The sequence below is a fragment of the Flavobacterium sp. genome, assembly GCF_044341265.1.
Taxonomy (GTDB): domain Bacteria; phylum Bacteroidota; class Bacteroidia; order Flavobacteriales; family Flavobacteriaceae; genus Flavobacterium.
Genome location: NZ_JBIISA010000002.1, coordinates 1 through 57671 on the forward strand (window position 1 = coordinate 1; position 57671 = coordinate 57671).

The 57671-nt window shown below is 30.6% G+C and carries 60 protein-coding genes (1 of these 60 running past the window's edge); 36 read left to right on the forward strand and 24 right to left on the reverse strand.

Features of this window, described 5'->3' with window-relative positions; all coding sequences use genetic code 11:
* Window positions 1-147 precede the first annotated feature (147 nt).
* On the reverse strand, window positions 148-651 hold the full coding sequence (locus ACIQ06_RS01110) for a hypothetical protein (RefSeq protein ID WP_396143159.1): 504 nt from the start codon (window positions 649-651) through the stop codon (window positions 148-150).
* Window positions 652-829: 178 nt separating this feature from the next.
* On the reverse strand, window positions 830-1645 hold the full coding sequence (locus ACIQ06_RS01115) for a hypothetical protein (RefSeq protein WP_396143161.1): 816 nt from the start codon (window positions 1643-1645) through the stop codon (window positions 830-832).
* Between the two features lie 154 nt (window positions 1646-1799).
* On the opposite strand from ACIQ06_RS01115, the gene aroC reads away from it, so the two are divergent.
* The 3 genes from aroC (at window position 1800) to ACIQ06_RS01130 (ending at window position 5247) form a co-directional block, all read left to right on the forward strand.
* Complete coding sequence (aroC, locus tag ACIQ06_RS01120) at window positions 1800-2867, forward strand: chorismate synthase (protein WP_396143163.1); 1068 nt, start codon at window positions 1800-1802, stop codon at window positions 2865-2867.
* Complete coding sequence (locus ACIQ06_RS01125) at window positions 2867-4123, forward strand: dicarboxylate/amino acid:cation symporter (protein ID WP_396143166.1); 1257 nt, start codon at window positions 2867-2869, stop codon at window positions 4121-4123. The genes aroC and ACIQ06_RS01125 overlap by 1 nt, the downstream gene beginning before the upstream one ends.
* Window positions 4124-4188: 65 nt before the next feature.
* Window positions 4189-5247, forward strand: coding sequence for a T9SS type A sorting domain-containing protein (locus ACIQ06_RS01130; protein WP_396143168.1), 1059 nt, complete (start codon window positions 4189-4191; stop codon window positions 5245-5247).
* 40 nt (window positions 5248-5287) lie between these two features.
* On the opposite strand, the gene ACIQ06_RS01135 is transcribed toward ACIQ06_RS01130, so the two are convergent.
* The 3 genes from ACIQ06_RS01135 to ACIQ06_RS01145 form a co-directional block, all read right to left on the reverse strand.
* On the reverse strand, window positions 5288-5425 hold the full coding sequence (locus ACIQ06_RS01135; RefSeq protein ID WP_298304004.1) for a hypothetical protein: 138 nt from the start codon (window positions 5423-5425) through the stop codon (window positions 5288-5290).
* A gap of 67 nt (window positions 5426-5492) precedes the next feature.
* On the reverse strand, window positions 5493-5906 hold the full coding sequence (locus ACIQ06_RS01140) for a thiol-disulfide oxidoreductase DCC family protein (RefSeq protein WP_396143171.1): 414 nt from the start codon (window positions 5904-5906) through the stop codon (window positions 5493-5495).
* Between the two features lie 2 nt (window positions 5907-5908).
* The gene (locus ACIQ06_RS01145) at window positions 5909-8077 is read right to left on the reverse strand and encodes a DNA mismatch repair protein MutS (protein WP_396143173.1); all 2169 of its coding nucleotides are present in this window, start codon (window positions 8075-8077) and stop codon (window positions 5909-5911) included.
* Between the two features lie 83 nt (window positions 8078-8160).
* Between ACIQ06_RS01145 and ung the strand changes: the two genes are divergently transcribed.
* The gene (gene ung, locus ACIQ06_RS01150) at window positions 8161-8826 is read left to right on the forward strand and encodes a uracil-DNA glycosylase (RefSeq protein ID WP_396143176.1); all 666 of its coding nucleotides are present in this window, start codon (window positions 8161-8163) and stop codon (window positions 8824-8826) included.
* A 33-nt stretch (window positions 8827-8859) separates the two neighbouring features.
* Here ung and ACIQ06_RS01155 read toward each other — a convergent pair whose 3' ends face one another.
* The 12 genes from ACIQ06_RS01155 to ACIQ06_RS01210 all read right to left on the reverse strand — a co-directional run bounded on the left by ACIQ06_RS01155 (window position 8860) and on the right by ACIQ06_RS01210 (window position 16493).
* Window positions 8860-9447 (reverse strand): hypothetical protein, encoded by a 588-nt coding sequence (locus ACIQ06_RS01155; RefSeq protein WP_396143178.1) that lies wholly within the window; start codon window positions 9445-9447, stop codon window positions 8860-8862.
* 12 nt (window positions 9448-9459) lie between these two features.
* Window positions 9460-10029, reverse strand: coding sequence for a DUF3575 domain-containing protein (locus ACIQ06_RS01160; protein ID WP_396143181.1), 570 nt, complete (start codon window positions 10027-10029; stop codon window positions 9460-9462).
* Between the two features lie 55 nt (window positions 10030-10084).
* Complete coding sequence (locus ACIQ06_RS01165) at window positions 10085-11017, reverse strand: transglutaminase (RefSeq protein ID WP_396143183.1); 933 nt, start codon at window positions 11015-11017, stop codon at window positions 10085-10087.
* Between the two features lie 19 nt (window positions 11018-11036).
* Window positions 11037-11888 carry a substrate-binding domain-containing protein gene (locus ACIQ06_RS01170; RefSeq protein ID WP_396143185.1) on the reverse strand — a complete coding sequence of 284 codons (852 nt, stop codon included), beginning with the start codon at window positions 11886-11888 and terminating at the stop codon, window positions 11037-11039.
* Between the two features lie 115 nt (window positions 11889-12003).
* Window positions 12004-12537, reverse strand: a complete 534-nt coding sequence (locus ACIQ06_RS01175; RefSeq protein WP_396143187.1) for a GNAT family N-acetyltransferase — start codon at window positions 12535-12537, stop codon at window positions 12004-12006.
* Entirely contained in the window at window positions 12528-12980 is a 453-nt protein-coding gene (locus ACIQ06_RS01180; protein WP_396143189.1) for a DinB family protein, read from the reverse strand. Before ACIQ06_RS01180 ends, ACIQ06_RS01175 begins: the two co-directional genes overlap by 10 nt.
* 16 nt (window positions 12981-12996) lie before the next feature.
* Complete coding sequence (locus ACIQ06_RS01185; protein ID WP_396143191.1) at window positions 12997-13374, reverse strand: VOC family protein; 378 nt, start codon at window positions 13372-13374, stop codon at window positions 12997-12999.
* 30 nt (window positions 13375-13404) lie between these two features.
* Window positions 13405-13593: a DUF6980 family protein gene (locus ACIQ06_RS01190; RefSeq protein ID WP_396143193.1), complete on the reverse strand. Its 189-nt coding sequence runs from the start codon at window positions 13591-13593 to the stop codon at window positions 13405-13407.
* A gap of 65 nt (window positions 13594-13658) precedes the next feature.
* Window positions 13659-14525, reverse strand: coding sequence for a nucleoside phosphorylase (locus ACIQ06_RS01195; protein WP_396143195.1), 867 nt, complete (start codon window positions 14523-14525; stop codon window positions 13659-13661).
* Window positions 14526-14586: 61 nt separating this feature from the next.
* The gene (locus ACIQ06_RS01200; protein ID WP_298304029.1) at window positions 14587-14919 is read right to left on the reverse strand and encodes a translation initiation factor; all 333 of its coding nucleotides are present in this window, start codon (window positions 14917-14919) and stop codon (window positions 14587-14589) included.
* Window positions 14920-14966: 47 nt separating this feature from the next.
* Window positions 14967-15365, reverse strand: a complete 399-nt coding sequence (locus ACIQ06_RS01205) for a GxxExxY protein (RefSeq protein ID WP_396143197.1) — start codon at window positions 15363-15365, stop codon at window positions 14967-14969.
* Window positions 15366-15539: 174 nt separating this feature from the next.
* Complete coding sequence (locus ACIQ06_RS01210) at window positions 15540-16493, reverse strand: isopenicillin N synthase family dioxygenase (RefSeq protein WP_396143199.1); 954 nt, start codon at window positions 16491-16493, stop codon at window positions 15540-15542.
* Window positions 16494-16814: 321 nt separating this feature from the next.
* Here ACIQ06_RS01210 and ACIQ06_RS01215 point away from each other — a divergent pair, with 321 nt between their 5' ends.
* Window positions 16815-18791 carry a thiamine pyrophosphate-dependent enzyme gene (locus tag ACIQ06_RS01215; protein WP_396143201.1) on the forward strand — a complete coding sequence of 659 codons (1977 nt, stop codon included), beginning with the start codon at window positions 16815-16817 and terminating at the stop codon, window positions 18789-18791.
* Window positions 18792-18796: 5 nt separating this feature from the next.
* Window positions 18797-19021: a hypothetical protein gene (locus ACIQ06_RS01220; protein WP_396143203.1), complete on the forward strand. Its 225-nt coding sequence runs from the start codon at window positions 18797-18799 to the stop codon at window positions 19019-19021.
* On the opposite strand, the gene ACIQ06_RS01225 is transcribed toward ACIQ06_RS01220, so the two are convergent.
* Window positions 19022-19441, reverse strand: a complete 420-nt coding sequence (locus ACIQ06_RS01225) for an SRPBCC family protein (RefSeq protein ID WP_396143205.1) — start codon at window positions 19439-19441, stop codon at window positions 19022-19024.
* Between the two features lie 136 nt (window positions 19442-19577).
* Between ACIQ06_RS01225 and ACIQ06_RS01230 the strand changes: the two genes are divergently transcribed.
* From ACIQ06_RS01230 to sucD, 8 genes are all read left to right on the forward strand, one after another.
* A complete protein-coding gene (locus tag ACIQ06_RS01230; protein WP_396143208.1) occupies window positions 19578-20813 on the forward strand; it encodes an HD domain-containing protein in 1236 nt (411 codons plus the stop codon).
* Window positions 20814-20844: 31 nt separating this feature from the next.
* Window positions 20845-21864 carry a UDP-3-O-(3-hydroxymyristoyl)glucosamine N-acyltransferase gene (lpxD, locus tag ACIQ06_RS01235; protein ID WP_396143211.1) on the forward strand — a complete coding sequence of 340 codons (1020 nt, stop codon included), beginning with the start codon at window positions 20845-20847 and terminating at the stop codon, window positions 21862-21864.
* A 24-nt stretch (window positions 21865-21888) separates the two neighbouring features.
* On the forward strand, window positions 21889-23277 hold the full coding sequence (locus ACIQ06_RS01240; protein WP_396143214.1) for a bifunctional UDP-3-O-[3-hydroxymyristoyl] N-acetylglucosamine deacetylase/3-hydroxyacyl-ACP dehydratase: 1389 nt from the start codon (window positions 21889-21891) through the stop codon (window positions 23275-23277).
* Between the two features lie 11 nt (window positions 23278-23288).
* A complete protein-coding gene (gene lpxA / locus ACIQ06_RS01245; protein ID WP_345094515.1) occupies window positions 23289-24074 on the forward strand; it encodes an acyl-ACP--UDP-N-acetylglucosamine O-acyltransferase in 786 nt (261 codons plus the stop codon).
* Window positions 24075-24102: 28 nt separating this feature from the next.
* Window positions 24103-24669: an elongation factor P gene (efp, locus tag ACIQ06_RS01250; protein WP_344816388.1), complete on the forward strand. Its 567-nt coding sequence runs from the start codon at window positions 24103-24105 to the stop codon at window positions 24667-24669.
* Between the two features lie 54 nt (window positions 24670-24723).
* Window positions 24724-25653: a UDP-3-O-(3-hydroxymyristoyl)glucosamine N-acyltransferase gene (locus ACIQ06_RS01255; protein ID WP_396143218.1), complete on the forward strand. Its 930-nt coding sequence runs from the start codon at window positions 24724-24726 to the stop codon at window positions 25651-25653.
* Window positions 25653-26015, forward strand: coding sequence for a nuclear transport factor 2 family protein (locus ACIQ06_RS01260; RefSeq protein WP_344816390.1), 363 nt, complete (start codon window positions 25653-25655; stop codon window positions 26013-26015). Before ACIQ06_RS01255 ends, ACIQ06_RS01260 begins: the two co-directional genes overlap by 1 nt.
* A gap of 119 nt (window positions 26016-26134) precedes the next feature.
* On the forward strand, window positions 26135-27007 hold the full coding sequence (sucD, locus tag ACIQ06_RS01265) for a succinate--CoA ligase subunit alpha (RefSeq protein ID WP_298117203.1): 873 nt from the start codon (window positions 26135-26137) through the stop codon (window positions 27005-27007).
* Window positions 27008-27082: 75 nt separating this feature from the next.
* Here the strand turns inward: sucD and ACIQ06_RS01270 are convergent, their stop codons facing one another.
* On the reverse strand, window positions 27083-28270 hold the full coding sequence (locus tag ACIQ06_RS01270) for a cytochrome-c peroxidase (protein ID WP_396143222.1): 1188 nt from the start codon (window positions 28268-28270) through the stop codon (window positions 27083-27085).
* A 137-nt stretch (window positions 28271-28407) separates the two neighbouring features.
* On the opposite strand from ACIQ06_RS01270, the gene fabG reads away from it, so the two are divergent.
* The 3 genes from fabG (at window position 28408) to ACIQ06_RS01285 (ending at window position 31511) form a co-directional block, all read left to right on the forward strand.
* Window positions 28408-29154, forward strand: coding sequence for a 3-oxoacyl-[acyl-carrier-protein] reductase (gene fabG / locus ACIQ06_RS01275; RefSeq protein WP_298136317.1), 747 nt, complete (start codon window positions 28408-28410; stop codon window positions 29152-29154).
* 93 nt (window positions 29155-29247) lie between these two features.
* Window positions 29248-29454: a gliding motility protein GldL gene (locus ACIQ06_RS01280; protein ID WP_396143225.1), complete on the forward strand. Its 207-nt coding sequence runs from the start codon at window positions 29248-29250 to the stop codon at window positions 29452-29454.
* 20 nt (window positions 29455-29474) lie between these two features.
* Complete coding sequence (locus ACIQ06_RS01285; protein ID WP_396143228.1) at window positions 29475-31511, forward strand: hypothetical protein; 2037 nt, start codon at window positions 29475-29477, stop codon at window positions 31509-31511.
* A gap of 115 nt (window positions 31512-31626) precedes the next feature.
* On the opposite strand, the gene ACIQ06_RS01290 is transcribed toward ACIQ06_RS01285, so the two are convergent.
* A complete protein-coding gene (locus ACIQ06_RS01290; RefSeq protein ID WP_396143231.1) occupies window positions 31627-33720 on the reverse strand; it encodes an LTA synthase family protein in 2094 nt (697 codons plus the stop codon).
* Between the two features lie 193 nt (window positions 33721-33913).
* On the opposite strand from ACIQ06_RS01290, the gene ACIQ06_RS01295 reads away from it, so the two are divergent.
* The 11 genes from ACIQ06_RS01295 to hisB all read left to right on the forward strand — a co-directional run bounded on the left by ACIQ06_RS01295 (window position 33914) and on the right by hisB (window position 46506).
* Window positions 33914-34348, forward strand: coding sequence for a thioredoxin family protein (locus ACIQ06_RS01295; RefSeq protein WP_396143233.1), 435 nt, complete (start codon window positions 33914-33916; stop codon window positions 34346-34348).
* Window positions 34348-35334, forward strand: a complete 987-nt coding sequence (locus ACIQ06_RS01300) for an FAD:protein FMN transferase (RefSeq protein ID WP_396143236.1) — start codon at window positions 34348-34350, stop codon at window positions 35332-35334. The genes ACIQ06_RS01295 and ACIQ06_RS01300 overlap by 1 nt, the downstream gene beginning before the upstream one ends.
* Window positions 35335-35345: 11 nt before the next feature.
* Entirely contained in the window at window positions 35346-35558 is a 213-nt protein-coding gene (locus ACIQ06_RS01305) for a DUF4266 domain-containing protein (RefSeq protein WP_396143238.1), read from the forward strand.
* A gap of 14 nt (window positions 35559-35572) precedes the next feature.
* Window positions 35573-36898, forward strand: a complete 1326-nt coding sequence (locus tag ACIQ06_RS01310) for a DUF3570 domain-containing protein (RefSeq protein WP_396143242.1) — start codon at window positions 35573-35575, stop codon at window positions 36896-36898.
* A gap of 2 nt (window positions 36899-36900) precedes the next feature.
* Window positions 36901-37569 (forward strand): response regulator transcription factor, encoded by a 669-nt coding sequence (locus ACIQ06_RS01315; protein ID WP_396143245.1) that lies wholly within the window; start codon window positions 36901-36903, stop codon window positions 37567-37569.
* A gap of 2 nt (window positions 37570-37571) precedes the next feature.
* Window positions 37572-38951 (forward strand): ATP-binding protein, encoded by a 1380-nt coding sequence (locus ACIQ06_RS01320; RefSeq protein WP_396143248.1) that lies wholly within the window; start codon window positions 37572-37574, stop codon window positions 38949-38951.
* Window positions 38952-39024: 73 nt separating this feature from the next.
* On the forward strand, window positions 39025-43356 hold the full coding sequence (locus ACIQ06_RS01325; protein WP_396143251.1) for a CusA/CzcA family heavy metal efflux RND transporter: 4332 nt from the start codon (window positions 39025-39027) through the stop codon (window positions 43354-43356).
* A gap of 6 nt (window positions 43357-43362) precedes the next feature.
* Window positions 43363-44481: an efflux RND transporter periplasmic adaptor subunit gene (locus tag ACIQ06_RS01330; RefSeq protein ID WP_396143253.1), complete on the forward strand. Its 1119-nt coding sequence runs from the start codon at window positions 43363-43365 to the stop codon at window positions 44479-44481.
* 25 nt (window positions 44482-44506) lie between these two features.
* Entirely contained in the window at window positions 44507-45235 is a 729-nt protein-coding gene (locus tag ACIQ06_RS01335; RefSeq protein ID WP_396143255.1) for a VIT family protein, read from the forward strand.
* 114 nt (window positions 45236-45349) lie between these two features.
* Entirely contained in the window at window positions 45350-45850 is a 501-nt protein-coding gene (locus ACIQ06_RS01340; RefSeq protein ID WP_396143257.1) for a hypothetical protein, read from the forward strand.
* Between the two features lie 80 nt (window positions 45851-45930).
* Window positions 45931-46506: a histidinol-phosphatase gene (gene hisB, locus ACIQ06_RS01345; RefSeq protein WP_396143259.1), complete on the forward strand. Its 576-nt coding sequence runs from the start codon at window positions 45931-45933 to the stop codon at window positions 46504-46506.
* Here hisB and ACIQ06_RS01350 read toward each other — a convergent pair.
* Together ACIQ06_RS01350 and ACIQ06_RS01355 are read right to left on the reverse strand one after the other, a co-directional pair.
* Complete coding sequence (locus ACIQ06_RS01350) at window positions 46503-46901, reverse strand: glyoxalase (protein WP_396143261.1); 399 nt, start codon at window positions 46899-46901, stop codon at window positions 46503-46505. The genes hisB and ACIQ06_RS01350 overlap by 4 nt on opposite strands.
* 79 nt (window positions 46902-46980) lie before the next feature.
* On the reverse strand, window positions 46981-48300 hold the full coding sequence (locus ACIQ06_RS01355) for an OmpA family protein (RefSeq protein WP_396143263.1): 1320 nt from the start codon (window positions 48298-48300) through the stop codon (window positions 46981-46983).
* A gap of 189 nt (window positions 48301-48489) precedes the next feature.
* On the opposite strand from ACIQ06_RS01355, the gene ACIQ06_RS01360 reads away from it, so the two are divergent.
* A complete protein-coding gene (locus tag ACIQ06_RS01360) occupies window positions 48490-48879 on the forward strand; it encodes an acyl-CoA thioesterase (protein ID WP_396143265.1) in 390 nt (129 codons plus the stop codon).
* On the opposite strand, the gene ACIQ06_RS01365 is transcribed toward ACIQ06_RS01360, so the two are convergent.
* Window positions 48880-50139, reverse strand: coding sequence for a mechanosensitive ion channel family protein (locus tag ACIQ06_RS01365; RefSeq protein ID WP_396143267.1), 1260 nt, complete (start codon window positions 50137-50139; stop codon window positions 48880-48882). It abuts the gene before it with no gap.
* Window positions 50132-50410, reverse strand: a complete 279-nt coding sequence (locus ACIQ06_RS01370; protein ID WP_396143270.1) for a DUF3817 domain-containing protein — start codon at window positions 50408-50410, stop codon at window positions 50132-50134. Before ACIQ06_RS01370 ends, ACIQ06_RS01365 begins: the two co-directional genes overlap by 8 nt.
* A gap of 87 nt (window positions 50411-50497) precedes the next feature.
* On the opposite strand from ACIQ06_RS01370, the gene ACIQ06_RS01375 reads away from it, so the two are divergent.
* The 7 genes from ACIQ06_RS01375 to ACIQ06_RS01405 all read left to right on the forward strand — a co-directional run.
* Complete coding sequence (locus ACIQ06_RS01375) at window positions 50498-51013, forward strand: DUF6155 family protein (protein WP_344816416.1); 516 nt, start codon at window positions 50498-50500, stop codon at window positions 51011-51013.
* A gap of 76 nt (window positions 51014-51089) precedes the next feature.
* Window positions 51090-52625: a DEAD/DEAH box helicase gene (locus ACIQ06_RS01380; protein ID WP_396143273.1), complete on the forward strand. Its 1536-nt coding sequence runs from the start codon at window positions 51090-51092 to the stop codon at window positions 52623-52625.
* Window positions 52626-52839: 214 nt separating this feature from the next.
* Window positions 52840-54753, forward strand: coding sequence for a DUF294 nucleotidyltransferase-like domain-containing protein (locus tag ACIQ06_RS01385; RefSeq protein ID WP_396143276.1), 1914 nt, complete (start codon window positions 52840-52842; stop codon window positions 54751-54753).
* Window positions 54754-54756: 3 nt separating this feature from the next.
* Window positions 54757-55353 (forward strand): PolC-type DNA polymerase III, encoded by a 597-nt coding sequence (locus ACIQ06_RS01390; protein WP_396143278.1) that lies wholly within the window; start codon window positions 54757-54759, stop codon window positions 55351-55353.
* A 35-nt stretch (window positions 55354-55388) separates the two neighbouring features.
* On the forward strand, window positions 55389-55988 hold the full coding sequence (locus ACIQ06_RS01395) for a GDSL-type esterase/lipase family protein (protein WP_396143281.1): 600 nt from the start codon (window positions 55389-55391) through the stop codon (window positions 55986-55988).
* A gap of 9 nt (window positions 55989-55997) precedes the next feature.
* On the forward strand, window positions 55998-57134 hold the full coding sequence (locus tag ACIQ06_RS01400) for a hypothetical protein (RefSeq protein WP_396143283.1): 1137 nt from the start codon (window positions 55998-56000) through the stop codon (window positions 57132-57134).
* A 61-nt stretch (window positions 57135-57195) separates the two neighbouring features.
* Window positions 57196-57671, forward strand: the 5' portion of a protein-coding gene (locus tag ACIQ06_RS01405; protein ID WP_396143286.1) for a hypothetical protein. The gene runs 187 nt beyond the window's last position; the window shows 476 of its 663 coding nt (coding positions 1-476); it begins with the start codon at window positions 57196-57198; the stop codon falls past the right edge of the window.

The following is a 57671-nucleotide window of genomic DNA, read 5'->3' on the forward strand; positions in this document are numbered from 1 at the left end:
TACAATAAAAAACAGTTGCAAAAAGTAAAACGCTTATAACGGATGTATAAAATCCTACTATAAGCGTTTTTTTATTCTCTAAAAAACGGTGCTAATCAAAATAAACGATGTTTTTCAGTGCCCTCTTGAAAAATCGGGATTTTTTTATTAGAATTTGTATCTAATTCCTAAAGCTAAATCTGGACCAAAATTATCTTCACGATAATTATCAGAGTTAAAATAAAGTTCAGGTCTAATGTCTAAAGATAATTGAATAGGCACTTCTTTAAAGTTATATTCAATACCTAAATCACCAGCAACAAAAACAAAGGTTCCATTGTCTTTGAATTGAGTTCCATTAGCTCTATAATCATAGCTCCAACTTCCTAAACCTCCACCAACACCAGCGTACCAGTTAAAGCCACCATCAATATTCCAAACCCATTGATAAATTCCTGTTAGTTTAAATGCGTCTACATTATTACTGTTTCTAAAACCCAAATCAAGTTCTAAACGATTGTTTTTAGACAAACCTCTTTGATAGGATATTTCACCACCAAACCCATCGTTGTCTCCAAGTCGCAAACCTAATGCGTTTTTTGAAATGTCTTGTGCTTGTGCAGTAAATGCTAATCCAATTAACATCATCGCTGATAGAATTACTTTCTTCATAAAATTGTTATTTAAAGTTTATATTATAACAACCTTATATTGTCAATTATTGTGCCGCTAGTTGTTAAAATATATTAAAAGCAAGTTTATACCAGTTAAGTCATTGGTAGTATGATAAAAAAAAGTGACAAATTTAGAATACCAAATTTGTCACTTAGAATAATATTAAAAAAATATCTTAGTTTATAAGAAACGATTTTATACTCTCTGTTTGAGTTTGATTGAAAGTCGAAGGAATTGGTAAAGTTACATTTGGAATACTATTAAGTTGATAATTCAAAACAGTACTAGTATAAATCATTCCAACATTCTTACTATAATATTGATCAGATACGATTACATCTTGTGCGTTCATTATTGTTATAGGAAATGAAATGCCAGAAATAGTTTGAACGGTAGTGATTTTTAAGTTTAAAATAATTTTTGTCTTTTTGATATCTGAATAATCATCTCCATTTGGGAAAACGTAAGTAGCTTGACCACCATTATATACAGATTTCAAAGTATAATCAATTGTTAGAGGAAACGATTGAACTGTTTGATTAATTGTACCTGAAGCAGTACTTAAAACTTGACCAACAATAGCATTTTCTTTAAAGAAAATAAAATCTGTAACTCCAAGATTAATAGGAGTTGTTAAGCCAAAATCAAAACTAAAATTCCCAGTCATAAGTAATTTGCTACCGTCAATTTTTATTCCATTATTTCTCAAAGTCGAACTGAAAAAACCTGTAGGAATTGTTAAGGATTTAATTTTTTTATAAGTTACTGAATTTATTAATGTATCACCAGAAACATATATTGAATCTCTTGTTAATGGGTTAGTAGAACTACTTAAATCACTATCAACATCATACGTCCAATAATTATTGTTTTTTAAAGGCATAAATCCAGTTGGTACTTCATTTCCATCATCAGTATTATTGTCATTATCGCTTGAGCAAGAAGTTAAAAAAATCAGTAACAATGATGGAATTAAAAATTTAGTTTTCATATACAATTAATTTGTTTTTTGCTAAATTAATAAAAATTATTTTAACACTTATCAAATGTAAAAATCATTTTACAAATAGAATTCTTATTTAAAATTAAACTGTAAACTTTTAAACTTTAAACAATTCAACTATATTTGTTCAAAACTATTAAAAATGGCTGGAAATAGCTACGGAACACTTTTTAGGATTACGACTTTTGGAGAATCTCATGGAGATGCACTCGGAGGAATAATTGATGGATGTCCTGCAGGAATTGAGTTGGATATTGAAGCTATTCAAAAAGAAATGCAACGACGTAAACCAGGACAATCTACTATCGTTACACAACGTAAAGAAGAAGATGAAGTTCAATTATTATCTGGTTTATTTGAAGGAAAAACAACTGGAACTCCAATTGGTTTTATCATTCCAAATACCAATCAAAAATCGGATGATTATTCGCACATAAAAGATTCTTATCGACCAAGTCATGCCGATTATGTTTACGAAAAAAAATATGGAATTCGTGATTATCGTGGTGGTGGAAGAAGTTCAGCGAGAGAAACTGCAAGTAGAGTAGTTGCTGGAGCTATTGCTAAACAAGTTTTAAAAGATATTAAAATCAATGCTTTTGTTTCATCGGTTGGTGAAATTTTTATTGATAAACCTTATCAGGATTTAGATTTTTCTTTAACTGAAACCAATGCTGTTCGTTGTCCAGACCTAGCTTCAGCCGAAAAAATGGAAGCTTACATAAAAGATATAAAAAAACAAGGTGATACAGTTGGCGGAACTATAACTTGTGTTATTCAAAATGTTCCTATCGGTTTAGGTGAACCAGTATTTGATAAGCTTCACGCTGAATTAGGAAAAGCTATGCTATCCATAAATGCTGTAAAAGGATTTGAATTTGGAAGCGGTTTTTGCGGAGCCAAAATGAAAGGTAGCGAACATAACGATTTGTATAACGAAGACGGAACTACAAAATCAAATCTTTCTGGTGGAATTCAAGGCGGAATTTCTAATGGAATGGATATCTATTTCAGAGTTGCTTTTAAACCAGTGGCAACTTTAATTCAAAAGCAAGAAGTGTTGACTAATCAAAATGAAATAATTGAGCAACAAGGTAAAGGTCGTCATGACCCTTGTGTTGTGCCAAGAGCGGTTCCAATTGTGGAAGCAATGGCTGCTATCGTATTGGCCGATTTTTATTTAATAAACAAAATTTATCAAACAAAATAATGACATCACAAATAGAACAAAAAAAATCATTTTTTAGTAATCTAACAGTTCAAATTTTAATAGCAATGGTTCTTGGAGCTATTCTCGGAATATATATTCATAACAATTTTGACACTGAATTTGCAAAGAATTTTAGTGATAAAATTAAAATGTTAGCAACCATTTTCATTAGATTAGTTCAAATGATTATTGCGCCGTTAGTAATTACAACTTTGGTTGTTGGAATTGCCAAGTTGGGTGATATAAAATCGGTTGGTAGAATAGGAGGTAAAGCCATGGGATGGTTTTTTACTGCTTCTTTTATTTCGTTATTGATAGGTTTGTTTTGGGTAAATATTCTTCAACCTGGAGTTGGTTTGAATTTGACCGATGTTGATGTTTCTACTGCTGCTGAAGTTACTGATAAAACTAAAAGTTTTTCTGCGCAAAATTTTGTAGAACATATTATTCCCAAAAGTATTTTTGAAGCACTAGCAACCAATGAAATATTACAGATTGTAATTTTTTCAATTTTTTTCGGATTAGCTGCTGCATCTATTGGTGATCACGCAAAACCTGTTGTGAAAGTTTTAGATGTTATTTCACACATCATTTTGAAAATGGTAAATTATGTAATGAAATTTGCTCCAATTGGAGTATTTGGCGCCATTGCAGGAGTTTTTGCCATTAGAGATTTGCAAGAATTGTTGTTGACTTATGCCAAATTTTTCGGTTCATTTTTAGTTGGAATTTCTTCTCTTTGGATAGTTCTTCTACTTGTAGGATACTTATTTTTAAAAGGACATATGACAACTTTACTTAAAAGAATTCTTAGTCCATTAATAATTGCCTTTGGAACCACAAGCAGTGAAGCCGTTTTTCCAAAATTGACAGAGGAATTGGAACGATTTGGAGTAAAAGATAAAATAGTTTCATTCATGTTGCCTTTAGGTTATTCATTTAATCTTGATGGTAGTATGATGTATATGACTTTTGCTAGTATTTTCATTGCACAAGCTTATGGTGTCCCATTAGATTTAGGGACACAAATGACAATGCTTTTGGTTTTAATGCTAACTAGTAAAGGAATTGCTGGTGTTCCAAGAGCAAGTTTAGTGGTAGTTGCTGCTACTTGTGGAATGTTTGATATACCAATAGAAGGTATTGCTTTAATTCTTCCGATTGACCATTTCTGTGATATGTTTAGAAGTGCAACTAATGTTTTAGGTAATGCTTTAGCAACTTCAGTTGTAGGAAAATGGGAAAAAGAAAGTTAAAAAGTTAAAAATTTAAAAATTAATAACTAAATTTGAGATCGAAAAAAAAACTTTAAATTATTTTTATGAAAAAAACTTTACTTTACTTATTTATGGGAGCGTCGTTTGCTACTACTGCGCAAACATTAGTTACTGAAAATTTTAACTCTTTGGTAGCTGGAGATGTTTCTACTGAAATTACAGGTACAACTGCTGGTCAAGGCAGTTATTTTCTGTTTGCAACCAATGGAACTGCTCCAACAACTAGTACAAATGCTGGTGTTACAAATGCTCAAATTGTAGCTGGCGGAAATGCTAGTTTAGGTCTTCAAATTACTGGTCCAAACGGAGACAAAGGATCACGTTTTATGTGGAAAGATGGTTTTCCTGCATTATGGACAGCCCGAACAACTGGAAATGACATCATCGAATTAGAAGTTGATATCAATCCTGGTGCTGGAACAACATTAAGCAGAAATAATATTGGTGTATACATTTATAATGCTGCTGGAGATAGAGTTCTTGCTGGAGTAGTTGTGAAAGCTGCTACAAGAGAATTATTTTTAGTTGCTTATTCTACACCAGCTGGAAATCCTGTTGGAAGTTATACTTACAGTTTAGCCGCTGCACCAGGAATACAATTACCTGCCGATGTATTTAGTAGAGTTGGTATTTCTTATAATAAAACAACAGGTCAAGTAATCATTAAAGCTCCAGGATTAGCTCCTGCTGGTGCAGGAGTTGCAGGTAGTTCTGCTGGATCTGATCCTGCAGAAATTGACTTTGTTGGTTTTTCTGGAAATACTACAGCTATTCCAAATACTGCAGCTGGATCTGTAATTATGGATAATCTGTTAGTAAAAGCATCAAATACTGATACCTTATTAAATACTGAAACTTTCACTACAGATTCTTTGGTTACTATAAATTTATATCCTAATCCAGTTAATGATGTATTGAATATAAATAGTACATATGCTTTAAACAATATTAGTATATCTGACATTAATGGAAGAGTAGTCAGAAATACATCTTTAAACGGAACAGAAGCTCAAATTAATATAGCTGACTTAGCTTCAGGAGTTTATTTATTGAAAGTTGTTACTTCAGAAGGTACGGTTACTAAAAAAGTAATAAAAGAATAATTACTATTCTTTACTAAATAAAAAAAGACTAAGCATTTGCTTAGTCTTTTTTCTTTTTATCACTTCCCATCATAAGGAAAACGGCTCCAACTAATCCAATTATAACTAAAGCAAAGACTCCAATCATAATGAAAGTTCCATTATCATGAGAATAAAGAGGTAACAATAAGTTGTTCATGATTTCAATTGTTTAGGATACACAAAAGTATTTTAAATAAACTTATTGAAATATGACAAATATCATACTAGAGAAATTTAGATTTTAACTCAGGAGATGGCATCATGCAGCTATCTTTTTTTCCATACCATTTGTATCTATTTTTGGCAACAAAATCATATCCGAAGTTTTTTAAAAAATTTGGAAGTATAGATAGATAACTAGTTAAACTGATTAATCCTCCTAAATCTTTTGCAATATTAAAAGCGGCATCAGCTTTAACATAATAAGCCTTTCCTGGAATATAAAGAATAATACTATCCGTTTGTGAAGTATCAACCTTAATGTAATCAATAATTTTTTGTCCAAGTTCAGATTGAATAGCGACAAATCTAAAAGTGTCTTTAACATCCTTTTTTATTACATACTGAACTGTGGCATCACACAAATTGCATATACCATCAAAAAGAATGATTTTTTTATCTTTTGGTAATTCTTCCATAATTATTTAGGTCTTTCAACAAATTCTAAAGCATCCAAACTGACTTTTGAAGTAAATACTCCATAATTTACAGTTGCTTTGTTTTTTTCAATACCATCAAGTGTTCCAACTGCTTTGCCATCAAACATTCTAACTCGGTCACCAATTTTAAGTACAACTTTTGGTTTTTCTGGAACTTCTTTTAATTTTAATTTTTTCTCTTTCTTTTCTTGTCGAATCTCCTCAACTTTAACTTTAACCTCTTCTGCAACCTTTTTTTGAATAACTTCTTTTTCCTTTAACTCTTTAGCTGTTGCTTTTTTTCGTTTGGAATTTTCAATTTCTACTACTTTTAAAAATTCACCAATAAGTGTTTTTTTATCTTTATTGTTAAAATAATTTGAAGAAATTTCATCAATCTTTTGTCCCATATAAATCAATCGCTGATTGGCATCATACAATTCTTGGTAGCGTTCTAATTTATCTTTTATCTTAGCATTAATAGATTCCATTTTTTTGCTTTCTTCACGAGCTTTAGATTCTTCTTCTTTCAAATTTAAAGAAGTTTTTTCCATTTTAGAACGCTCTTTTTGCAAAGTTGCAATAGTTTTGTCAAATCGTACTTTCCCACCTTCAATTTTCTTTTTGGCTCTGTTTATTAATCCAAATGGAATTCCATTTTTCTGTGCTACTTCAAAAGTAAAAGAACTTCCGGCTTGTCCTAAATGTAATTTATACATTGGTTCTAGTGTCCTTTCATCAAATAGCATATTAGCATTTGTGGCATTTGGTAATTCATTTGCTAATATTTTTAAATTAGTATAATGCGTTGTAATAATACCAAAAGCTTCTCTGTGATAAAACTCTTCCAAGAAAACTTCTGCCAAAGCGCCACCCAAATCAGGATCGGAACCAGTACCAAATTCGTCAATTAAAAATAACGTTTTAGAATTACATTTTTTCAAAAAGTAGTTCATGTTTTTTAAACGGTAACTGTAGGTACTTAAATGATTTTCAATAGATTGATTATCTCCAATATCGGTCAAAATTCTATCAAAAAGAAAGGTTTCGCTACGTTCATGAACTGGAATTAATATACCACTTTGTAGCATTAATTGAAGTAATCCTACCGTTTTAAGTGAAATTGTTTTTCCTCCTGCATTTGGTCCAGAAATAACTATAATGGTACTTTCAGGATTCAATTCAATTGTTTGTGGATGTGTTATCTCATTTTTTAATTTGTTATTCAAATAAAGAATAGGATGCAAAGCATCTCTAAAATACAAACGTTTTTTATCCGAAATATTTGGTAGAATTCCATTGATTTTATTGGCATACTTAGCTTTTGCAGCAATAACATCAACATCACTCAAAAACTCTTGATAACTAACAATTAATTCATGAAACGGACGAATATCATTGGTAAGTTGTTTCAAAATTCGTGTAACTTCTTCTTTCTCTTCATATTCTAAGTTGTTCAACTCTCTTGAATATTTTAAGGTAGCTTCTGGCTCAATGTAGGCAATACTTCCTGTTTTAGAACTTCCTAAAATAGAACCTTTCACTTTTCTTCTATACATTGCTAAAACAGCTAAAACTCTTCTGTTTTCGACAAAACTTTCTTTGATGTCATCCAAATATCCCAAAGAATTATATTGGCTCATTGCCATGCCAAAACTTTGATTGACTTTTCCACGAACAACATTCATGTCACGACGAATATTCAATAAATCAGGCGAAGCATTATCTCTTACTTCTCCGTGTTTATCAATAACTTCATCAATGTATTTTACAATTTCTTTAGTAACTTGTATTTGACTAGCTTTCTCATTCAGTTTAGGATAATACTCTTGAAATTTCTTGAAAAATAAAATCAAAGTATTTGCGGTTTCTGAAACCGTTGCTATTTTTCTAAATCCAGAAACTTCTAATTGACTTCCATCAATGGCTAAAAACTTCAACTCGTTATTTATAGAATCAAAACCATGATTTGGAATAGCATTATTATTTGAGTAGGAGGAAACGTACTCAGAGGTTTGCAACAAATTATCCATTAAAAGATTTTTCTCTTTAAATGGAGTAATTTCAAGGGCTTTTATTTTGCCTAATTCGGTATTACATCGCTCTGATATAGTATTTAATATAGTGTCAAATTCTAAATCTTGAAGCGTTTTATTGGTGATAGAAATCATTCTAATATTTTGTGAATTCAAAGTTACGAATGTTGACAAGCATATTGCAATAGATTTTTATATTTTTGGTAAAAAATTAAGATATGTTGATTGAAATTAATCCGTCATGGAAGGAAAAATTGAAAGAGGAGTTCGATAAGAGCTATTTTGTCAATTTAGTTGAATTTGTTAAAAGTGAATATGCAAATCACACATGTTTTCCTAATGATAATCTAATATTTTCAGCTTTCGATTATTGTCCATTTGATAATGTAAAAGTTGTAATAATAGGACAAGATCCATATCACGGATTTGGTCAAGCTAACGGTTTATGTTTTTCTGTAAACGATGGCGTAACTTTTCCTCCATCACTAATTAATATTTTTAAAGAAATTGAACAAGATTTGAAATTACCAATTCCAATTTCAGGAAATCTTGAAAGATGGGCTAGGCAAGGAGTACTTTTGCTAAACGCTACCTTAACAGTCAGAGAAAGTGAAGCAGGTAGCCATCAAAAAAAAGGTTGGGAAGAGTTTACTGATGCCGTAATTAAAAAGATTTCTGATGAAAAAGAGCAAGTTGTTTTTCTTTTATGGGGCGGATTTGCAAAAAAGAAAGGAGCAAAAATTGATAGAAATAAACATTTTGTTTTAGAAACAGGACATCCATCTCCGTTGAGTGCAAATAGAGGTTTCTGGTTTGGAAATAAACATTTTAGTGCAACAAATTCATTTTTAAAAAGTAAAAACTTTAAAGAAATTGAATGGTAAAAAAAATCCATCACTTAGGATGGATTTACTATTTTAATTTACTGTAAAGTTATAATAACCTTCGGAATCTAAATTACTTACATTAGAAAAAATGGTGAGTGATATACTTTCAGAACTACTGTTGGAACGTATTTCAACTTGACTTGTTGAAGAACTATTGTAGCCAAAACTTATTCTGTATTGTCCAGAAGAAGGTAATTTTATTCCACATAAAAATTCATATCGATCATTTGCAATATTAAATTCTGCTGTGGCATTATAAAAACCACCTGTTACAAATTTACCCAAATCTAAATCTATATTTGGAGTGCTTGCATCAACTAATATCCAATCATTACCCACTTTTTTTTCTAATAAATAGCTAAATGCAAATGAAGGAGCATTGTTTGTAGTTTTTCTAATATCCAATAAATTTGTTTGATTAGGTTCAGCTAAAAGGCGATTGATATAGGAATTTACATAAAGATAATCGCCAACATTATAATTAGTTTGCGTTTGAATTGAAACTAAATTTGGTATAGAAATATATTCTGTATTATAAAAATCATCATCATTTGTATCACAAGAATTAAATGTTGTGACAAATAAAATTAGTAGTGTTATTATTTTTAATCTCTTCATATCTTATTTTTTTTAAAATCTATAACCTAAATTAATTCCAACTCGTGATATTACATCTGGACTTTGTTCTCTTTTTGTCAAGTTAGAACCGAAACCAACCAAGAACTCTAGAGCCCAAGATTCTTTAAAGTACATTTTGTATCCTAAACTACCTCCAAGTCCAAAATCGGTATATTTTGATTTTTTTATGGTGTAAAACCCATTTCCATTTGAATCTGTATCTCTTATAATTTCTTTAAAATCGCCACCATTAGCAGAAGCAAAAATTTCAGCAAAATAATAACGTGATTTACTTTTTGACAAAGCATATCTCACATATGGATTGATTTCATACTTGGGTAAGTTATTTCTAAAACCATCATTAAAATCATCTTCTATTTTTTGACTATTAGAAAAATTAGTATTTACTCCAACTGAAAAATCCTTTCCAAGAAAACGTTCATAACTAAAACTTAGCTTTCCGTAAGCTATAGCTGATAGCACATCGACACGAAATTCATTTTTTTTATTGTCAAAAGGACTACTTTCTTGTGCAGAAACAAACAAAGTTCCTAACAAGAATAAACCTATTATTTTTTTCATATAATTCTGATTTTAAATAGCTAATATACTATTTTATTTGATGTGGTTTGAAAAATTAATTTAAAGTAAGTGCACTCAAAATTTCTTCATTCATGAATGGTCCACCAGGATATTTAGCTGTATAATCTAAATTCAGCCAAATATTACCACGCTCATCAATATGGTAATGCAATGATTTTCCTTTACTTTCTTCAGGAAAAAGCACTTTTTTCACCAAATAATTGATGGTTTCTAAATCGACTTTATTTCCAATTAATATTTCAGGATAAATATGTCCGTCAGTGTGAATAAGTCTTGGTATTCCACCAATAGAACGAATACAAGCCGCCATTAAAATAGAGTGATCATCACAATCGCCAGACAAATACTTTACAGACTCACTAGCACTTGCAATATATTCTCTACCTTTTGGGTCGCTTACGTAATTCCAATTTCGATTAATTTCTTTAAAGACAGAAAAACACTGAATGATTGTAAAATAATCATTGTAACCTTTTATATCTTTAAAATGTTTGTTTACTGCCATTAAAGAAAAATTTCTTACTTTAGGATTAGTATAATCTATAGCGTTTGTAACTTTTGATTTATTTGGAAAAGGAAGTAATCGATCTATAATTATATCCTGAGGATAAGGATTATAGCTCATAGTATAAAGCATTGATTGGTAATCTTCATAAACTTTTTGAAAACCATAACTTCCAAATAAAGTTCCATAGATTAATGCGATTAAATAAAGAAAAATGCTTATCAATGTAATTCTCCTCATGGCTCTTAATACAAGTTGTATTAAAACTAATAGGATTATAAAAAAAAGTATTCTATCGATGTGTAAAGACCATTCAAATTCAATAATATTTTGATGTAAAATAATAAAAATTGGAATGGTTATAAGTACATTCAAAACAAAAATAATTACCATATCCCACGGTTTTTTTACCGTAAGTTTGTCTTTTAAGTACAAATAATAAAGTTTTGTTTTTTCTATCATTTTAAGAATTTGCAAAAAGCTAGATGGCTTTTACAAGTTCAGCAAAAGTACCTTTTTTCTCTATAATTTTGAGGTCAAATAATTGATTTTGAATTTTGTTTAACATTTTTTCAGATAATGGCTTTTGTGACCATTCTGTTAAACGCAACCATTCTTGAATATCATCTATTTTTTGATGGTATTTTGTGGCCAATGTTCTATCAATACTCGGAATTTCTTTGAACTCTTGAGTTGTAATGTTAATGATTTCAAGAATTTGAGCAATAGCATTAGGATGTTTTTTCAAAATTTCTTCACGAACCGCAATTACAAAACATGGCCATGGAGTAGGGCAATCGTCAATTCTTCTGAAAATTCCTTTATCTACAAGGGGTTTGGTCATAAAACGTTCCCACATGAAATAATCGGATTCGCCTTTGGTTAAGCTTTGAACAGCGCCATCAATGGTATTTACAATTTCAAATTGCAGGTTTTCGGTATTCCAACCTTGATTATTGGCATTTACATAAGCCATTAATTGTGAACCAGAACCTAATCTAGAAATAGCCACTTTTTTATTTTCTAAATCAGAAAGCGTTTTAAAATTGGAGTTAGCAGCCACATGAATTCCCCAAATTAAAGGACTTTCAACGTAAACTTGCACTATTTTAGAAGGATTTCCTGCATTGATATCTTTTACAATTCCTTCTGATAAAATTACAGCAATATCAGTTTCACCATCGCGCAGCATTTGACACATTTTACCCGTACCTTCAGGAACATCAGTCCATTGTAAATCGATTCCAACGGCTTCAAATTCGCCATTTTCAATACACAAATGCCAAGGAAGATTGAAATGTTCAGGAACGCCTGCTATTTTTATAGATTTCATTTTTATGTTTAAGAGTTTAGAAGTTTAAACGTTTAAAAGGTATTGTGTTAATTTATGCCACAGATTTTCACAGATTAAACGGATTTTGTTCTGAGTTATTTCAACTGAAAACTGCTTACTGCGACTGCCTACTAATTTTCCACCATTTCCAAATAACTCCATCATTATTAGGATAATCTTCCATGAAATTGAAACCTACTTTCTGCAAAACATGATTTGAAGCTCCATTTTCTGCATGTGTGTAAGCATTCATTTCTTTAATATTCATTTGATTGAAACCATAATCAAGCCAAGCAAGTGATGCTTCGGTTGCATAACCTTTGTTCCAAAATTTTTCATTCAAGCGATAACCATAGTCAAAGAAATTTGTATTACCATTTTCAACATGGTCATTTACAAATTTGATTCCTGTCCAACCAATTAGTTCATTAGTTTCTTTTAAAATAGTAGAAAATCGACCAATTCCTCTATCTAGATATTGTTTTTGAACCATTTCAATATAATCGTAAACTTCTTGAATATTAATACAAGGCTTTTGCCATAAATAATTATGGACTTCTGGATTTTTATCCATTTCAAATAATGCTTCAGCATCTGATTTTTCAAATGGTCGAAGTAGTAGTCTTTCAGTTTCTAATATTAAATGCATTCTGGGTTAATTTGATTTAAATGATGATATAAATGGTCGAAGTAATCTTCTATTAAGAATTGTAAATCAGACAGCTCACCATTTGGAAGAATTAATTTATAATTTAATTTTTCATTGGTTTGATTTTTTGCAATATGCAAAATATGAAGATTTAAATTCATCCATAAATCAAATAATTCTTGATTGTTTTTATTTTGATAATCATTAGATTTTACTAAATCATCAGGATTATAAGTTCTTATTTTATAAGGTTTCTCAAATGTTTGAATTTCTGTAAATCGCTGAATATTATTAATCGCCGAATCAATTAAATGACCTAAGATTTCCTTTTTAGACCATTTTGTTTCTGAAGGTTTTATCTCAAAATCTGCAATTTTTATAAAAATATTTGAAGCCGCAAACTCTTTCAAAACGAATTCAAATTTTGTTATTTTTTCTTTCATTTTATAGTTTTGAGTTTTATTCTATCTTCAAATGAGAAATTACTACGCGATATCCATCAGGATCTAAAATCATCTTACCATTTTCATTCCAATAGGGATTTTTTGAATCAATAAATTTGATTGAGTGTGATTCAATTCTATTGTGAATCAGTTCAAATTCTAATTTAGTGTTTGGATAAAAAACTAAAATATCTTCCTCACCAAAATTAAATGTAACAATCTCGTCCGATTTGGTAAATTCTAAATGCCAATTTTCATTTAGTTTACCAATAAAAACGCCATCATAACCTCCGTGATTTTCAAAACCACCAAGTAATTCCAATCCTAAAATATCAATATAAAAGGATTTGAGTTGTTCTAAATTGTTGGTATGTCTTGCAAATCTGAAAGTCATAAATCTTAATTATTAATTTAAAATATTAAATTATACCTTGGATTTCTTTTTTATTTTTTTTCCACACCAAGGACAAAATTTTATTTTAATAAATGAAGTTCCTCCATCATGAATTATTATTCCAAATTCTTTATTTTTTTTAGAGGAATATATGATTTTGTCTGGACAATCGAAATCATCTTTATGAATATCACATTTAAATTCTAAATGATATTTCATTGTGTCACAACATATTTCATTTTCCATTTTAAAACTTTAAAAATCTTAACTCATCAATTGTTAATCTACTCCGCTAATTTATCCAAAGCATATTCAATCAAGGCATCAACCGCTTTGTATGGATCTTCACTGAAAGTTCCAGTTGCACGATTGGCAATGATTGCATTTAATGATAAACATTGATGTCCCAGCAATTTTCCTAAACCATAAATGGCTCCGGTTTCCATTTCAAGATTGGTCATTTTGATGCCTTCAAATTCAAATTTGTCCATTTTACTGTTCAATTCTGGATCTTGAATATCTAATCTCAAAACTCTTCCTTGTGGACCATAAAATCCGCCTGCAGTTCCTGTAAATCCTTTATAGATTTTGTCGCTTTCCAAACGTTTTTCAAGAATTTCACTTCCTTTAATTACATATGGACGACCTTTTTTCATATCCCAATTGGTTTGAGCAATAAAAGCGTCTTCCATAGCAGTTTCTGAAATTTCATCAATTAAATAGGAGCGAAGCATGTTATCTAATCCCAATCCGTATTGACTCATAACAAAACTATCGCAAGGAATATCAGCTTGTAATGAACCTGAAGTTCCAATTCGAACAATATTCAACGAAGTCAATTCTTCTTTGATTTCACGAGTTTTTAAATCGATGTTAACCAAAGCATCCAATTCGTTCATAACAATGTCAATATTATCAGGACCAATGCCTGATGACATTACGGTAATTCGTTTTCCTTTGTAAATTCCGGTTTGTGTTTTGAATTCACGTTTTTGTTGCGAAAACTCAATGCTTGAGAAATGTTTGGTAATTTTCTCCACTCTATTTTGATCACCAACGAAGATGATGTCTTTTGCAATATGTTCCGGTTTTAGGTTCAAGTGGTAAACACTTCCGTCCGGATTCAATATTAATTCTGATGATGCAATCATTTTTTTATTGTTTATGAGTTTAAAAGTTACTGCTTACTGCGACTGATAACTGTCAACTGAACTAACCTCCAACTCGTTTTGTTTTAAATCCTTTGTCTTGTAATAACTTCATTATTTTATCACGATAATCGCCTTGAATAATGATTTCGCCGTCTTTGAATGTTCCGCCAACAGCAAGTTTATTTTTTAATTCTTTTGCCAATAATTTGAAATCTTCATCTTCACCTTCATAACCAGAAATAATGGTTGTGGGTTTTCCTTTGCGTTTTTCAAATTTACAAATCATTGGTTCTTTTTGGACGAATAATTCGTGTTCTTTTTCCTCAACAATTTCTGGTTCGTTAGAAACTTCGTGGTCTGGAAATAGTTTTTTTAGTTGTTCTTGTAAATCCATATTTTTTAGCACGCGGATAAAACGGATTCGCTTATGCGAAACGCGAATTAAAACTGATTTTTTCTATACTTTCTTTTATTCTCGTAAATTCTTCTTCTGAATTCAGGTTTCTTACCAAAATTTAATAATAATCCAACTTCACAATCTGTCCCTTTTAAATAATTTAATAGCTGATTTTCAAATTCTTCAACAATATATTCAACTGCTTTCAATTCTAAAACAACTTTGTCCTCAACAATTAAATCTGCAAAATATTCTCCAACTTCGTTTCCTCTATAGAAGACTTTTATTTTCTTTTGAGGAATAACATTTAATCCTTTATTTCTTAATTCAATTAGTAGAGAATTTTGATAAACTTTTTCAAGGAAACCGTATCCAAGTTCGTTATAAACTTCATAAAAAGTTTTCAAAATTACATCTGTTAAATCTTTGTGTAATAATTCCATTTGGCATATATTTTAATAATTAAGTTTCAAAAATCTGTTTTAATCTGCGTTTTACGAAGTAAATCCGTTTCATCCGCGTTCCATCGTGGCGTATATTTTTTTAAATTTTTAAACAAAAAACCAAACCCCAAAACTAATTGGAATTTGGAATTTTACTATTGGAATTTCTTCCCTTTATTTCTTAATCAATCCTAAATCAACCAATCTTTCATATAAATAGTCACCTGCAGTGATGTCTTCATATAATTTTGGATTGTTTTCGTCGATGCATTCTGGTAAGCAATTTAATTTCATATCACTTACAGGATGCATGAAGAAAGGAATAGAATATCTTGAAGTATTCCATAATTCTCTTGGTGGATTTACAACTTGGTGAATCGTTGATTTCAATTTGTTGTTAGTATGTCTTGATAACATATCACCAACATTAATCATCAATTCGTCTGGTTGCGCCATAGCATCAATCCATTGACCATCGTGATTTTGAACTTGTAATCCTTTTCCTTGCGCACCCATTAAAAGTGTAATCAAGTTGATGTCACCATGAGCAGCAGCACGAACAGCACCATCTTTAGGTTCGTCAGTGATTGGTGGATAGTGAATTGGACGTAAAATACTGTTTCCGTCTTTGATGTAATTGTCAAAATAGAATTCGTCTAATCCAATGTGAATAGCTAAAGCGCGCAATACATAAACACCTGTTTTTTCAAGCATTTGATAAGCTTCTTTACCAGTTGCATTGAAGTTAGCTAATTCATTTACAGTTACATTTTCTGGATATTCATTAGCATATTTTGAACCTTCCGAAACGTATTGTCCGAAGTGCCAAAATTCTTTTAAATCACCTGCCGAACGACCTTTAGCATGTTCTTTTCCAAAAGAAATATAGCCACGTTGTCCGCCAATGCCCGGAATTTCGTATTTTTCTTTTACTTCAAGAGGAAGATTAAAGAAATTACGCACTTCAGCATAAAGATTTTCCACTAATTGGTCATCAAGAAAGTGACCTTTTAACGCTACGAAACCAATTTCTTCGTAAGCTTTTCCGATTTCATTTACAAATTTTTGTTTACGTGCCGGATCATCCGACAGGAAATCACGTAAGTCAACACTAGGAATTTGTTGCATTTACTAAAACTTTTTTGTTAATAACTAAAATTGGATTTATACCAATCATAGCTACAAATGTATGAAAATTTTATTTTGATTGTGTGTAAGTTATTAACAAATATTTATTGAGTTTAGTAACACAGATTCAGGTAATCAAAGAATTTTTAAAATATTTCTAATTTCTTCAATCTGTGTTCCAAAAAACCACCTTGACTTTCTGTCATTCTTGTAAAGGAAGAGAATTGTCAAAAAACAATCAAAATTCCAAACAATTCCGCAAAAAGGTTAGCATAAAAGAATCCTTTTTTTATATTTTTGCAATCGTAAATAAACAATCACATGAACTTTGATAGAAAAGAATTGTCCAATATTCAATTGTTGGATTTATATAAAAAACTACTAAAACCTAGATTAATAGAAGAGAAGATGCTTATTCTTCTTCGTCAAGGTAAAGTTTCTAAATGGTTTTCAGGAATTGGTCAAGAGGCTATTTCTGTTGGAATTACGGCTGCTTTAGACCATGACGAATACATTTTGCCAATGCATCGAAATTTGGGAGTTTTTACAGGTAGAGATATTCCGTTGCACCGTTTGTTTTCGCAATGGCAAGGTAAGAAAACTGGTTTTACCAAAGGTCGTGACAGAAGTTTTCACTTTGGAACACAAGAATTCAAAATTATTGGAATGATTTCGCATCTTGGTCCACAAATGGGTGTTGCTGATGGAATTGCTTTGGCTAATAAATTAAAACAAAATGGTAAAGTAACCGCAGTATTTACTGGTGAAGGAGCAACTTCTGAAGGTGATTTTCACGAAGCATTAAACATTGCTGCTGTTTGGGAATTGCCGGTTTTGTTTGTTATTGAAAATAATGGTTACGGACTTTCAACGCCAACTAACGAGCAATATCGTTGTGAAAACCTTGCTGATAAAGGCATTGGTTATGGAATGGAAAGCCACATTATTGATGGAAATAACATCTTAGAAGTTTATACTAAAATTGCTGAATTGAAAGCATCTTTAGCGGTAAATCCGCGACCAGTTTTATTGGAATTTAAAACGTTTAGAATGCGTGGTCACGAAGAGGCGAGTGGTACTAAGTATGTTCCGCAAGAATTGATGGACATGTGGGCAATTAAAGATCCAATTTCAAATTATAAAGAGTATTTGGTTAATGTTGGAGTTTTATATGAAGAATTAGACGCCGAATTTAAAGCAACTATAAAAGCTGAAATTGATGAACATTGGGCAATCACTCAAGCTGAACCTGAAGTTGTAGCTGATTTGAGTGAAGAGTTAAATGATATGTTTCAACCATATCAATTTGAAGAAGTTAATCCTTCAAACGAAATAGAAAATATTAGAGTAATTGATGCTATTTCAAATGCTTTAAGACAATCTATGGAACGTCATGATAATTTGGTTATTATGGGACAAGATATTGCGGAATATGGTGGTGCATTCAAAATTACTGAAGGTTTTGTAGAACAATTTGGAAAAGGAAGAGTTAGAAATACACCTATTTGTGAGAGTGCTGTAGTTTCTGCTGCAAATGGTTTGTCAATCAATGGACATAAAGCTATTGTTGAAATGCAATTTGCTGATTTTGTTTCTTCCGGATTTAATCCAATTGTGAATTTATTAGCCAAACAACATTATCGTTGGAATGAAAAATCGGATGTTGTGGTTAGAATGCCTTGCGGTGGTGGAACTCAAGCTGGGCCATTTCATTCTCAAACTAACGAAGCTTGGTTTACCAAAACACCAGGTTTGAAAGTGGTTTATCCAGCATTTCCATTCGATTTTAAAGGTTTATTGAATACAGCAATTAATGACCCGAATCCAGTTGTGTTTTTTGAGCACAAACAATTGTATCGTTCTGTTTATCAAGATGTTCCTAAAGATTATTATACGTTACCTTTTGGAAAAGCTTCTGTGCTTAAAGAAGGTAATGATGTAACTATTATTTCTTTTGGAGCAGGAGTTCATTGGGCTTTAGAAACTTTGTCTAAAAATCCTGAAATCAAAGCGGATTTAATTGATTTGAGAACATTACAACCTTTAGATACTGAAACTATTTTTGCTTCGGTTAAGAAAACAGGAAAATGTATTATTTTACAAGAAGATACTTTATTTGGTGGTATTTCAAGTGATATTTCTTCTATGATTATGGAACATTGTTTTGAATATTTAGATGCGCCTGTGAAACGTGTTGGAAGTATTGAAAGTGCTATTCCATTTGTAAAAGCATTGGAAGATCAATATTTGCCGAAGGTGAGATTTGAAGAAGGATTATTGGAATTATTGAAATATTAATCAACATGAAACCTTTAACGGAAAAATTGTTGTTGGAAGACGCTACTGTTCACAAAGTTCAATTTGACAAGGAATGGTTTTACAATTTGGACGATATGAAATTTTATTTAAACGAAGACTTATCGGCAGTGGAGTACATCCATTTGCCGATGTTAGTTTTTGGTGAAGAAGAAATTGTAAAGTGCTGTACTCTAGAAGATATTTTACGCGGTAGAAAGGAAAAAGAATAGTTAGTTGTTTTCTACCAACTTTTTGAAATTATTAAGAATAGCTTGCCATCCAAACTGTTGTAATTCTACTGGATTTTGAGTTTCTGCTTCAAAAGTCTCTACAACTTCTACAGTGTCACCAATTGAAATAAAATCTATACTTACTTCTCTTTCGTCGTCTAAAACATATTTAATAGATTTGTTTTCAATTACTTCAGTGTAAGTTCCTTCAAAATCAAAACTAAAACTTCCATCTTTAGCAGCCATAGTATACAAAAAGCGTCCGCCAACTTTTAAATCATTACTAGCTTTTGGGCAGTGCCAATCGTCTGAAGCATGATTCCATAACATGATTTGTTCTGGTGTTGTCCAGTAATTCCAGACTTTATCTAAGCTACTTTTGAAAGTACATTCTACGGTTATTTTTGTTTTATTTTCCATTTATCGAAACTAAAAATTAACTATTGTTTAAGCAAATTTAGAAAAATTACTATCAAGAAAGGTTTTCTCATTAAAAAAATAGTTTTTTTGTTTTTAACAATTAGCTTATATTTGTTTAAAATAAATCAGCTCGTTTGTGAATCCTACCAATAAACTCAAGATATTCAATGATCCAATCTACGGATTTATAACCATACCAAATACCTTAATTTACGATTTAATTCAACATCCCTATTTTCAACGTTTGCGACGTATTTCTCAAATGGGAATGTCGTATTTGGTTTATCCAGGAGCACATCATACTAGATTTCATCATGCTTTGGGATGTATGCACATAATGCAAAAAGCTATTCAAACACTTCAATTTAAAGATGTTACAATTTCAAAGGATGAAGAAAATGCATTGTTAATTGCAATTTTACTTCATGATATTGGACATGGGCCTTTTTCGCATGCTATGGAAAATAGTATTGTAGAAGATGTACATCATGAAGAAATTTCATTGCTTTTTATGAATGAATTGAATGAAGAATTTGATGGTAAATTGTCATTAGCAATTAAAATATTCAAAGGTGAATATCATAGGAAATTCATGTATCAATTGATATCAAGTCAGTTGGATATGGACAGAATGGATTATTTGCGTAGAGATAGTTTCTACAGCGGTGTTGCTGAAGGAAATATCAATAGCGAACGTTTAATTCAGATGATGAATGTTCAAGATGATTTTTTAGTGATTGAAGAGAAAGGAATTTATTCGGTAGAAAAATTTTTAGTAGCTAGACGATTAATGTATTGGCAAGCTTATTTGCATAAAACAAGTGTTGTAGCCGAAATTATTTTAATGAAAATCTTAAAAAGAGCTAAAGAGTTAACTCAAAAAGGAATTCATTTGGAATGTAGTAAACCACTTTTGTTTTTTATGGAAAATAAAATTTCATTAGAAACATTTGATAAAGAAACGATTAAGACTTTTGCTTTGTTAGATGATCATGATGTAATGGGAGCAATAAAAGCATGGCAATTCAATGATGATTTTGTTTTGAGTTCATTGTGTAAGATGATTATCAATAGAGATTTGTTAAAAATTCAAATGTCTGATGAAAAACCTGAAAAAGAGAATTTGTTGGTTTTAAAGCAAAAATTCATGAAATTAAATCCAATTTCAGAAAAAGAAGCAGATTACTTTATTTTCAAAGGAAAACTTAAAAATCAGGCTTATAGTAAATCAAGTGAGCCTATTCGAATTCTGAAAAAAGACAGAACAATAGAAGATGTTGTAGAAGCTTCAGATCAATTGCATTTGAAAGCATTGTCAAAACCAGTGACCAAATATTTTATATGTTTTCCAAAAGTGTTACTAGATACATAGTATTTCATTAAAATTTAATATTTTTGCAGCAATGAAATTTACAGCTGAACAAATTGCAGGTATTCTAGAAGGTGAAGTAATAGGTAATCCTAATGCTGAAGTTTTCAAATTGTCCAAAATAGAGGAGGGAACTATTGGTTCGCTGACATTTTTGTCCAATCCAAAATATCAAAATTTTATCTATTCCACAGAAGCATCTGTTACAATTGTAAATAAAACTTTTGAACCAGAGCAAGCTATTTCAACGACTTTGATTAAAGTTGAAGACGCTTATCAAGCCTTTTCTAAATTGTTGGAATATTACAATCAGGTAAAGTTAATGAAGTCTGGTATTGAACAACCTTCAGTGATTTCTGAAAATGTTACATATGGTACCGATTTGTATTTAGGAAGCTTTTGTTATGTTGGGAAGAATGTCAAAATTGGAAACAATGTAAAGATTTATCCAAATACCTTTATTGGCGATAATGTAGTTATTGGTGATAATTGTGTGTTTTTTGCTGGGGTTAGAGTTTATTCAGAAACAGAAATTGGAAATAATTGTGTAATTCATTCAGGAACTATTGTTGGTTCTGATGGATTTGGTTTTGCACCACATGAAGATGGAACTTACAGTAAGATTCCGCAAATAGGAAATGTAATCCTTGAAGATGATGTAGAAGTTGGTTCGTGTACCACAATTGATAGAGCAACAATGGGCTCGACAATAATAAGAAAAGGAGTGAAGTTGGACAATCAAATCCAAATAGCTCATAATGTTGAAATAGGAGAGAATACTGTAATTGCCTCTCAAACAGGTATCGCTGGTTCTACTAAAATTGGTAAAAATTGTATGATTGGCGGACAAGTTGGTATTGTTGGACACATTACAATTGGTAATAATGTTAGAATACAAGCTCAATCTGGAATTGGAAAAAGTATTGGAGATGGAGAAGTAGTGCAAGGAACACCAGCATTTAATTATGGTGATTTTAGCAAGTCGTATGTGCATTTTAGAAATTTACCTAAAATTGTTTCCGATATAGACGATTTAAAAAAGAAAATTAAATAACAAACATAAACTAGATTGAATATTATGGTTAAGCAAAAAACCATCAAAAGTGAAATTTCACTTGTAGGTGTTGGATTACATACAGGAAAAGAAGTTAAAATGACTTTTAAACCTGCGCCTATAAACAACGGTTTTACATTTGTAAGAGTTGATTTAGAAGGAAGTCCAATTATTGAAGCAGATGCTAATTATGTAGTCAATACACAAAGAGGTACCAACTTAGAGAAACTGGGTGTTAAGATTCAAACTTCAGAGCACGTTTTAGCCGCTTTTGTAGGTTGTGATGTTGACAATGCAATTATAGAATTAGATGCTTCTGAGCCACCAATTATGGATGGTTCGTCAAAGTATTTTGTAGAAGCAATTGAAAAAGTAGGTGTTGAAGAACAAGATGCTGAACGTAAATATTATGTTGTTAAAGAAGTTATTTCTTTCGCAGACGAAGCTACAGGAAGCGAAATACTTGTAATGCCAAGTGATGATTATCAAGTAACTGCAATGGTTGATTTTGGAACCAAAGTTCTTGGTACACAAAATGCAACAATGAAAAATCTTTCAGAATTTAAAACTGAAATTGCCAATTGTAGAACTTTTAGTTTTCTTCACGAGTTAGAAAGTTTATTGGATAATGGTTTAATTAAAGGTGGTGATTTAAATAATGCTATTGTATATGTAGACAAAGAGATTTCTGCAAATACAATGGAAAACCTTAAAAAAGCATTCGGAAAAGATTCTATTTCTGTAAAAGAAAATGGAATTCTTGATAACTTAACGTTGCATTATCCAAACGAAGCTGCACGCCATAAATTATTAGATGTTATTGGTGATTTAGCTTTAGTCGGAATTAGAATTAAAGGTAAAGTTATTGCTAACAAACCAGGACATTTTGTAAATACTCAATTTGCAAAGAAATTATCAAAAATCATTAAGATTGAGCAAAAAAATCATGTTCCATGTTATGATTTAAATTTGCCACCATTGATGGATATTCATCAAATTATGAATATTTTACCACACAGACCACCATTTTTATTAATCGATAGGATTATTGAAATGTCAGAAACACATGTGGTAGGCATGAAAAATGTTACAATGAATGAAAATTTCTTTGTTGGACATTTTCCAGATGCACCAGTTATGCCAGGAGTTTTAATTGTTGAGGCTATGGCTCAATCAGGAGGAATATTAGTATTAAGTACTGTTCCAGATCCAGAAAATTACCTTACTTATTTTATGAAAATTGATAATGTAAAATTCAAGCATAAGGTGTTGCCTGGAGATACCTTATTATTCAAATGTGACTTAATTTCACCAATTAGAAGAGGAATTTGTCACATGCAAGCCAATGCTTATGCTAATGGAAAGTTAGTTGCAGAAGCTGAATTAATGGCACAAATAGCTAAAAAGCAATAAAAATATAAAGTATGAATCAACCACTAGCATACGTACATCCAGGAGCAAAAATTGCAAGAAATGTTGTAATTGATCCTTTCACAACTATTCACAATAATGTTGAAATAGGAGAAGGAACTTGGATTGGTTCTAATGTTACCATAATGGAAGGAGCAAGAATTGGTAAAAATTGCAATATTTTTCCAGGTTCAGTTATTTCAGCAGTTCCACAAGATTTAAAATTTGGAGGTGAAGAATCACTTGCAATAATTGGAGATAATACTACTGTAAGAGAATGTGTTACCATTAATAGAGGTACTGTAGCTTCAGGTCAAACTAAAATTGGAAAAAATTGTTTGATTATGGCAACAGCACACATTGCTCACGATTGTCATATTGGGGATAATGCAATTATTGTTAATGGAGTTGCTTTGGCAGGTCACGTTATTGTTGGTAATTATGCAATTATTGGAGGTTTAGCGGCAATACATCAATTTATTCATATTGGTGATCACGCCATGATTTCTGGTGGTTCATTGGTAAGAAAAGATGTTCCTCCTTATACAAAAGCAGCAAAGGAGCCTTTATCTTATGTTGGAATCAACTCTGTTGGTTTAAGAAGAAGAGGTTTTACTTCTGAAAAAATTAGAGAAATTCAAGATATTTATAGAATTTTATATCAAAAAAATTACAATACTTCTCAAGCGGTTGGAATCATTGAAGCCGAAATGGCTGCATCTCCAGAACGTGATGAAATATTAGATTTTATTAGAAACTCATCACGCGGAATCATGAAAGGTTATTCAGGTTCTTATTAATTAAAAATAAAAATTAAAAACAATAAAAATGGCATCTACATCAGATATTAGAAACGGATTATGTATTAAATTCAATCACGATATTTATAAAATTATCGAATTTCTTCACGTTAAACCAGGTAAAGGTCCAGCTTTCGTGAGAACTAAATTAAAAAGTTTAACTAACGGAAAAGTTTTAGACAATACTTTTTCTGCAGGTCACAAAATTGAAGACATTCGTGTTGAAACTCAAACATTTCAGTATTTATATGCTGAAGGTGATCAATTTCACTTCATGAATACGGAGTCTTACGAGCAAATTACATTAGATAAAAAAATCTTAGACGCTCCAGATTTGTTAAAAGAAGGAACAAATGTAATGGTTCAAATTAACACTGAAACTGACATGCCACTTTCTGTAGATATGCCAGCTTCAATTGTTCTTGAAGTTACTTATGCTGAACCAGGAGTTAAAGGAAATACAGCTACAAATGCTACTAAACCTGCAAAAGTAGAAACTGGTGCTTCTGTAAATGTTCCTTTATTTATTAATGAAGGTGATAAAATCAAAATTGATACAGCTACAGGTTCTTACATGGAACGTGTAAAAGAATAATTTTAGTGAACAAAATCAGGTAAAACTGAACACTGAATACTGAACACTAAAAATATGAAGTTTTCAAAAACACATACTCTTAAAGAAATTGCAGAAATCATTGGTTGCCAATATGTTGGTGCCGATGATTTTCCTGTTTATGGCATGAACGAGATTCATGTGGTAACTTCAGGCGATATCGTATTTGTAGATCATCCAAAATATTATGATAAAGCATTACAATCAGCTGCAACAATTGTTTTAATTAACAAAGAAGTTGAATGTCCTTTGGGTAAAGCATTATTAATTTCTGATGATCCGTTTAGAGACTTTAATAAATTAACCAATCACTTTAGACCTTTTACATTTGCAAATGTTTCTATTTCGAATTCTGCAATAGTTGGAGATGGAACAGTAATTCAGCCCAATTGTTTTATTGGTCACAATGTTCAAATTGGTAAAAATTGTATTATTCATTCTAATGTTTCAATTTATGATAATTGTATTATTGGTGATAATGTAATTATTCAAGCAGGAACTATTCTAGGAGCTGATGCATTTTATTATAAAAAACGTCCAGAAGGTTTTGATCAATTACTTTCTGGAGGAAGAGTTGTTATAGAAAATAATGTTGGAATTGGAGCTCTTTGCACTATAGACAAAGGAGTTACAGGTGATACAACTATTGGAGAAGGAACAAAAATTGACAATCAAGTTCATGTTGGACACGATACAATAATTGGTAAAAAATGTCTAATAGCAGCTCAAACCGGAATTGCAGGTTGTGTTATTATTGAAGACGAAGTAACACTTTGGGGACAAGTTGGAACCACAAGTGGAATTACAATAGGAGCAAAGGCTGTAGTTCTTGGTCAAACAGGTGTAACAAAATCAATAGAAGGCGGAAAGTCCTATTTTGGAACACCAATTGAAGAATCTCGAGAAAAATTGAAGCAATTAGCCAATATAAAACGTATCCCAGAAATAATAAAAAATCTAAAGTAATGACAGCAAAACAATTAGTATTGGATTTTTATAAAAATGATTTGCTTTTACATAAATCAGAAGTTACTGAATTTCTGCACGAAGATTTAATCATCGAATGGAACAGTAGTAAGGGTTTTGTTCAAATGAAAAAGCAAGATGTACTTAATTTATCTGATGAATTGAGTAAAGCTTACGTTCGTTCTAAAATGAGAATTACACATGTAGTTGAGGAAGGAAATATGGTTTCTGTACGTTATTCTCATTTTGTAAAAACAATTGAAAATCCTAGAGAAGAAATGCTTTTAGCACACTTTTTTGTAATTTGGGAAGTGAAAGACGGAAAATTATATCGAGGTTATCAAATGAGTCAATTCTCATAAAATCATATATAGAAAATTTGCAAATAAGTAGAAAAAAAACTGAATACTGAATACTGAATACTGAACACTTTTTAATACTTTTGCAACACAAACAATAAAACTAAATAAAAAAACATAATATGAGCGTTTTAGTTAACAAGAATTCAAAAATAATAGTTCAAGGTTTTACAGGAAGTGAAGGTACTTTTCATGCTTCTCAAATGATTGAATATGGAACAAATGTTGTTGGTGGAGTTACTCCAGGAAAAGGTGGTTCTACACATTTAGAAAGACCAGTTTTCAATACTGTAAAAGATGCTGTTGAACAAGCAGGAGCAGACACAACAATCATTTTCGTTCCGCCAGCTTTTGCTGCTGACGCTATTATGGAAGCTGCTGATGCAGGAATTAAAGTAATTATTTGCATCACAGAAGGAATTCCTGTTGCAGATATGATTAAAGCGTATTCATACATAAAAGATAGAGATTGTAGATTAATCGGACCAAACTGTCCAGGAGTAATAACTCCAGAAGAAGCTAAAGTTGGTATCATGCCAGGTTTTGTTTTCAAAAAAGGTAATGTTGGTATCGTTTCTAAATCAGGAACTTTAACTTACGAAGCTGCTGACCAAGTTGTAAAACAAGGAATGGGAATTACTACAGCTATCGGAATTGGTGGAGATCCAATCATTGGAACAACTACTAAAGAAGCTGTTGAATTATTAATGAATGATCCAGAAACACATTGTATCGTTATGATTGGTGAAATTGGTGGTCAACTTGAAGCTGATGCTGCAAAATGGATTAAAGCTGATGGAAACCGTAAACCAGTTGTTGGATTCATTGCAGGTGAAACTGCTCCAAAAGGAAGAACAATGGGTCACGCAGGTGCAATTGTTGGTGGTGCTGATGATACAGCAGAAGCTAAAAAACGCATCATGAGAGAAAACGGAATTCACGTTGTAGATTCTCCAGCAGAAATTGGTAAAAAAGTAAAAGAAGTAATGGGATAATTTAAATCTCCTTTATAGATAAAAAAAGAGCTTTCATCGTTGAAAGCTCTTTTTTTATTTAAATAGTTTAATAATTTAATTCAAAAAAGGATTAGACCATTTACTATCAACATAAACATTTGTTCCAGAAAGTGTTCTTAAGAAAGCTATGACAGCATTAACTTCAGGAGCCGTTAAATTTAATTGTTGACCAAAACCATTTGGTCGTAATCTTGGATCTAAATTAGTATTTCCTGGAGCTAAGTTAATAGTTCCATAATGTCCGATAGCAGCTTGTAGAGTTGTAATAACTCCAGTATGCATCATTGAACCATTTGTGGTTCCATCAGTTTTGACTAAATCTCTTAATGATGGCGCACGAGTATTAGTAATGTCAATTCCAACACCGCTTATAGTTCCAATTATTCCATTATTTCTTGAATTGGGATCGATATCAAATTCAGGAGCAGCATGACAACCAGCGCATCCTAAACCTCCACCAGTTCTACTTCCAGTTGCATTAAAAACAGGAGGCGATAAAAATAAATTTTTTCCTTGATTTTCTTGTGCAGTAAAATTTGAGAATGGTTGCCCATCATTGGCTGCTAAGGCTCTTCCTGTATCATATTTAGAATCAAATGATTGAATACTTTTAATAAATTGAGCTAAAGCTAATTGCATTTTGTTTTCAGTAATTTCTTCAGAACCATAAACAAATTTGAACAATTCCTTATAATAACCAATGGCTGATAATTTTGTAATTAATCCTGAAAAAGCTTCGTCACCATTAGTACCACTGTAACCCATTTCACCATGATCTTTTATAGGCATTGTGGTTTGTGTTTCTAAATTAATTGCTCTTTCATCCCAAAAGAATTTTGCTTCATTTGCAAAACGATTATTGATCAATCGCATAGAATGTCTTCCTGTTGTTCCGTTTACACCTTGACTCGCAACTGCAACATCACTAAAAGCATTAGCTTGTTGGTGACAACTTGCACATGAAATGGTATTATTTGAAGAAAGCTTTTTATCATAAAATAAAACTCTTCCTAAAGTAGCGCCTTTATTTGATATCAAATTGGAACCCACATTGCTTTTTGTGATATAGGTAGGAATGGTTTGATTGGCATAATTTGCTAGATTAGATAAATTGATGTTATTTCCAAATGCAGTTGTAACATTTGGATAAGTTTCGATAGGAACATAATTTTCATCACTAGATTTACTACAAGAAGTAAATAAAAAAAGTGAAGAAAATAAAATCATCAATTGGTTTTTCATATTGTTTGGTTTTGGTTTGTTTACAATTAGACTTTAACAAATTAATAAGGTTTAATTAGAAATATCATTTTTTTTATACTTTAAATTATTCCTATATTTGGCTTTTAAAAATCAAACATAACACAAACTTTTTAGATATGAAATTACTTGAAGGAAAAGTAGCTATTATTACTGGTGCAAGCCGTGGAATTGGTAGCGGAATTGCAAAAGTATTTGCACAACATGGAGCAAACGTAGCTTTTACATACAGTTCATCTGCCGAATCAGCATTGGCTTTAGAAAATGAATTATCAGCTTTAGGAATTAAAGCAAAAGGATATAAATCAAATGCAGCAGATTTTAACGAAGCTCAAAAATTAGTTGACGATGTTATGGCAGAATTCGGAAACATTGATGTTTTAATCAATAACGCCGGAATTACAAAAGATAATTTGTTAATGAGAATGAGTGAAGAGGATTTTGATAAAGTAATCGAAATCAACTTAAAATCGGTTTTCAATATGACTAAAGCGGTTCAAAAAGTAATGTTGAAAAATAGAAAAGGTTCTATTGTAAACATGAGTAGTGTAGTAGGAGTGAAAGGAAATGCAGGACAAGCTAACTATGCTGCATCAAAAGCAGGAATGATTGGTTTTACTAAATCTATTGCTTTGGAATTGGGTTCAAGAAATATTCGTTGTAATGCAATCGCTCCAGGATTCATCGAAACTGAAATGACTGCAAAACTTAACGAAGATGTTGTTCAAGGTTGGAGAGATTCTATTCCGTTAAAACGTGGAGGAACACCTGAAGATGTAGCTAATGCTTGTCTTTTCTTTGCATCAGACATGAGTGCTTATGTTTCTGGACAAGTGCTTAATGTTGATGGAGGAATGTTAACATAATAATAGTTTGCAGTATTCAGTGTTCAGTTTGCAGTTTTTTTTACGAAATTATCATTCTGAATTCGGAAGAAACTAATCTCAATAAATTATTTAATGAAAAATAAATATATAATTGCATTATTTCTATTGGGAGTTGTTGTCACAACAATTGGAGCTTTTTTCAAAATTGCACATTTGGAAATTGGTCCTTTTACAGGAAGTTTAATAATTACGTTAGGTCTTTTTATTAAAGTTGTTGCTGCAATAGTGTTTATAACAAAGTTATTATCTAACAAAAACAACGATTTCTTAAATAAATAGAATAACTATTTAATAACATAATGCAGACAAACACTATTCTTTTAATATTTATTTCCATAGCAATCGCTGGTGGTTTGTCTTATTTTCAATATTTTTATAAAGCTAAGAGTAAGTCTAATATGACTAAACTCTTAGCTTTTTTACGTTTTCTATCTATTTTTGGATTATTACTTTTATTGATTAATCCAATTGTGAGCAGAAGCACTTTTGAAACTGTAAAAACTCCATTACCAATTGTAGTGGATAATTCAAGTTCAATTATAGATTTAAAAGCGAATCAAGTTGCAAAAGAACTTTATGAAAAGATAAGTTCAAATTCTAAATTGAAAGATAAATTTGATGTCCAAACGTATAGTTTTGATTCTGAATTTCAACCTATTGAATCTGCAGATGAGTTGAATTTTAAAGGAAAACAAACTAATCTTGATGAAGTTGCAAAAAACTTAAAAAGCATCAATAAAAATCTTTCTTTTCCAACGGTTTTAATTTCTGATGGAAATCAAACTTCAGGTTCGGATTTTGTTTTTAGTTTTGATGCAAATAATAAAGTTTATCCTTTGGTTGTTGGAGATACAACCACTTATTTAGATTTAAAAATAAGTCAGATAAACGTTAATAAATATGCTTTTCATAAGAATAAATTTCCTGTGGAAGTATTTCTTCAATATGCAGGAAATAAATCGGTAACAGCTAATTTTGCTATTTCTCAAGGAAATAATGTTTTAAATAAGCAAAGTATTTCTTTTTCTCCATCAAATAAATCGGCAGTTTTAAATATTTTATTGCCTGCAGATAAAACAGGTTTGCAAATTTTTAACGCAAGAATTTCTTCTAACGAATCTGAAAAAAACACTTACAATAATTCAAAGAAATTTGCTGTAGAAATCATCGATCAGAAAACAGAAATAGCTATAATTTCTTCTATAAATCATCCTGATATAGGTGCTTTAAAACGAGGAATTGAAACTAATGCACAACGTAAAGTAACCATTCTTAAACCTAATAAAATCAACGATTTAAATAAGTTTAATGTTTTAGTTTTATTTCAACCAAATGCTGAATTTAAACAAGTATTTGAAGCTAATAAAAATTTAAAAATAAATACTTGGATTATAACTGGTAATAACACCGATTTTGGGTTTTTAAATCTGCAACAAAATCAAATAAGCTTTAGAATGTCATCTCAGAAAGAAGATTTTCTAGCTAATTTTAGTTCAGATTTTAATTTGTTTGCTGCTGAAAATATTGGTTTTGAAAATTTTCCGCCACTTGAGAATGCTTATGGAACTATAACTCCTAATGAAAATGTAACTGTTCTATTATCTTCAAGAATTAGAAATGTAGAAACAAATCAGCCATTACTAGCATTTTCTGATAATCAAGGTAGAAGAAGTGCTTTTTTGATGGGAGAAAACATTTGGAAATGGCGTGCACATAGTTTTATTGAGAAAAAATCATTTGAAGAGTTTGATGTTTTTTTAGATAAAACCATACAATTTTTAGCTTCAAATAACTCTAAAAAATCACTTATTGTAAATCATGAGCGGTTTTATAATTCTGGTGATGCTTTAGAAATTACGGCACAATATTTCAATAAAAATTATGAATTTGACGAGAAAGCGCGTTTGACAATTGCTGTTACAAATTCTAAAACAAAACAAGTAAAACGCTACGATTTGCTAAAAACAAACAATAGTTTTAAAGTGAATCTTGATGGTTTAGCTGCTGGACAATATTCGTTTACAGTAAAGGAACTTAATTCAAATGCAAGTTATTCTAGTACTTTCGAAATATTAGATTTTGATATCGAAAAGCAATTCGTAAATCCAGATATGGCTAAATTGAAACAATTGGCTTTACAAACAAAAGGTGCTGTTTTTGTTCCAAATCAAGTAGATGATTTAATTAAAATATTACTTGAAAACGAAGATTATAAAGCCATTCAGAAAGATATTGTAAAGAAAACGCCTTTCATTGATTGGATTTGGCTACTCGTTTTAATTGCGATTTCACTTGCAGCAGAATGGTTTATTAGAAAATATAACGGATTGTTGTAAAACACGTAAAACTACGTATAGCCATTATAAAAATGAGTTATACATTTGTAAAGTTAAGTTAGACTTTAACACATTTTAAAACTCCACAAATGCAATTGACTGTACTGTGGAGTTTTTATTTTTCGTACTTCTTATTCTTTAATATTGAACTTGCTGTTTGATAATATGAAATAGTTTCATTAACCAACTTTGAATTCTCTTTTGCAATAGGAATTTGTTCGTAGTGAATTTGAAAATCTGCAGCTACATTATCTTTGGGTTCTAATTTTAGATTAAATTGTTTTACTTTTTGCTTTGGAGAGAGAATAGTCAAAACATTGTCTTTCAGCAATCCTAAATCTTGATATGTTGCAATGAATGCTCTCGGTTGATAATCCGTTTTCAAAACATCTTGTCCAAAAAATTTCGTTTTGTAATTAAAGTTTAGCAAACCAAATAACGTAGGCATTAAGTCAATTTGTGAGACCATTTTATTATAAACGGCAGGTTGAATAAAACCTGGAGAATAAATTAATGCTGGAATTCTATATTTATCTAATGGTAATTGTGTTTTACCAGAGCTCGATGCGCAATGATCTGCAACAATTATAAAGACTGTATTTTTAAACCAAGACTGTTTTTTAGCCATTTCAAAAAATTGTTTCAATGCATAATCGGTATATTTTACGCCACCTTCACGAGATTTAGAATGTGAATCAATATCTATTTTTCCATCAGGATAAGTAAAAGGACGATGATTGCTAACGGTCATCCAGTGGTTGAAGAAAGGTTTTCCAGTTTTTGATTCATCGTTCATCACTTGTATTGCCTTTTTAGCCATATCCTCATCACAAACTCCCCAAACATTTGAAAATGTAATTTCTTCTGGTTTTAAAGTTTTTTTGTCAGTTATTTTATAACCATTTCCTCCGAAAAAATCTTCCATATTATCAAAGTAAGCGTCACCTCCATAAAGAAAGTTAACTTGATATCCTTTCGATTTAAAAATTGATGCTGTTGAGAACTTATGTTTATTGTCTTTTCTTTTTACAACGCTTTCTCCAGCAGTAGGAGGTAGACATAAAGTAAAAGATTCTAAACCTCTAATAGTTCTATTTCCAACAGCATAAAGATTTGAAAATTGTAAACTTTGAGTTGCTAAGCTATCAAGAAAAGGAGTAATGTTTTGATCATTTCCATAAGCTTTCAAAAAATCTGCACTCAAGCTTTCAATGGTAATTAATACAACATTTTTTCTATTTTCAGGATTTATACTTGATATAGTTCTTTTTGAAAAATCTTGAGAGATTCCAGGTATTAATTTTTCAATAGTAGCAAAAGCTTTATCATCGGGTAATGTTTTATAAAATTTATTATAATCCAATTCACTATTCATAAAGGCTAAATAAAAACGATGCATACCATTTGATTGCAATTCGTTGGCAAAAACGTTATGAGATGTTTCTTGTTTTGATAATAATGGAATTATGAATGTTGCTCCAACAAAAATCAAAGAAAATAAAATAGTAGATATAATTTTTTCATTAAATGAAGGCAACTTGTTTAAAAATGATTTAGAGCGTTTTACAATAATAAAAGTTACAAGTAGAGTTAATAAACCTACTCCTGTAAACAAAGGAATCACAGGATAAGATTCCATGATATTTTTAATTACTTCATTAGTGTAAACTAGATAATCGACAGCTATAAAGTTGTATCTAACGCCAAATTCATTCCAAAAAAAGTATTCACTAACAGCGTTTTGAATAATTATTAAAACAAAGATAAAAATGGTAATAGAAAATAATATCAATCTAATTTTACTTCTATATCTTGGTAAAAAAAGCATCAATCCAAATAAAATGGCCTTCAAAGAAACAAAAGCAATTCCAATTTCTGGTAAAGAACCACCATATTCATGCAAAATAGATTTACCAGATATTAGATAAAGTAATAGCAAAATCAACAATCCAAAAATTATATAACCCCAAGGTTTTTGGTATTTAGAATTGGATAAAAACAATAAGTAAATCCATAGGAAAGGACTAGTTATTATAAAAATAAATACATCGGATAATAATCCCAAAGAAAATATTTTAACAATATCAATAAATGAAAAACTTGATTGCGTTATGGGATGAAATAATAAGACTAATCTTGTGATAATTCCAACAATAAAATAAAATAAAGCTAAATTTATAAAAGGCGAATGCTTTTTAAATAATTGCATAATATACAGTTTCTACAAATGTATCGCTGCCAATCTTCAATTTGTTTAAGGATAACTTAGTATTGACTTAAGTTTGGCTTAAGATTAATATTAGCTTAAGAAAGCAATAACAGTAAACATTCAATAAATAATATGAATAATTTTGCGTTATAATATTGAATAAAATTTGTAACTTGTTGTATAAAAAAATTAAATGAAAAAAGTAATAATTATAATAACGTTATTGTTTGGAATCTTTGGTCATTCTCAAGATTGGAAGACCAACATAGAAGAAGCCAAAGCCACTGCTACTAAAGAAAATAAAAATATTCTTTTGGTTTTTTCGGGTTCAGATTGGTGTGCTCCATGTATTAAATTGGAAAAAAATGTATGGAAATCTGATGCTTTCAAACAGTATGCAGAGAAAAAATTAGTTTTGTTAAGAGCAGATTTTCCAAATAAAAAAGCTAATCAATTGCCAGCAGATGTAGCAGAACGAAATAAAAAATTATCTGAAAAGTATAATAAAGATGGAAACTTTCCTCTAGTAGTACTTTTGGATAAGTCAGGAAAAGTCATTGGAATGACTGGGTTTAAAAACATATCTGCAGAAGAATATATCAAACTATTAGATTCATTGAATAAATAATGAAGAAATATTTATTAATCATTCCAGCACTTATTTCACTGACATCTTTCGGACAAATAGTTCACAAGAGAAAATTGTCAATGTTGGGAAGTCCGTTTGAAATTACAGTAGTAGCTAAAGATACTATGCAAGGTAATTTTTTTATAGATAAAGCTGTTGCTGAAGTTAAAAGAATAGAAAATTTAATTTCAGATTGGATTCCAACCACACAAATTTCTGAAGTCAACAAAAATGCTGGAATCAATCCTGTAAAAGTTGATGATGAAGTCTTTCAATTGGTAACAAGAGCAAATAAAATTTCCAAACTAACCAATGGAGCTTTTGATATTTCATATGCTTCAATGGATAAAATTTGGAAGTTTGATGGCAGCATGAAAGAAATGCCAACTAAAGAAGCAATTAAAAGTTCGGTTGAGAAAATTGGATATGAAAAGATAATAATGAATGACTCAACCAAAACAATTTTCTTGAAGGAAAAAGGAATGAAGTTGGGTTTGGGAGGAATTGGTCAGGGATACATCGCTGATAAAGTAAAGGCATTATTGCAAAAAGAAGGATGCCAATCAGGGATTGTAAATGTTTCTGGCGATATTAATACTTGGGGAAAACAAATAGATGGCAAGCCTTGGACAATCGGAATTATAAATCCGATGAACAAAAATAAGGTTTTTGCAACATTTCCACTTGAAGATAGTGCGGTTGAAACTTCAGGAAGCTATGAAAAGTTTGTAATGTTTAATGGTGTAAGATATTCGCACATTATTGATCCAAGAACAGGTTATCCAGCAACAGGAATTGTTAGTGTATCTGTATTTGCAAAACAAACAGAAATAGCCGACGCTTTAGCAACTGGAATTTTCGTTTTAGGAATTGATGTTGGATTGGATTTAGTAAACCAACTTAAAGGAATAGAATGTATTATTGTTGATGATAAAGGAAAAATACATACATCAAAAGGAATTGATATTCAAAAATATAAATCTTAATTAATTAAGCCATGTATAAGAAAATAGCATTAGTAGTTTTTTCTGTAATTGTTTTACAATCATGTAATACAGTGAAGCAATATGAAAAAGCTAAAGTTAATAGTACCGAAATGAAACTTTCAGCAAAGTCTACAGAACGATATGAAACTGCTTTTCAAGTTTATAGAGAAGCTGCAGCTGGAGCAAATGGAGGAAAATCTGGTGGTGGTTGTGGATGTAATTAATTTTCAATAAAATCATGCAAAATAAATTAGTAATAGTATTTTTCCTTTTCTCAGCCTTGGTCTTTTCACAAGAAACCGAAATGGCAAAAGATACTACAGTAACTTTCAAAAAAAGAGTATTAGAGTCAACAGAAGTTGATTTTATGCTCAGTTATTACAATCAAGACGGAGTTCATTCATCAGTTTCTGGAGGAATTGGTTCTGAAAAATTGACCGATATTGCTTCTAATATTATTGTAGCAATTCCAATGAATGATGATGATGTACTTACTATCGATGCTGGAATCTCTGCTTACACATCTGCCTCATCAAGTAACATTAACCCTTACGATTCTAAAAATCCAACTCCATGGCAAAGTTCTTCTGGAGCTTCAGAGCAAGACGCTTTGGTTTCTTTAGTCGCTAATTATAGCCATAGTAGTGATGATAGAAATTTTATATGGAATGCAGATGTTGCATTTTCTAACGAATATGATTATACTTCAATAGGTTTTGGAGGAGGAGTTTCCAAATTATTTAACGATAAAAATTCTGAAGTTTCTGTAAAAGTAAATGCTTATTTAGATCAATGGAGACCTATTTATCCCGGAGAATTACGCAATGGAAACTATAGTAGTTATAATCCATTATTTAATCCAAATTTTGTTGCTTGGGATAGTACAGCTCGTAATTCTTATTCAGCTTCAATAAGTTTCTCTCAAGTACTTACTAAGAAAACACAATTTTCTATTTTCTTCGATTTAGTGCAACAAGAAGGTAAACTTTCATCACCTTATCACAGAATTTATTTTGCTGATAAACCTGATTATTATTTTGGTAATCCAAGTTTTATCCCAAATTATGAAAATAGTTCTAATGAAGGTGTTTATAGATTAGCTGATGCCATAGAAAAATTACCAAGTTCACGTTTCAAATTGCCTATTGGTTTGCGTTGGAACTACTACATCAATGAAACATTTGTTGTTCGAACCTATTACAGATATTACACAGATAATTGGGATATCACAGCACATACAGCATCTATAGAAGTGCCAATTAAATTGACAGATAAATTCACTGTATCTCCAATGTATCGTTATTATACACAAACACAATCTAAATATTTTGCTCAATTTGAAAAACATTTATCAACAGAAGAATTCTATACTTCAGATTATGATTTATCATCATTTAATGCAAATCAATACGGACTTGGAGTATCTTACACGGATATTTTTACGAGCTCAAAAATTTGGAAATTTGGTTTGAAAAATATTGATTTTAGATTCAATCACTACGATAGAAGTGATGGTTTAAGTTCAAATATAGCTAGTTTAGGATTCAAATTTGTAATGCAATAGCAATGAAAATTTTAATAGTTGAAGACGAAAAAGGAATTTCAGATTTTCTAAAACAAGGTTTAGAAGAAGAAGGTTATGAAATAATCGTGGCATCAGATGGCTTGTCAGGTTTGGATTTAGCTATCACAAATAAACCAGATTTAATTTTGTTAGATTGGATGTTGCCTAAAATGTCTGGAATTGATGTTTGCAAAGAATTTAGAAAAACAGATTCAAAAACACCAATTATTTTTCTTACAGCGAAAGATACTATTCAAGAAACTATTGAAGGATTAAAATCTGGCGCTAATGATTATATTAAAAAACCTTTTAGCTTTGAAGAATTATTAGAAAGAATAAAAATTCATTTTAGAACAATAGACGATGACAAACAATTATCTTTGTCTAATATCAAAGTCGATTTAAGTAAATATCAAGTTTTTGTTGATGATAAAGAAGTTTCTCTTACTCAAAGAGAATTTGAATTATTGGTTTATCTAATAAAAAATAAAGGAAACGTTTGTACAAGAGTTCAAATTATTGAAGATGTTTGGGACATTCATTTCGAATACGACACTGGAGTAATTGATGTTTTTATGAATGCAATCAGAAAGAAACTTAACTTAAGTAAAGAGAATGATTGTATAAAAACAATAAGAGGCGTTGGCTACATTGCCAATGATATGAACTAAATATGTTTAAATTTTCCTTTAGAAATAGAATTGCTTTCAATTATATAATGAGCACAGCGCTACTTATAGCATTTGTGTTTATAGTTATCTATCAGGTTATTTATTATAGTGTTGATAATCATATAAATGATGACATAAATGATGAAGTAAAAAAACATCTAGGTGAAATTGAAATTGATAGAAACGACACTTATTTAATTCAAGTTGATCAATGGCGAGCTAGAGAACACAATACTGTTGATGTTAACCCAGTTTTTGTTCAATTTCATGATATCAATAATCAGTTAATTGATAAATCTCCAAATCTTAAAGGAATTCTATTAAAATTATATGATAAAGACAAAGACAATGTTCTTGTTGATACTTATCTAAATAATAAACCAATTAGACAAATTCAAGTTCCACTTGTAGATAATAATAAAATAATAGGTCACGTTATAGTAGCAATGTCGCTTGATGATGCAACTATGATTTTGACTAATTTAAAAAACATACTTCTAATTGCTTTTCCATTGATTTTAGTAGTTTTATTTCTAATTGCAAGATTAATTGCAGGAAGAAGTATAAAGCCAGTAACTTCAATTATTGAAACTTCAAGCACGATAACAAGAGATAATTTATCATCACGCATTCAGCTTCCCAATAATAAAGACGAATTATACACGCTTTCAGAAACTATTAATAATCTTTTAGATAGAATTGAGAACGCAATTAAACGTGAAAAACAATTTACCTCAGATGCCTCGCATGAACTTCGAACACCTTTGGCAGTTATAAAAGGTACAATGGAAGTTTTGATAAGAAAACCAAGAGAAAAGCAAGAATATGAGGAGAAAATTAATTTCTGTATTCGTGAAGTTGATAGATTAAACAATCTTGTAGATCAATTGTTATTGTTGGCTCGTTTTGAAAATCAAAAGCAAAATATTAGAAATGAACAAGTTTATCTTAATTCGTTACTATTAGATACTATAGCAAGATTTTCAGATAAGATTAAAGGAAAAGAGCTGCATATTAAAACCAACTTCAACGATGATTTTTATATTAAATCAGATACTTATTTAGTTTCAATAATTTTAAGCAATATTTTATCTAATGCTATAAAATATAGCAATAAAAACGGACAGATTGATATTGAATTAAAAAAAGAAAAAGAGACGGTTTATTGCAGTATAACTGATAATGGTATTGGAATTGTTGCAGAGGATTTAGAAAAAATATTCAATTCTTTCTATCGTTCTGATGTTTCTAATCATCCAGAAATTAAAGGAACAGGGTTGGGATTATCAATAGTTAAAAGGCTTTGCGATTTATTATCTATTGAATTATCTGTTACTAGCGAAAAATCTAAAGGAACTTCTATAAATTTAAGAATTTCCTAATTAGATATTAAGTTTATACTAAGTTTTAATTTTCATCAATTGACTATCTTTGTTAAAAGAAAATTGAAAGAAAATGCTTGAAAAAATCATCGCTTTTAGCTTAAAAAACAAACTAATAGTTTTACTGTTTACACTAGGAATTTTTGGATTCGGAGTATATTCTGTATTTCAAATTTCAATTGGAGCTGTTCCAGATGTAACTAATAATCAGGTTCAAGTAATTACTACTTCAAGAAATCTTTCTACACAAGACATTGAACAATTCATCACTTATCCAGTAGAAATTGAAATGGCAAACTTGCCAGGCGTAAAAGAAATTCGTTCTATTTCAAAATTTGGACTTTCAGTAGTAACAATTGTTTTTGAAGACGATATGGGTTCGTATCTTCCAAGACAATTAATAGCTGAAAAAATAAAAACAGCTTCCGAAAAAATACCTCAAGGCTTTGGAACTCCAGAAATGGGTCCAATAACAACTGGTTTGGGTGAAATTTATCAATATGTTTTAGATGTAAAACCCGAATATAAAAATCAATATTCTGTAACCGATTTAAGAACCATTCAAGATTGGGTTGTAAAACGTCAACTATCAGGAATAAAAGGTGTTGTTGAAATAAATACTTGGGGTGGCTATTTAAAACAATATGAAGTTGCCATAAATTCATCTAAACTTAAAGCGATGAATATTTCAACTATTGATGTTTTCAACGCCTTAGAAAATAACAACAGTATTGCTGGCGGAGCTTACATTGAAAAGGTAAATCAAAGCTATTTTATTCGTGGAGAAGGAAAAGTAAAATCGCTTGAAGACATAGAAAATATTGTTGTTAAAAATGATAACGGAATTCCAATTTATGTAAAAGATGTTGCGCAAATTGGTTTTGGAAGTGCCAATCGTTTTGGAGCAATTACAGGAAATGGTGAAGGCGAAAAAGTTCTCGGACAAGTAATGATGCTAAAAGGAGGAAACTCTAAGCAAGTAATTGGTGATGTAAAAGCAAGAGTTGCCGAAATAGAGAAAACATTACCAAAAGGCGTTTATATCAACCCATTTTTAGAAAGAAGTGAATTGGTTGGAAAAACTACTTTTACTGTAGCAGAAAACCTTATTTTAGGTTGTCTAATAGTAATTTTTGTAGTCGTTCTTTTGTTAGGAAATTGGCGTTCAGGATTGGTTGTAGCTTCAGTAATTCCATTATGTTTATTATTTGCAATTTCGTTTATGAACATCTTTGGAATTGATGCAAACTTAATGAGTTTAGGAGCAATCGATTTCGGAATTATAATTGATGGAGCCGTAATTATTGTAGAGTTTATCGCTTTTCAAATTGCTCACAAATCAAGACATTTAGTTAATTTATCCAAAGAAGAACGTCAAATTCAAATTGACGAAATCACTTATAAAAGTGCTTCCAAAATGATGAATTCAGCTGTTTTTGGTCAGTTAATTATTCTAATAGTTTTCATTCCAATTCTTTCACTATCTGGAGTTGAAGGAAAAATGTTCAAACCAATGGCAATGACCTTTAGTTTTGCATTAGCTGGAGCGATGCTACTTTGTTTCACATATGTTCCAGTAGTTTCTTCATTGTTCTTAAAACCTAAAGAAGAAAATCCAAATTCTTTTTCTTCTCGATTAATCACCAAAATGAATTCTTGGTATTTGCCTGTAATCACTTGGGCTTTAAGTAATACCAAAAAAGTAATTTATGGAGCCATATCATTATTAGTCTTTGCAATCGTACTTTTTACAACAATGGGTGGCGAGTTTATTCCAACTTTAGATGAAGGTGATTTTGTAATTCAACCGGTATTAAAAACAGGAACTTCATTAACTAAAACAATAGAAACCACAACTAAAATTGAAAAGATTATTCTAAAAAATTTCCCAGAAGTTACGCAAGTTGTAAGTAGAATTGGAGCAGCCGAAGTACCAACCGATCCTATGAGCATGGAAGAATCAGATATTATTGTGAAATTGAAACCAAAAGGTGATTGGGTTTCTGCTGATTCAAAAGATGAATTAGCAGATAAAATTAAAACCGAGATAGAAAAGCAAATTCCAAACATGGAAATCGAATTCACGCAACCAATAGAAATGCGTTTCAACGAATTAATCTCAGGAACCAGAAGTGATGTTGCAATAAAAGTTTTTGGAGAAGATTTGAATGTATTAGCTAAGAGAGCACAACAAATTAAATATGCCATTGCCAATGTAGAAGGTGCATCCGATATTATCATCGAAAAAACTGAAGGTTTGCCTCAAATGAGTGTAGTTTACAATCGTTCAAAAATTGCTCGCTACGGATTAAATATTGCTGACTTGAATGAAATGATAGCACTTGGTTTTGCAGGAAAAACGGTTGGAACTGTCTTTGAAGGTGAAAAACGTTTTGATATGGTAATTCGTTTAGATAAAACCAACCGTCAAGATATTGATAATTTGAGAAATCTGTATGTTCCAACTCCAAATGGTGAGCAAATTCCGCTTCAAGAATTGGCACAAATTGAATATACAGAAGGTCCAGCAAAAATTTCAAGAGACAATACTCGCAGAAGAATTGTTGTTGGAATCAACGTTAGAAACCGCGATTTGCAAAGTGTTGTAAACGATGTTCAAAAAATTGTAAATGAAAAAATAAAATTACCAGAAGGTTATTATGTAACTTATGGAGGACAATTTGAAAATCTTCAAAGTGCCAAAGCACGTTTATTGATTGCTGTTCCAATCGCATTATTTTTAATATTCATTCTTTTGTATTTTGCTTTTGGTTCTGTAAAAGAAGCTTTGATGGTTTACTCTGCAATTCCACTTTCAGCGGTTGGAGGAATATTGTTTCTTTGGATTCGTGATTTGCCATTCAGTATTTCGGCAGGTGTTGGATTTATTGCGCTTTTCGGAATCGCAGTCCTTAACGGAATTGTACTTATTGAACATTTTAAAGAACTAAAACATCAAGGAATGAAAGATATAAACGAACTAATTTTGAAAGGTACAACCGATAGATTACGTCCAGTTTTACTAACAGCAGCTGCCGCAGCTTTAGGATTTTTACCAATGGCAATTTCGTCATCAGCAGGAGCAGAGGTTCAACGTCCGTTAGCAACAGTTGTTATTGGTGGACTGTTTACAGCAACCATTTTGACCATGATTGTACTTCCAATTTTATACAAACTTTTAGACAAAAAAGAAGGTAAAAAAGCTAAGTTTAAAATCCATGCCAATGCTACAATCATTTTGTTACTATTGAGTTCGTCATTGGCGTATTCACAAAATAATAATCCTGAATTAGATAGTTTAATTTCAAAAGCACATCAAAATAACAAATCCATAAAAGCAGGTCAATTATCAGTAGATAAAGCTAAAGCGAATATAAAATCGGCTTACTCATTTGATAAAACAAACATTTATTACAGCTATGATCAAAACAATTTGGCTTTAAATAATTTACCTTTAAAAGTATTCGGAGTACAACAACGATTTTTATTTCCATCGGTTTATGGTGCTCAAAAGAAATTATATTCTGCTGAATATGAAAGAGAAAAATCAAATTTTGAAATCACCAAAAATAGATTATCAAATGAGGTTGCTAAAGTTTATAATCACATAGTTTATTATCAAAATCAAGAAAAATTATACAAGTATTTAGATAGTTTGTATCAGAACTTTTCAAAAGCAAGTGATAGACGATTTGAATTAGGAGAAACCAATTACCTTGAAAAAATTACAGCTCAAAGTAAGTTTAGACAAATCAGAACTAAATTAGCTCAAATAGAAAAAGACAAATTGGCTAATTACGAAATGCTACAAGGATTACTGCAATCTGATGAAAAAACTATTATTAAAAATGACAAATTAATTCCAAATAATACAATAATTGAAAGTTCAAGTAAAGACTTATATAATTCTTATTTTGAAAATATTACAAAAACATTTCAATCTAATACTAAACTTCAAAAACAACACTATTTGCCTGATATAAATCTAGAGTATTTTCAAGGAAAAAACAATGGTTTATCGCAGTCTTTATATGGATTTCAAGTTGGGTTATCAGTTCCAATTTTATTTGGAGGCACAAAAGCTAAAATCAATGTTGCCAATTTAGAATTACAAAGTTGGGAACAACAAAAACTAAACGAGCAAACTAAAATGGAGCAATTCATTTCACAAAAGAAAAATGAATTAATCAAACATGAAGAAGGTATAAAATACTATAAAGAATACGGAGAAAAATTGGCTAAAGAAATTATAAAAGTAGCGGATATGAGCTATAAACATGGAGAAATAGATTTTTTTCAATACATTACCTCATTAGAAAACGCCACATCAATTCAAGTGGATTATCTTGAAAATGTGTTGCAATACAACAAAACCCAATTTGATTTACACTATCTTAATTACTAATTTACAATGAAAAAAATACTATATATACTTGCAGCGACTACTTTACTAATTTCATGTAAAGATGCCAAAACAGAAGCTCCAGCTGAGAAAAATGATGGTTTAACTATGATTTCTACCAATCAATTTAAAACTATGGCAATGGAAGTTGGAACTCCAGTAGAACAAGATTTTGATGTAACTGTAAAAGCGTCAGGTAGGATAGATGTTCCACCTCAAAACAGAGCTAAAATTACTTCATTTATTGGAGGATATGTAAAAGCTACGAGTCTTTTGGTTGGAAATAAAGTAGTTAAAGGTCAACCACTTTTAACAATGGAAAACACAGAATTTCTAGATATTCAGAAAGATTATCTTGAAGTTGCCGAACAAATCACCTATTTAAAATCGGAATTTGAAAGACAAAAAACGTTGTATGATGAGAAAATTACTTCTCAAAAGAACTACTTAAAATCGGAAAGTGATTATAGAAGAGCCAAAGGAATGTATCAAAGTTTAAGAGCTAAATTACTTTTGCTAAACATCAATCCAAGCAATGTTGAAAAAGGAAAATTGACTTCTGTTGTTACTATTTTTTCTCCAATTTCAGGTGATATTGTAATCATGAATGCTAATGTCGGAATGTACATTGCAGCTTCTGATGTAATTTTAGAAATTGTTGATACAAGTCATTTGCATTTAGAATTAGCAGTTTTTGAAAAGGATATTTTGAAAATCAAAGTTGGTCAAAAAATTAAATTCACTGTTCCAGAAGCTTCTAAGGAAATTTTTGATGCTGACGTTCATTTGGTAGGAAAATCTATTGAAGGTAATGATAGAACTATTAATGTTCATGGGCATCTTGATGACGCTATCAAACAAAGATTATTAACAGGTATGTTTGTTGAATCTCAAATCATAACCGATTCTAAAAAAGGATTAGCCATTCCGAAAGACGCTTTAATCTTTGAAAACCAGAAATATTTCGTACTTTTATTAAAGAATGAAGATGCTAAAGGATATTCATTTGAAAAGGTTCAGGTTCAAAAAGGAACTTCCTCTGAAAATTTTGTTGAAATTCTATCAAATGAGCAAATAAATAATAATTCTAAACTTCTGGTAAAAGGCGTTTTTGATATTATAAACTAAATCAAGTACTAAAATATAAATTAAGATGATTAAATCTAAAAAAGAAAAGGAAACAATAACAATAGATAATTATCTAGACAGTCATTACATTCATAGAAGTAATTGGTTAAGAGCTGCAGTTTTAGGAGCAAATGATGGAATAATATCTATTTCAAGTCTTGCTATTGGAGTTGCTGCTGCAAGTTCAACAAGAGAGCCAATTGTTTTAGCTACAGTTGCCGGACTTGTTGCTGGTGCATTGTCAATGGCAGCTGGAGAATATGTATCTGTAAGTTCACAAACGGATACAGAAAAAGCAGATATTGAAAGAGAAATAAAAGAATTAAAAGAAATGCCTGAAGAAGAGTTGAAAATATTAGCTCAAATATATGAAAAAAGAGGTTTAAAACCAGAAACAGCAATGCAAGTTGCAATAGAATTCACAGAAAAAGACGCTTTAAGTGCTCATATTAGAGATGAATTAGGAATAAATGAGATAAGTCAAGCAAATCCTATTCAAGCTGCTATTTCATCAGGCGCTGCATTTACTGTTGGTGGTGTTTTGCCTTTACTTGTTATTCTTTTTGCACCAGTAAAAAATATGGAATATTGGCTCTATGCTTTCACAATAATTTTTCTAATGGTATTGGGAAGTATTGCTGCTAAAACTGGAGGTTCAAGTGTAAAAAAAGCTATTTTGCGTATAACCATTTGGGGAACAATAGCAATGGTTTTATCTGCACTAGTTGGATATATCTTCGGAGTTAGAGTTTAAAAATATAAATGAACTATACAATTTATTTACAGAATTTTACAATATTAAATTTTTAAAAAAAGACTATCTTTAGGCTAACCAATAGAACTAAATAAAAACTTAAAAAATTAAATTATGAACGACGCACATTTGCACATGGTAGTAAACCACTTTCCAATTATTGGAATAATTCTTGGTTTTGGAGTTTTAATTGCAGGAATTGTTTTTAAAAATGATTCTGTAAAAAATACAGCTTATAGCTTGTTTATCGTAGGAGCTATTTTTGCTGCTATAAGTATGGCAACAGGAGAAGGAGCAGAGGAAATGGTAGAAGACATGCCTTCTGTTGGAAAACAAATCATTCATGAGCATGAAGAAATGGCCGAAAAACTAGCCATAGTATTATATCTTTTAGGAGTAGTTTCAATTGCTGGATTGTATACCAATATCAAAAAACACTCACAAGCTAAATTAGTATCATTCTTAGCATTAACGATTGCTGCTGTTGGAATCTTTTTAGGAAAACAAACCGGTACAACTGGAGGAGAAGTTCGTCATACAGAAATCAGAGCAAATTCAGGAACAGCAACAGAAGCAGTTGAAAGTGGAGGTGAAGCTGCAGAAGATGAAGATTAAATAACCATTTATATTTTAAAAACCGCTTTATTAGTCGTGATTAAGCGGTTTTTTTATTTAGATTTGAAAAAAAATAAGTTATGAAGAAAATCCTTTTCATCGACCGTGACGGAACAATTGTAAGAGAAGCAAAAGCACCAGATTATGTTTTAGATTCTTTTGATGAGTTAGAATTTTACCCTGAAGTGTTTCGCTATTTAGGAAAAATTGTTCGAAAATTAGATTACGAAATTGTAATGGTTACCAATCAGGATGGGTTAGGAACTAAAGCGCTTCCAACTGAAACTTTCTGGAACATTCACAACAAAATCATGAAAGCATTCGAAAATGAAGGAATTGTTTTTAGTAAAGTTTTTATAGATGATTCCTATCCAGAAGATAAAAAACCAACTCGTAAGCCAGGAATAGCTATGGTTACAGAATATATAGATAATCCTAAATACAATTTAAAAAAATCTTTCATGATAGGTGATAGATTAACCGATATAGAATTTGCCAAAAATCTTGGAGCAAAAGGAATTTTCATCAATAATGATGAAGCATTGGGAGCAACAGAAATCAACTCTAAAAGAGAAGAATTAGATGCATTCATTGCTTTGCAAACTACAAGTTGGAAAAAAATCTATAAGTTTTTAAATAAAACAAACCGATATTAACTAGCAACTTCAAGTAAAAGCACCTGACTTTTCAATCGCTCTATCAACATGTTCATCATTCTCTTATTCAAATTGGAAGAATTTTTAATATAAGTATTGTATTCCTCTGTAGTAAATAAACCAATTACCATTCCTTTTAGCGAGTTTCTAAATTTGATGTCTCGTTGGATTGTATTTTCTATATAAGCCATCTTTTTTTCAGGAGAAAGCGTGAAGAAAACGCCTTTTTGCTTTACAGCATAGTTGGTAAAAACTTCAATAAATAAATCATTTTGAAATTTTAATATTGGTCTCAAGGTCTTGTTTTGAAAGATTTCTTCTGACGAAGATTGCTCAGTAATGTTTCCTATTGAAGAGCCACGTAATTCTAAAATTGAAATATCTCTTGCTTCCATATTTTTTTATTTAAAGTTATAAAAAAACCTCTGTCGTAAAACAGAGGTTGATTTATATTTATTAAGAACTAATTGTTAATTAGTCTTTGATTTTGAAAGTTACTCTTCTAACAAGTTTTCTAGCTCCTTCTGAATCTACAGCTACTGATGTATCTTCTCCTGAACTAACTACATTAAGTCTTGAAGCATCAATTCCTGCTTTAACTAAAATTGCTTTAACAGCTTCTGCACGTCCTTTAGATAATGCATCATTACGCTCATTAGATCCAATTTCGTCTGCATGACCAATAATGTCTACAGATGCAGTAGGGTTGTTTTTCAAATAAGTTCTGATAAAGTCAATTCCTTCAGTTGAAACATTTGTAGGTTTAACTTTAGCTGTATCGAAATACGTTGTAACATAACCTTCGTTTACTAAACGTTTAATCATGTCAGAATTAGATTTTTCTGAAGTTTCTTTAGATGATTTGTCAATATATCGTTCTAATTCATCTGGAACACCATTTCTATTGATATCAACCATTTTACCTCTTGTATCAACAGCAACACCAGCTACAGAATTGTTTTCTTGATCTAAATAATCAGCTACACCATCTTTATCTGTATCATTCATTAATGTTTCTACATCACCAATTCTCTTGTTAAGAGCTTCAATTTCATCAATGTTTTTATCTTTTAAGATAGCATAATCACCATGGAAATCATTTCTTCCTAACGAATAAGTCAATCCAAATGATGTAGTAATTAGTTGCCCATTTAAGTTGTCTGAAACATCTGTATAGGTACCATCCCAATTAAAATGTTGTCTGTAATTATTTTGCACAGTTACATCTAAAAATACAGAAAGACGTTTTGAAAATCTATACTCAGGAGTTATTCCTATTAATAAACCTCCATTTAATTCACTTTGATTATAATTGTTATCATTTTCAATGATGTTTTCTGTTTTAGAAGTCATACGGTCTAATTTAATACCACCATGAACTAAAAATAAAAATCTATCAAGTGATTCTTGCATACTAAATAAACGATTCAAATTGGCAACTCCTTGTAAAGAGACACCAAATTGTTGCATTTTAAATGGAAAACTACCATTGTTTTTAATGTTTTTTAATTCTTCATAATGAAAAGCACCTTTAAAACCAAAAGTAGGACTAATCATTCTTCTCACACCTACAGAAAAACTGTTGGCTTGTGGTTTTCCAAAAAATGTTTTAGGATCACTTGAAAAATATCCTTTTGAATAAGGTCTAACACCTTTTGCTTGACCTACAGATGCCTCAATTGTCCATTTGTTATATTCAGAAGACGCAGTAGTATCTTTCTTAACTTTATTTTCTTGAGCTAGAACTGACAGCGATGAAGTCAACAATAATGACAATAATGTAATTTTTTTCATATTATAAAATAGGTTATATAAACTATTAATTTGCAAATATAATGGTTTACACGTAATTAACAACTTTTTTAAAAACAAAAAGCAATTTGTAGAAATAATTTTACCTCAATGTAGAAGTTTTAAATTTTGTTAATTAAGCACAAAAGCAAAACTGAAATAGTTAAATTTGCTAAATAAATTTAATTTCTCATGAGATTTCATACTAGAAAATGGGTTAAACCCGAAGATTTGAACCCAAACAGCACTTTATTTGGAGGTAGATTATTAGCGTGGATTGACGAAGAAATTGCTTTGTATGCCATAATTCAACTAGAAAGTCCTAGAATTGTTACCAAACATATGTCGGAAATCAATTTTAGAGCATCCGCAAAACAAGGTGATATTGTTGAAATTGGAATTGACGTAGTAAAATTCGGAACAACATCTTTAACTTTAATGTGTGAAGTAAGAAACATGATGACCAAAGAAACCATCATTACAATTGACACCATAACTATGGTAAGTGTTGGTTTAGATGGAAAACCTCAAGCTCATGGTAAAACAAAAATTGAATACGTTGAAGACAGATTGAAAAAATAATTATTCTTCTAAAGTCATTCTGTCGGTTGGCATTTCGTAAATTTCTAAATCGAAATAGGCTATTGATGCTATAATATGATCAAAAATATCAGCCATGATATATTCGTATTGCTCAAATCTTTGGTCTTTAGAAAAAACATAAATTTCTAAAGGCATTCCGTGTGGAGTAGGCTGCAATTGACGACAAAGCAGAATCATATTTTTATTAATTCCAGGATAATGTTCTAAATAATTAGTAATATATTTTCTGAACAATCCAAAATTGGTCATGTTTCTACCATTAATAGATAGCGATTTATCTACATTATAGGTTTTGTTATACTTATTAATTTCTTCTTGACGAACATCTATATAATGAGAAACCAATTGAATGCGCTTCATTTTTTGCAAATCGTCATCAGTCAAAAATCGGATACTTTTTGCTTTAACTAAAATATGTCTTTTGATTCGTCTTCCATCAGAATCTAACATTCCTCTCCAATTTCTAAAAGAATCAGAAATTAAGCTGTAAGTTGGAATTGTAGTTGTAGTATTATCAAAATTTCGAACTTTTACTGTTGCCAAATTGATTTCAATTACATCACCATCAGCACCATATTTATCAAATGTAATCCAATCTCCAATTCGAACCATATCATTTAAAGAAACTTGAACACTTGCTACAAATCCGAGAATGGTATCTCTAAAAATCAAGATTACGATGGCCGAAATTGCTCCTAAAGTTCCAAATAATGTGTTTGTAGTTATATCAAATATCTTTGAAATTATGACACCGACTCCAACAATCCAAAGGATTATCATAATTACCTGAATGTAACTATCAATCGGTTTATCACTATATTTTGGTTGATCTTTTAAGTAATCACGAATGGCTTTTAAAACGCTTCGAACTATCCAAAGTGATAATAAAATAATATAAATTCCAACTAATTTTCCGAAAACGGTTTCCCAATAAACATAAGCTTCAAGAATAACCGGAACTGATTTATAGATGAATAAAAACGGAATTAAATGAGCAATATATTTGGCAGTTTGATTGGAAACTAACAAATCATCGAAGTTAGTTTTGGTCTTTTTAGCCACAATTGCCATAATTGTAACCAATGTTAATCTAAATATTACATATATTAGATAAGCCAAAACACATAAAATAACAATGTTTATAGCCAAGCTAATATAAGATGCTGTGGTATCCCCAAAACTCATTTTACGAAGTAGAGGATACAACCAACCAAATATTTTCTCTAACGTTTTATGCATTCTTTAAATACTTTCTTTCAATGTAAAAAGTTCCAAATGGAGGAATAGAAGCCAAACAAATCTCAACATATTTTCTAGCTTCCCATTTTTCAGAGAATTTAAGATAGGTCGCAACTATGATATATAAAGTAAACAATACACCATGAGCCATTCCAATATGTTTTACATAAATTGGATCTCCAAAAATATATTTCATTGGCATGGCAAAGAAAAAAAGAAGAATTGCTGATATTCCTTCTATTAGGGCTAATTTTTTAAAAAATTTCAACATCGATTTTTATTTTGGTTTACAAAATTAAGCATATCATTATTTAAAAACCTACAATCTGACTTACTTTTGCAATAATTTAGCATTTATATGAGCAAACGCGATTTAAAAAAGTATTTATCCGAATTGAATAAAGAACAATTGGAAGAACAATTAATAGAGCTTTACGACAAATTTAAAGACGTAAAAGTGTATTATGATTTTGTTTTTAATCCAAACGAAAGAAATTTGGTTAAAGATGCAAAACTCAAAATATCAAACGAATATTATCCAATTCGAGGTAAAAAGCCTAAAATGCGTCGCTCTACAGCACAGAAATTCATCAAACATTTTATTACACTTGGAGTAGATTCTTTTATAATTGTTGATGTCATGCTTTATAACATTGAAATTGCGCAAACCTTATCATCTGAAAAGCAAATTAATCAAGAAGCATTTTATAAAAGTATGCTCAATTCCTTTGAACAAGCCATTAGTTTCATGATTGAGAAAGGAATTTTAGACGAATTTAGAAGTAGAGTAGTGGCTATAAAAGAAGAAAGTATCAAACAAAATTGGATGAATAAATACGAATTCAACGCTATTGTGGAACGATTTGATTATTAAATTTTCTATATATTTCTAAAAACATAGCGTTCAAACTCTTTTTTAGATGTATTTTTGCAAAATTGTAAAAATCGCTATGTCAAAAAAAGATATTCTTGCCGAAATTGAAGATAAAAAGGAACTTTACGGTTACCAGAAAGGCGATATCGACAAAATTTTTGAGCGATTAGATAATGCGCCACACAATTATCATTTATTATATCAATTGCCTACAGGTGGCGGAAAAACTGTAATATTTTCTGAAATCACAAGACGTTACTTGGAGCAACATAATAAGAAAGTTGTTGTTCTAACGCATCGAATAGAACTTTGTAAGCAAACTTCAAAAATGCTTAAAGCGTTTGATGTTAAAAATAAAGTCATCAACAGTGCCATTAAAGAGCTTCCAGATCAAGAAGAATATTCTTGTTTTGTAGCTATGATTGAGACGTTAAAAAACCGTCTTAATGATGAAAAATTAGAAATACAAGATGTTGGTTTAGTGATAATTGACGAAGCTCACTTCAATTCATTTAGGAAGTTATTTAGTGCTTTTGAAAATGCATTTATTCTTGGAGTTACAGCAACGCCATTGAGTTCGAATATTAAACTTCCGATGTATGAAAATTACAGCGAATTGATTGTTGGAGATACGATTCAAAACCTTATAGATAAAGGATTTTTAGCAAAAGCAACAACTTATAGTTATGATGTTGGACTAACTTCATTAAAAGTTGGAATAAATGGTGATTATACTGTAAAATCTTCAGATGATTTGTACAGTAATATGGTAATGCAAGAGAAATTATTGCATGCTTATACAGAAAAAGCCCTTGGGAAGAAAACTTTGATTTTTAACAACGGAATCAACACATCACTGCATGTTTATGAGAGTTTTAGACATGCCGGATATAATATCAGACATCTTGATAATACAACTTCTACAGAAGATAGAAAAGATATTTTGCAATGGTTTAAGAAAACTCCAGATGCAATATTAACTTCAGTAGGAATCTTAACCACAGGATTTGATGAACCCACAGTAGAAACAATTATTTTAAATCGTGCTACGAAGTCGTTAACGCTTTATTTTCAGATGATTGGACGTGGTTCAAGAAAATTGCCTCATAAAGATCATTTTACAGTTATTGACTTAGGAAACAACGCATTACGTTTTGGTTTGTGGAATAATCCTGTAGATTGGCAACATATTTTTAAATCTCCAGAATATTATTTAGAAAGTCTTCGTGATGATGCAGATATTGAAAGTAATTTCAAATATGTAATGCCTGAAGAACTTCGTAAGAAATTTTCAAAATCAATTGATATTTCTATGGATATTCATGAGGAATTCAAATTTACAGTTAAAAATAATTTGAAAGCTAAAACCATTATTGAAAAATCTTTAGAGCAACACGCAACAATGTGTGTGGAAAATACTGAAGAATTGATTGACGCTAGAAAACTTTCAAAAGAATTAAACGACGATATTGAATATCGAATTAAACAATATTGTATTTGTTTAGGAAACGTTACCAAAAACTACAGAAGTTGGTTAATAGAAGATTACACGTTAAAACTAACAATTGCAATTGGTAGATTATATCGTGTTAAAATCATGTCAGAGCTTTAAAACACGTGCTTTCTGCTGTTTTACAATAATTATCTATTTGCACTATAATTTATATTATGTAAAATAGAATATTTCAAAAGCACTACACTGTTTCATAATAAATCATCTGAATTATAGTTTTAAAACTACAAACTTAAAGGTTGATTGAATCTTTATCTTTATTACTTTTGCACATTGATTGATTTTTTATATTTTTATAAAAATAACTTATACTATGAGTAATGCTATTTCTGAACGTGTTGCAAATTTTCTAAAAGAATACGAACCGTTTAATTATTTATCATTTGATGATTTAATTAAAATTGCTAATACCATTCGTGTTATTAATCTGGAAAAACACAAATCGTTGTTTCAAATTAATGATAAACTTCATGATTCTTTCTATGTTGTAGCTTCTGGTGTTATTCATCTAACCGTTATTTCAGATGCTGAAGAAACGTTATTGAATAAATGTTATGCTGGTGATATCTTTGGTTTACGTCCGTTTTTTGCTAAAAATAATTATCAAATGACTGCCAAAGCTCGTGAAGAAAGTATTGTTTATGCTATTCCTATCGCGACTTTCAAACCTTTTGTGGCTCAAAATACTGAAGTTTTAAATTTCTTATTAGAAAGTTTTGCAGCCAACACCAAAAATAACTTTGATAATCAAAGCCATGCATCGCTTTCAGATAATGTTGGATATACTGACAATCAATCTGATATGTTGTATTTTCAATCATTGACTTACAACAAAACGCCTTTAAAAATAAGTAGCACCACTCCTATCAAAGATGCCGCATTATTGGCTACAGAGAATATGATTGATAGTGTATTAATTACCGAGCAAGGTTTCCCTGTAGGAATCGTTACTGATAAAGATTTTAGATCGAAAGTTGCTACTGGTCGTTTTCCATTATCAAATGCTATTGAAAAAATAATGGCTTCTCCGGTGATAACTGTTACTGAAAATATTTCGGTTGCTGAAGCCCAGTTAGTTATGCTTAAACATGGTGTCACTCACCTGTGCGTAACACAAGACGGAACCGATAAATCGGAAGTAAAAGGTATTATTTCTGAACATGATTTAGTGGTTGCTCAAGCCAATAATCCTGGTGTACTTCTTAAAGAAATTAAACGTTCACAAACAGCCAAAGAACTTAAATTAGTTCGTGATAAATTAACTGATATTATTCAATCTTCATTAAATAAAAATATTCCTCTTACACATATTAATAGTATTGCTGGCGAAATTACTCTAGCAATTGTAAAAAGAGCTGTAGAACAATCCATTTTAGATTTGGGCTCACCTCCTGCTCGATTTGCTTGGTTAAGCATTGGTAGTCAAGGTCGTAAAGAGCAATTGTTATTGACAGATCAAGATAGTATTTTGGTTTTTGAAGATGTTTCTGCAGAAAAATACCGCGATGTAAAAGATTACTTTTTAAAATTAGCAAAAAAAGCAACGGCAACTCTAGAGAAAGTTGGATTTGTATTCTGTCCGCAAGGTCATATGGCTAGTAATATGCTTTGGTGTAAATCATTGACAGACTGGACAAAACAATACAACAGTTGGATGAATACTCCAGGTGAAAACTCTAATGAAATTAGTAGTGTTTTCTTTGATTATGAGATGGCTTTTGGTGAGCAAAAAATTGAAGATGCCATCACGGAAACTATTTTCAAAAATGCTAAAAACAATGTCCTTTTCTTCGATTATTTAGGAAATGATGCTATAAAGAAACCTACTCCTTTAAACTTCTTCAAAAAATTCAATTTAGAAGAAGAAGGTGAAAATAAAGGTAAATTTGATATAAAAACAAGAGCTTTAATGCCACTTGTTGATGGTGCAAGAATGTTGACTATGAGCAACGGTATTAAAGGAATCAACAGTACTTATTTAAGATACAAACAATTAGCAATTGTAGATCCTAAATTCTCAGAAGTATATTTGAATTGTGCCGATGCTTATTTGGTTTTATCAAAATTTAGAGCTGTAGAAGGATTAAAAAATGATAGTTCTGGTCAATATATTAATCTGGATGAGCTGAATAAAGTAGATAGAGAGAAACTGAAAAATGCACTCAATCCAATGCGTGATTTAGAAGAACTAATAAAAGATCGTTTTCAACTGACTCAATTTTCATAGTATATGCTCGACTGGCTTAAAAATATCAAGAAAGAATATCCTGAATTTTGGAAAACTTATTTATCCAAATTTGATAAAAAATCAAATCGATATGTTGTTTTATCTACCGAAACAACTGGACTTAATCCTAAGAAAGACGTAATCTTATCTTTTGGAGCTGTTGGCGTTGTAAATGATAATATTCTTATTGGTGATGTTTTTGAAGTTGTTATTCCACAATATAAATTTCTTCATGACAATGGTTTATCTAATGATTTTCTTTTAGAAAGTTCCCAGCCTAAATTATCTGAAATTCAAGCTATTGAAATGTTTATCAACTTTATTGGTAATGCCACTTTGGTTGGACATCGTATACATTTCGATATAGAAATGATAAATGAACTATTAGAAAAATCTTCATGTGGTAGACTCAAAAATGAAGCTTTAGATATTGAAGTCATGTACAAAAAACTACATGATATCAATGACAAAAACTTTTCGTTAGATGAGTTAAGCCACCTTTTCAAAATTGCTAAAACAGAGCGTATCTCAACTACTGACGATGCTTACACTATTGCTTTATTGTTCTTAAAACTAAAAAGCAGATTAGGATTAAAGTAGCATCTTATTTTAAAAAAATCAACAAAGCAAGCACTATGGATTGGGCTAATCTAGGGAAATATCATAGCGAAAACCTTGCTTTAATTCAATCGGGCTTCACTCCTATTGTTTTTATGGGTGATTCCATAACTGAGTTTTGGTCGAATTACAACAATTCCTTTTTTACAGAAAATGGATTCGTCAATCGTGGTATTAGCGGACAAACAACTTCGCAAATGTTACTACGTTTTAGTCAAGATGTGATTCAATTGCAACCTTCAAAAGTTGTTATTTTGGCAGGAATTAATGATATTGCCGAAAATACTGGACCCATTTCAATTGAAAATATCATGGGAAACATCATTTCTATGGTAGAATTGGCAAAAGCAAATCAAATAGAAGTAATTTTATGTTCTGTGCTTCCGGCAAATAAATTCGATTGGAATCACAAAATTCAACCTGCTGATAAAGTATTGGAATTGAATAAACTAATTCAAAAATTTGCTGAAGAAAATAACCTAAACCATGTTGATTATTACTCAAATATGGTAGATAACAATAAAGGTTTGAAGAAAATATATGGTGATGATGGCGTTCATCCCAACAAAGAAGGATATAAAATAATGGAACAATTGCTTCTTAAAGCGATTTTATAAAATTAAACTATGACTAAAGAAGAAATTTTACAAAAAGTAGTGGAACGTATCAAAGACAACGAATACGATCACGAAATAGAAACCTTTTTAAAGCGTAAAGAAGTAAATCCAGACGAGTTTAAATCTATTATTGAAACGGCTCGTGCTCAAGTTCTTGAGGAGCGTCTTAAAACTATGCCCAAAAAGAATCTAGCAGTGTTTATAGTACTTGTTGCTTTGATTATAGCTACCATTTATCTGTTTGCTTTCTACTTACCAAACACCAACGTTTCTCAAAACAAAACCTTTTTATCAATATTAGGAACGGCTGTTTTTTGCTTTGTAAGTTTCTTGGCAATAGCCTATTACGGAACATGGAAGCCAGAGTTTCTAAAAATTAGAGACAAACCAAGAATTGATTTTACGTTAATGACACTAATGCTAATTCCGGCGGTGATTGTTTATTTTATTTTTTCAGAATGTTTTTCTAATGGAGCCGATAGAATTCTAAAAGCGACTCAAGTTGATGCTGTTGGAACCGTTGTTGATGGTGGCGTGACCGAAGTAAAAAGAGTGCTTCGCTCTGGTGGCGCTTCTTTTGCATCGATAACTGTTGAATTTGAAACTAAAGAAGGAAAAACCGTTAGAGCTACCGAAGATATTTCGAGTTATCGTTTTAAAGATTTCTATTTAGGACAACAACTTAACATCGTTTACTCGAGTGAAGATCCTTCTAATATTGATTTGTTGATTGACGACGAAAGCATTAAAGAGTTAAAAAACACCCAACAAAGAGATTTTACACCCAACGATTTATTGACTTTAATGACTGCCAAAAAAGAAAATATTAAAGCTACATTAGAAAACATTTCTTTTGGTTGGGAGCAAAAAAGCGATGCTTGGATGAACGAGAAAAACAATACAGCAGTTATGATTACTGACAATGAAGTGCGATTGATAACCACTTTTGGTAAAGCTCATAGCTATCCTGAAACTTTAGAAAAAATGGGATTTAAGAAAATTGAAACTTCTAAAGAAAAGAAAGCTGACAAAATGGAAATTCTTTTTGGCGATAAATTGTATGAAAACGATAAATACTATTTTCAAATTAAAACACTTATTTCTGGTGGACAACAAATGAGCGTAGTTTTGGTGAATAAGAAGTAGTTATTATTTTTGAAAATTAACTGAGATAAATTAATTTCATTCCAACTAAAAATTATAAACTATGGGTTTCTTAAAAAAACTATTTGGTGGTGCTAAAGAAGAAAACACTACTGCCAAAAAATCCTTTACAGATGAGGAATTTGAAACAGATTATGAGCTAAAATCCAAAGGACTTGAAGAAGTTCTAGGAACATCCAACGGAATTGTAGGTCATGCAATAATACCTTTTGAAATTGGTGGTGCGGTTGATATGTACTATTACGACAAACATATTCCAGGAACAGCAATGGTAACTATGGAATTGCTCGATCCTGCAGGAAATGGTCCTAAACCTAACAGAATTGGAACGTACGAATTGATTGCTTTTACTAAAGAAAAGTACAATGAAAATGACACCGATGAAAACCAAACAGCTTTTAATTTGATTGAGCGAAGATATTGTGGCATTTTCACTATGATTGGAAATTACTCTTTTCAAGCGGTTTTAAATCCTAATGAAACTATAGAAGTTCCTAACAACACCGATAGTAATTATTG

Coding starts and splice junctions, on each gene's coding strand:
- ACIQ06_RS01110 (WP_396143159.1), bottom strand. CDS start 651: ATGAAGAAAGTAATTCTATCAGCGATGATGTTAATTGGATTAGCATTT.
- ACIQ06_RS01115 (WP_396143161.1), bottom strand. CDS start 1,645: ATGAAAACTAAATTTTTAATTCCATCATTGTTACTGATTTTTTTAACT.
- aroC (WP_396143163.1), top strand. CDS start 1,800: ATGGCTGGAAATAGCTACGGAACACTTTTTAGGATTACGACTTTTGGA.
- ACIQ06_RS01125 (WP_396143166.1), top strand. CDS start 2,867: ATGACATCACAAATAGAACAAAAAAAATCATTTTTTAGTAATCTAACA.
- ACIQ06_RS01130 (WP_396143168.1), top strand. CDS start 4,189: ATGAAAAAAACTTTACTTTACTTATTTATGGGAGCGTCGTTTGCTACT.
- ACIQ06_RS01135 (WP_298304004.1), bottom strand. CDS start 5,425: ATGAACAACTTATTGTTACCTCTTTATTCTCATGATAATGGAACTTTC.
- ACIQ06_RS01140 (WP_396143171.1), bottom strand. CDS start 5,906: ATGGAAGAATTACCAAAAGATAAAAAAATCATTCTTTTTGATGGTATA.
- ACIQ06_RS01145 (WP_396143173.1), bottom strand. CDS start 8,077: ATGATTTCTATCACCAATAAAACGCTTCAAGATTTAGAATTTGACACT.
- ung (WP_396143176.1), top strand. CDS start 8,161: ATGTTGATTGAAATTAATCCGTCATGGAAGGAAAAATTGAAAGAGGAG.
- ACIQ06_RS01155 (WP_396143178.1), bottom strand. CDS start 9,447: ATGAAGAGATTAAAAATAATAACACTACTAATTTTATTTGTCACAACA.
- ACIQ06_RS01160 (WP_396143181.1), bottom strand. CDS start 10,029: ATGAAAAAAATAATAGGTTTATTCTTGTTAGGAACTTTGTTTGTTTCT.
- ACIQ06_RS01165 (WP_396143183.1), bottom strand. CDS start 11,017: ATGATAGAAAAAACAAAACTTTATTATTTGTACTTAAAAGACAAACTT.
- ACIQ06_RS01170 (WP_396143185.1), bottom strand. CDS start 11,888: ATGAAATCTATAAAAATAGCAGGCGTTCCTGAACATTTCAATCTTCCT.
- ACIQ06_RS01175 (WP_396143187.1), bottom strand. CDS start 12,537: ATGCATTTAATATTAGAAACTGAAAGACTACTACTTCGACCATTTGAA.
- ACIQ06_RS01180 (WP_396143189.1), bottom strand. CDS start 12,980: ATGAAAGAAAAAATAACAAAATTTGAATTCGTTTTGAAAGAGTTTGCG.
- ACIQ06_RS01185 (WP_396143191.1), bottom strand. CDS start 13,374: ATGACTTTCAGATTTGCAAGACATACCAACAATTTAGAACAACTCAAA.
- ACIQ06_RS01190 (WP_396143193.1), bottom strand. CDS start 13,593: ATGAAATATCATTTAGAATTTAAATGTGATATTCATAAAGATGATTTC.
- ACIQ06_RS01195 (WP_396143195.1), bottom strand. CDS start 14,525: ATGATTGCATCATCAGAATTAATATTGAATCCGGACGGAAGTGTTTAC.
- ACIQ06_RS01200 (WP_298304029.1), bottom strand. CDS start 14,919: ATGGATTTACAAGAACAACTAAAAAAACTATTTCCAGACCACGAAGTT.
- ACIQ06_RS01205 (WP_396143197.1), bottom strand. CDS start 15,365: ATGGAATTATTACACAAAGATTTAACAGATGTAATTTTGAAAACTTTT.
- ACIQ06_RS01210 (WP_396143199.1), bottom strand. CDS start 16,493: ATGCAACAAATTCCTAGTGTTGACTTACGTGATTTCCTGTCGGATGAT.
- ACIQ06_RS01215 (WP_396143201.1), top strand. CDS start 16,815: ATGAACTTTGATAGAAAAGAATTGTCCAATATTCAATTGTTGGATTTA.
- ACIQ06_RS01220 (WP_396143203.1), top strand. CDS start 18,797: ATGAAACCTTTAACGGAAAAATTGTTGTTGGAAGACGCTACTGTTCAC.
- ACIQ06_RS01225 (WP_396143205.1), bottom strand. CDS start 19,441: ATGGAAAATAAAACAAAAATAACCGTAGAATGTACTTTCAAAAGTAGC.
- lpxD (WP_396143211.1), top strand. CDS start 20,845: ATGAAATTTACAGCTGAACAAATTGCAGGTATTCTAGAAGGTGAAGTA.
- ACIQ06_RS01240 (WP_396143214.1), top strand. CDS start 21,889: ATGGTTAAGCAAAAAACCATCAAAAGTGAAATTTCACTTGTAGGTGTT.
- lpxA (WP_345094515.1), top strand. CDS start 23,289: ATGAATCAACCACTAGCATACGTACATCCAGGAGCAAAAATTGCAAGA.
- efp (WP_344816388.1), top strand. CDS start 24,103: ATGGCATCTACATCAGATATTAGAAACGGATTATGTATTAAATTCAAT.
- ACIQ06_RS01255 (WP_396143218.1), top strand. CDS start 24,724: ATGAAGTTTTCAAAAACACATACTCTTAAAGAAATTGCAGAAATCATT.
- ACIQ06_RS01260 (WP_344816390.1), top strand. CDS start 25,653: ATGACAGCAAAACAATTAGTATTGGATTTTTATAAAAATGATTTGCTT.
- sucD (WP_298117203.1), top strand. CDS start 26,135: ATGAGCGTTTTAGTTAACAAGAATTCAAAAATAATAGTTCAAGGTTTT.
- ACIQ06_RS01270 (WP_396143222.1), bottom strand. CDS start 28,270: ATGAAAAACCAATTGATGATTTTATTTTCTTCACTTTTTTTATTTACT.
- fabG (WP_298136317.1), top strand. CDS start 28,408: ATGAAATTACTTGAAGGAAAAGTAGCTATTATTACTGGTGCAAGCCGT.
- ACIQ06_RS01280 (WP_396143225.1), top strand. CDS start 29,248: ATGAAAAATAAATATATAATTGCATTATTTCTATTGGGAGTTGTTGTC.
- ACIQ06_RS01285 (WP_396143228.1), top strand. CDS start 29,475: ATGCAGACAAACACTATTCTTTTAATATTTATTTCCATAGCAATCGCT.
- ACIQ06_RS01290 (WP_396143231.1), bottom strand. CDS start 33,720: ATGCAATTATTTAAAAAGCATTCGCCTTTTATAAATTTAGCTTTATTT.
- ACIQ06_RS01295 (WP_396143233.1), top strand. CDS start 33,914: ATGAAAAAAGTAATAATTATAATAACGTTATTGTTTGGAATCTTTGGT.
- ACIQ06_RS01300 (WP_396143236.1), top strand. CDS start 34,348: ATGAAGAAATATTTATTAATCATTCCAGCACTTATTTCACTGACATCT.
- ACIQ06_RS01305 (WP_396143238.1), top strand. CDS start 35,346: ATGTATAAGAAAATAGCATTAGTAGTTTTTTCTGTAATTGTTTTACAA.
- ACIQ06_RS01310 (WP_396143242.1), top strand. CDS start 35,573: ATGCAAAATAAATTAGTAATAGTATTTTTCCTTTTCTCAGCCTTGGTC.
- ACIQ06_RS01315 (WP_396143245.1), top strand. CDS start 36,901: ATGAAAATTTTAATAGTTGAAGACGAAAAAGGAATTTCAGATTTTCTA.
- ACIQ06_RS01320 (WP_396143248.1), top strand. CDS start 37,572: ATGTTTAAATTTTCCTTTAGAAATAGAATTGCTTTCAATTATATAATG.
- ACIQ06_RS01325 (WP_396143251.1), top strand. CDS start 39,025: ATGCTTGAAAAAATCATCGCTTTTAGCTTAAAAAACAAACTAATAGTT.
- ACIQ06_RS01330 (WP_396143253.1), top strand. CDS start 43,363: ATGAAAAAAATACTATATATACTTGCAGCGACTACTTTACTAATTTCA.
- ACIQ06_RS01335 (WP_396143255.1), top strand. CDS start 44,507: ATGATTAAATCTAAAAAAGAAAAGGAAACAATAACAATAGATAATTAT.
- ACIQ06_RS01340 (WP_396143257.1), top strand. CDS start 45,350: ATGAACGACGCACATTTGCACATGGTAGTAAACCACTTTCCAATTATT.
- hisB (WP_396143259.1), top strand. CDS start 45,931: ATGAAGAAAATCCTTTTCATCGACCGTGACGGAACAATTGTAAGAGAA.
- ACIQ06_RS01350 (WP_396143261.1), bottom strand. CDS start 46,901: ATGGAAGCAAGAGATATTTCAATTTTAGAATTACGTGGCTCTTCAATA.
- ACIQ06_RS01355 (WP_396143263.1), bottom strand. CDS start 48,300: ATGAAAAAAATTACATTATTGTCATTATTGTTGACTTCATCGCTGTCA.
- ACIQ06_RS01360 (WP_396143265.1), top strand. CDS start 48,490: ATGAGATTTCATACTAGAAAATGGGTTAAACCCGAAGATTTGAACCCA.
- ACIQ06_RS01365 (WP_396143267.1), bottom strand. CDS start 50,139: ATGCATAAAACGTTAGAGAAAATATTTGGTTGGTTGTATCCTCTACTT.
- ACIQ06_RS01370 (WP_396143270.1), bottom strand. CDS start 50,410: ATGTTGAAATTTTTTAAAAAATTAGCCCTAATAGAAGGAATATCAGCA.
- ACIQ06_RS01375 (WP_344816416.1), top strand. CDS start 50,498: ATGAGCAAACGCGATTTAAAAAAGTATTTATCCGAATTGAATAAAGAA.
- ACIQ06_RS01380 (WP_396143273.1), top strand. CDS start 51,090: ATGTCAAAAAAAGATATTCTTGCCGAAATTGAAGATAAAAAGGAACTT.
- ACIQ06_RS01385 (WP_396143276.1), top strand. CDS start 52,840: ATGAGTAATGCTATTTCTGAACGTGTTGCAAATTTTCTAAAAGAATAC.
- ACIQ06_RS01390 (WP_396143278.1), top strand. CDS start 54,757: ATGCTCGACTGGCTTAAAAATATCAAGAAAGAATATCCTGAATTTTGG.
- ACIQ06_RS01395 (WP_396143281.1), top strand. CDS start 55,389: ATGGATTGGGCTAATCTAGGGAAATATCATAGCGAAAACCTTGCTTTA.
- ACIQ06_RS01400 (WP_396143283.1), top strand. CDS start 55,998: ATGACTAAAGAAGAAATTTTACAAAAAGTAGTGGAACGTATCAAAGAC.